The following is a 54146-nucleotide window of genomic DNA, read 5'->3' as shown; positions in this document are numbered from 1 at the left end:
TGCAACCAATTAATAGTAGACGTGATCGGCGAATTCGGGCAATTGAATATTCTGGTCAATAATGCTGCTAAACAATTTCCACAAGATGACTTTTTAGCAATCACACCAGATCAATTAAGAGAAACATTCGAAACCAACATTTTCTCCATGTTCTATTTGACTCAAGCTGCCCTTCCCCATCTAGAGAAAGGCGATTCGATCATCAATACGTCATCTGTTACCGCTTATCGCGGCTCGTCTGAACTGATTGATTATTCATCTACAAAAGGGGCAATCACAGCTTTTACTCGTTCCCTTTCGCAAAGTCTGGCAGAAAAAGGAATTCGAGTAAACTCTGTAGCTCCCGGCCCTATTTGGACGCCGCTGATTCCCGCATCTTTCGGTGAAGAGAAGGTAGGCAAACATGGTGGCGATACTGCTTTGGAACGTCGCGGCCAACCGGCTGAAGTAGCTCCTGCCTATGTTTATCTGGCATCAAAAGACGGCACTTACGTTACCGGCCAAGCGATCCATATCAATGGCGGCGATTTCACGTCTTCTTAAGTTCTATCCTGCTCCACTTTCTTATGATTTCTTGAGTTTTTTATAGAAACCGGGGTATACAAATACTACAAGAACACGTTGAAGGAGGTGGAAGAATTGAGGCATGTTGAAGCTTTCATCATGAAATATTTGATGACGTTTGTCGTGTTGTTCATCGTCCTCGGAATTGCTTTTGGTGTGCAGGTTGGCGACATTGCCCTTATTGCCCTGGCAGTAGGTGTCCTTGGATATATTGGAGATTTGGTCATTTACCGGAGAACCTCCAACAAAATTGCATCAGGCGGCGATTTAGTCCTGTCTTTTGTAGTGATTTGGCTATTATTGATGGCACTTGTTGAAAATCCTGACTTTTCACCTTTTTGGGCCGCTCTTTCTTCTGCAGTATTGATTGCAGTCGGGGAATGGTTCTTCCATATTTATTTGTCAAAACGGGTATTTGGCAACAAAGAAACATCTCATACATTAAAACACGAACCGAAAAGATACTAAAAACCGGAGCATTGGCTCCGGTTTTTTAATGCAATTCAAGAACAGGCGGGAAAAACCGGACTTTTTTCATTTCGGAATAATGGGCAATGGCCAGCTCCTGCGGGAAAGTCACAGGCAGAAAACTCGCCATTGTATTGCGATAAACCGTTCCTTTTACATAAGCAAGCTGCCATGGGGAATGCTTGATGTCCACCCGAAAAAGCTGATCCTTTGGCTTTGTCCATAAACAGTAGCGCTCGGTCAGCCAATTTTCAAGTCCACTTTTTGCAATAGGCGGAGAGATTGTCCGAAAAGAAAGATCCAAGATCTCAGGGAATGAACCTTTATGGGTTCGCTTGCTTTTAAACCTCCATGTTTCCCTGTACCTCTTAAAGGACATTTTTGCATGGCGGTAAGGAAGAAAATTTCCCGTTGAGGCGGTTTTTACAGCCAAAGGACTATCGGCGTCTAAACTGAAAAAGAAAACGCCAGATTTCCCTTTGTATTTCACATAGGTTCTGACATTCAACTCCAGATAAGTTCGCGCTCCGGGGATAGGCGGAAGTAGACGCGGCCGCGTCCCTTTCGCTTTAAATAAGACGACGCTGATCCATGCATGCCCACCGTACAGATCCAATTGAAGCTCGTCCGGAATATTCGGCTTAACTAGCTGAGGGGCAAGCGCCCAATGCATAAACAGAACATGATGCCATTCCTGTGTCATAATCCAGGGCTTTTCCATACCGGCATCCTTCCTTTCCCATAAAAAATAGCCTCTATTCAAAAGAGGCTATTTTATATATTATTTTGCGTCTTCTGCCGGCAAAGTATCATGAGACTCTGGCGGACCTGGTTTCAATACCGGTCTTCCTGCTAACGGTGTAGGCGCTTCTACAGTAATCGGATGCCCGTCTGGAGCCGGCTGGCTTACCCATGGCAATTGTGAAGCGGTGCTTGTTTCAGTATTTGTGTAAAGAATATGTGAATATTGAGTTGCTTCCCATTCCGGCGGAACAGTTGATGGCACGATTGGGCCTTCTTTCGCTTCAAGATCTTTAATCGCTGCCAGCCACTGGTTTTGGTGCATTGTATCACGTGCAATGAGGAATGAGAACAAGTCTTTTACACCTCGGTCATCCGTCATGCTATAAAGGCGTGCAACTTGCAAGCGCCCTTGGGACTCAGCATTGACGTTAGCACGGAAGTCAGCTAATAAGTTCCCGCTTGCCACGATATAGCCTGCATTCCATGGGACTCCATTACTGTCTTTTGGAGATGCCCCTAACCCATGTACAATTGCGTGCTGAGGATTCATTCCACCCATAATCGCACCGATAATCGGGTCAGCAGCAGCTTTTTCCTGTTCATAGACAGGTGCTCCTTCCAGCAATCGTGCAACCATTGTTGCAAGCAATTCGATATGGCCAAGTTCCTGTGTTCCAGTATCCATCAATAAATCTCTATATTTTTCATTTCCACGGGTGCTCCACCCTTGGAATAAGTATTGCATCGCCACAGACATTTCACCAAACTGGCCGCCGATCAATTCTTGGACTTTCTTGGCAAATACCGCATCTGGTGCATCTGGTTTTGATTCGAATTGAAGCTCACTTCTGTGAAAAAACATAGACATAACCTCCTGGTATTTTCATTATTAATCTTCTTTTGTGTTAGAGTGTTCGGAGCTGACGCTTCCCTTGCTGTCCGATGAAACATCGTCTGGGTGGCCTCCGTCATAATCGGAATCGTTTCCGCCGGCATTGAAAGAATTTGCAGCATCTTCGCTGCGGCTTGCTTCTTCCCGGTTTAAACGTTCTTCACTGGAATTGATTTGGTTACCGCTTTGGGGAGAAACATCTTGCGGGTGGCCTCCGTCGTAATCGGAATCATTTCCACCGGCATTGAAATCTTTTTTGTTCATCGATTCTAGTTCTTCCTGATCCGTTTTGCGATTTTCCTCTTTTCCCATATGACCTCCTCCTCATTAACAGTTATCTTAGTGCATTATTTGAATACCCTGCCATTTTTGTTTAAAACCCAATATCAAACTATTCGAAAAACCGAGACAAAAGACTTAATGCCTAGAACTAAAATCCAAAAAGAGGAAGACCCGCACGAATAACGGATCTCCCTCTTTTTGTATTAAGTCAACTTAAGTTCTACATCAATATTGCCTCTTGTTGCCTTGGAATAAGGACAGACTTGGTGAGCTTTCTCAACAAGCTCTCTTGCCTCTTCTTCTTCAACGCCTTGAACGGAAACATTAAGCGTAACGCCTATTTTATAGCCGTTGTCTGCTTCGTCTTTTAAGAAGTGGACATCCGCTTTGACGGATGTGCTGCTTACATCCGCTTTTTCTTTACGGATGACCAAGTTGAGTGCGCCATCGAAACATGCAGCATAACCTGCTGCAAAAAGCTGTTCGGGATTTGTGCCATCTCCTCCCGGGCCGCCAAGCTCTTTTGGAGAAACCAATTGAAAATCAATAATATTGTCCTCTGATACTACTCTCCCTGATCGTCCACCAGTTGCTAAAACAGAAGTCGTGAATAATGCTGACATTTTTCAACCTCTTCCCTTTTTTTATTTTTAAAAATTCTAAACAATTAAAACGTACTTGTTTTGCCACTCAGAGTCAATTGATATGGTTTTGATTTTCGTTTGCCTTTGTCCCTCATAAGCCGTCACGTTTCAGGATGTGATGAAAGGGTAAAAGAAGACATAGGTAATATATTCCGGGGAGGAAGATACTATGGCAAAAGTAATGGCCGTTCTATCAGGTGGATACGTGGATGAAGAAAATGATTACGTTACAGGATGGTGGGCAGAAGAACTTTTTGAACCTGTTTTGGCATTGCAGGAAGAAGGGCATATCGTCGGCCTTGCTTCACCAGAAGGCGGCAAACCGGTTGTCGATCCAATAAGCTTGTCTGAGGATTACGATCCGGAAGGCAAATACAGAAAATTGTACGAATCGGGAATTGCCGATAAGACAACGCCGATTGTTGATGTTAAAGCAAGCGATTATGACGCCATTTTTATTGTCGGCGGGCATGGCGCTATGTTTGACTTGGCACATAATAAAGATTTGCATGCCATCATCAATATTGTTTACGAACATGGCGGAATCGTTTCGGCTGTATGCCATGGCCCAGCTCCGCTTATCTACACAAAAACCAAAGAAGGGCGCAGCATTTTGGAAGGACTGGACGTAACCGGTTATCCGAATGACCTAGAACCGGAAGCAGTGGATGGCTTGCTGCCTTTCAGTCTGGAAGATGAATTGCGAAAAATCGCAAATTACTCTGACGGTTCCGGTGAAAAAGAACATATTGTATGGGGCAGCGAACAGATCTTGACAGGCAGAGATCCGCATTCCTCTGCTTTATTTGGAAGAGAACTCGCTAAAAAACTGACTCAGCGCGAACAGGAAAAAGAGGACGCTTTTTTCAGCAATCCATAAGTTAGATGGTTATTTCGAGAAAGAGTAAGGAGGAATAGTTATGGCTAAAAATGATAATAATAGTGAAAAAAAATACATGAAAGAAAACAAAGAGACGATGCAACCCTCTCCGGAACAAAAAGATGGCATAGAAGAACCAAATGTTAAGGAATACGGCAAGGTTCAAGGCGGCTTAGTAGCGTTCGTTATTCTGGTGATCATTATTATCATTGTTTTAGTAAGTACCGATATGTTCGGCCTTCTTAACTGATTGCTTTTGAGCAATCAGTTTTTTCGGCAAAACAAACTTACTGTTAAACATAAAAAATCCCTCGTCATTTGACGAGGGATTTTCTGTTTACTATAAGCTTTCTGCCAATTCAACCTCAAGGTCCATAGCTTTTCCATTGCGGTATATTTTGACAGCTACTGTGTCTCCTACTTTTGCTTCGTTGTATAGATGCTGGCGAAGGTCAAGCACTGTGTTGATAGCTTCTCCATCCATTTCTACGATGACATCATAGGCTTGAAGCCCGGCATCTTCTGCTCCAGATCCCGGTGATACAGATTGAACAACGATGCCGCCTTCGATATCCTCAGGCAAATTCAATTGGCTTTGGCGGTATTCCGCTGGCACTTGCTCCAAATCCATAATAGAGACCCCCATTGATGGCCGTTCAACTGCCCCTTTTGTTTCCAGGTCTTCAATAATCGGAACTGCTGCATTGATCGGAATTGCAAGCCCGATTCCTTCTACAGCATCTTGAGCAATTTTCATCGAATTGATGCCGATGACTTGTCCTTGGCTATTGATGAGTGCACCGCCGCTATTGCCCGGATTGATCGCTGCATCCGTTTGAATAACTTCTGACTCCCAATCTTCTGTTCCATCTTCATTGATATCAATTGGCACCGCACGTTCTGTCCCGGAAACAACTCCTGTCGTTACGGAACCGGAAAACTGAAGGCCGAGCGGATTGCCGATTGCGACAACTGGTTCACCTGGTTTCAATACAGAAGAATCGCCAAATTCCGCAACTGCGGCCACTGAATCGCCTGCAACTTTCAATACGGCCAAGTCAGTCCAGACATCCACGCCAAGCACTTCCGCTGCAAGTTCTGTCCCATCCGACAATGTCACTTTCACTTCTTCAGCGCCTTCAACGACATGGTTATTCGTAACAATATAAGCAGAATCGCCTTCTTGTTTATAAATGACACCAGATCCTGTTCCCGCTTCTTGAGATTCTGTTTGCGCTGCAGGGGCGAATGGATTTTGTGCTGCAGTCTGCATGTTGGTCACTCCTACTACTGCAGCTGAGTTTTTCTCTACGATTTTCGTCACATCCGTTGTTACAACAGAGGAAACGTTTTGGATATTGCTAGCGGATTCCACCGCTGCAGTTGTATTTTCTTGTACCGCCGCATCCGAATCAGTGAAGCCTGGAAGCACAACTCCGACAAGCAGTGCACCCGCAATCAATCCAGTAAAGCTTGAAGCAAAATATCCTTTTTGTTTTTTCTTTGGCTCAGGTGAGTTATAGTATCCCATTTCATTTCCTCCTACTCAAGACTGTTTTCAATGTCTGCTGCTTCTTTTTTCTCTGCCATCCAAGTTGCATACTGCGTGTTCAATGCCTCGTCAAACAAGATTTCTTTGATTTGTTCTTTATTGTCTTCCAAGTTTGCTTCTGCCGCCTCGGTTTTGCCTGTCACTTTGATGATATGGAATCCGTATTCCGTTTCTACCGGTTCGCTGATTTCATCCACCGCCATTGCAAAAGCAGCTTCTTCGAACTCTATTGCCATTTCACCAGCTCCGAAGGACCCAAGTTCGCCTCCAATTTCCGCGGTTGCTGTATCAGTAGAATATTCTGCTGCAAGCTCAGCGAAGTCTCCGCCGTCCTCTAACTTCTTGGCTACTTCTTCAGCTTCTTCTTTCGTTGCCACTAAAATATGGCTCGCTTCAACTTGTTCCGCTTGCGCGAAGGATTCCTTATTTTCTTCAAAATATGTTTCAATTTGCTCATCCGTTATTTCAATGTCCGGTCCGATCAACTTTTCGATCAGCAAGTAACTCTTCATTTCCTCTTCCAATTGCTCCACTGTCATTCCACTTGTCTCGATTGCCGATTCTAGCGCTTCGGCTCCGCCGTACTGTTCTTCGTATATTTTCATTTCCGCATCAATTTCTTCTTGCGTCACTTCAACATTCGCTTTTTCTGCCTCTTGTTTGACAATTTCATCGGAAATCATTGTATCAAGTGCCGCTGCTCCATTCGCAACTACCAACTCTTCGTATAGTTCCTCTTTATCGATATCAGTCCCATTTACGGATGCCACTGCATCTTTCTGAATAAAACCTGCCATTAAAAATATAGCTGCAGCCAACACAGCTCCCATTGCGATATACATTGCTTTTTTCATGTTCAGCCCTCTTTCTTCTTTTCGTTAAACCCATATTATCAAGCAGTTATGAACAAACTATGAACGAACTTTGAATAGAGATGTAAACTTTCATAAAAGAAAAAGACCCGGAAGCTTAAGCTTCCGAATCTTTTTTATGCGGCAAGCGGATGGTGAATTTCGTCCCTTGCCCTTTTATACTTTCCACTTGAATATCGCCGTCATGGAGAGTTACCAGCTGTTTGACAATTGACAACCCGAGACCGAATTGCCCGCTGCCCCGCGAGAAATCCGTTTTATAGAACCTGCGCCAGATCAAATCAATTTCCTCGACCTCGATGCCGGCACCGGTATCTTCCACTTCAATTACCATATGCGCCGGTTCTCTGAAAGCGCGCAAGAAAATCTGGCCATGATCGGTAAACTGAATGCTATTTTTGACAATGTTTGTCAATATTTGAATCAGCCGGTCCATATCCCCATAAATAACTGTCCCTGCTTCCGGCTCGATTTCAATGTGGTTGCCTTTTTCTTCCGCTTGCAGGTAAAGATGCTCCTGAATGATTTCGAGCAATTCTTCCGACTCGATCTCTTCTTTGGTGAGCGTCACTTGATTGGACCGAATTTTTTCATAATCCAGATTTTCATTGACCAGCCGGATAAGGCGTTTGGTTTCATCACTTACTAAGCGTATGCCTTTTTCACGTTGGTCTTCTTCAAACATATTATTGCGCAAACCTTCAACAACACCGGCAATAGTGGTCAATGGCGTCCGCATTTCATGAGACACATCCGCCATAAATTGGCGTCTGCGGTTTTCAAGACGTTCAATTTCTTCGTTCGACTGTTGAAGCTTATTGGCCATTTTATTGAAGTCCCTTGATAAATCGCCGATTTCATCAAAATTCGTTTCTGGAAGGTTCACATCATAACGGCCATTCGTAATCATTGATGTCGCTTTTTGCATGCGTTGGATACGGCTGACATGCAATTTCGACAACAACAAGCTAAGCAGCAAAGCAACTGCAAGAGCAATCAAAATAGCGGTTACAAGTGTTTTATTGAGTTCGGAAATCATTTCTCTCGTTCCGCTGACAGGAGAGGCCAGCAACACTCCCCCCACCAATTCTCCATCGCTGACATAAGGCAGAGCAACGAAAGTCATCGTATTTTCAAAGCGCTCTACATCCCTGTTCACAACGAGCGTTTCTCCCTGTTCAATGATGTTCCACTCTTCTTCAGTCAAATCGATTGGCGGAAAGGCTTCAGAAAACGGGTAGAGCACACGGCTTTGCTGGTCAAAAACAATAAAGTCGATTCCTTGCGCCTTCAGCAGCGACACATATGTTTGAAGATCCGTCCCTGGACGAGGGCGTTCAAGCTCCCGCAAAATTTGTTCACCATAACGTTCCAGCTCCCCAGCTTTCTCTTCATAGGCAAACTCCTCCACATATTGCACAAATAAGATGCTCAAAATCAGGAGCGCAATGAGGAGAATGCTCAAATGGCTGCCAATCAATTGATAAAAATACTTAATTCTCGGCTTCTTCAAATTTATACCCTACTCCCCAAACCGTATGAAACAGTTTATCGCCCCCGGTTATTTTCTTGCGAAGCCGTTTGATATGGACGTCGACGGTGCGTTCATCCCCATAAAATTGATAGCCCCAGACCTGCTCCAGCAACTGATCACGGGTAAACACCTGCTTAGGATGCTGCAGGAAAAAAACAAGCAGGTCGAATTCTTTCGGCGTCAAATCCTGCACCTTTTCTCCATCTTTTTGCACGTCGCGAGTTTCTTTGTTGACGTGAAAATGCTGGGTTTGAATCATATCCGATACTGGTTCCGCTTTTTGTGTCCGGCGTGTCACTGCCTTGATGCGCGCCATCAGCGCCAGTGGACTGAACGGTTTAGTCACGTAATCATCGGCTCCCATTTCAAATCCGATAACTTGGTCCGATTCGCTGTCTTTTGCAGTCAGCATGATGATTGGAATCGAATCTCCTTCTTCCCGAATTTTCCGGCACAAGGCCATACCATCCATTCCCGGCAACATCCAGTCTAATATGAGCAAGTCATAATCGTTCGCTTTATATGACCGATACCCCTCAAGCCCATCTGCCTTAAAGTCGCCGGCAATTCCTTCTTTTGAAAAAAACATTTCCAGCATCGAACTTACGCTCGGATTGTCCTCAACCACTAGAATTTTCATGACGTACCTCCAGTTATTTATGTAAGTCGATTAATAATATTTATTACCGATATTCCGCAAAACTATTATAACGACATGGATCAAAAGATATTTGTGCCATTTCTGTGCAATGATTTTGCACCCTTCTTCGCCCTTCAAAGCGGACGAAGCAGAATGAAAGTTGGCTTTTCATTTCAACATTGATATTTATAAAAGTAATTCACATTCTGCAAAGAAGCAAGCCAATTGAAAAACCGCCCTTTCGATTGAAAGAGCGGTTCGGACTTCATTATGCATTTTTTTCGCGCTTTTTGTACTTCTCGAACAAGTCGGCGATCATGTCGTAATCGATGGCTATATTGTTTTCAAACGCATATTTCACACCGTATCCCAGGGCCAGTGTCATCGCTGAAGCAACAGTGCCGCCGATAACGGAACCCGCTCCCGGGATAAATTTCAGCGCTTGCCGATACAAAGTATGACCTAAAGTTTGGGTTGCGGTAATAACAATCATGTCGCGCGCCGCTTTTTTGGTCAACGGCTTGTCGTATAACTTCGACAAGCGGATAATTAGGCCCACTTGCAGCGAAGTGAGGGGAATGACATCAGAGCCTGGAATAGGAGAAGCTCCAATGATGCCTGCAGAAACGCCAGAACCGATGATCCAGCGGTTAGCAGCCGCAGATTTTTCTTTCATGCTTTTAGCGAAGAGAAGATCTTTCCCCTTCTTTTCGAGCAAAAAAAGAATATCTTTTTTCAAGATTTCCAAGTTCTCTCCTGTTTTAGAAGAAATCGGAACTACTTTATATTTATTATTGGTATGTTTCTTAATGAACTGGACAAGTGATGGAATATCTTCAGCAGCATCAATTTTGTTCAAGACGATCAAGATGTCTTTATTATTTTTTTCAATTTCCTCGAACTTTTCCTTCTCACTGTCAGAGAACACTGTTCCTGCAGCATTCAAGAAGAACAGCACCACATCCGATTTTTGTACGAACTCAAGCGTTTTTTTCGGGTTTTCATCGTTTGGGTCATTCAGTCCTGGTGTATCCATGAATTTGATATTTTCGAGGCCGCGGATATTGTATGGATCCACACTAATGGTTTCACCAGGCATCGGGTTCGTACTGGCAATGTTTTCACCAATAATTTTGTTGACTGTCGAGGATTTTCCGGCGTTCACTTCCCCAATCAACGAAATCAGCAGTTCTTGTTCAAGCATATCGTTTACTTTTTTCATTTCAGTTTCGAACATATTATCCATTACGCGCATAACTTCTTCTTCGAATTCTTTTACCATGTACTGGTTGCCCCCTTAAACGTTGATTTTCTTTTTATTATATACAATTCGTATTTTAGCGTATATTAACTCAATCTTCCAAGTAAGGTTTTAGCAGTAAATCCCCATAATCCAAGAGCGTATCGGTATCGCGGATGTGCTTTTTCGCCTCGCTGTTTTTCCCCCGGGGCTCCATGGATTTCATATCATACAGCACCTCCGGCATTCTCGCTCCAGGAGCCTTATAGATTTGCTCAGACTGGATAAACGAACCGCCTGGCAAATAATACCGCATGCCGAGAAGGTTTTTCTCGTACTGGAATAAGTTATGGCCCATCATCGGATTTTCATGATCGATGCCGAGTAGGGCTAAAATGGTCGGCATAATATCCACTTGTCCACCCAACTGTTCCATTTGAATTCCGTAAAACAGATCGCCGCCTGTAAACAGGAGGGGAATGGTAAACTGATCTTTTATCGTATACGGATGCCCGATGAAATTTTCGAGCAGAAGTTCGTCTTGTTCAGTAACAAGTGATCCGTGCATGCCTGAATGATCTCCTAAAATGACAATGAGTGATTCATCATAAAGCCCTTGGCTCCTTAACTCCTCAATAAAGGCTCCAATTTGCGCATCTGTGTAATGGATCGCCTGCAAATAATTGCCGACATACATATCCTCGTATTCCGCAGGCAAATCCAGGCCTTGCATATTCTCAGGCATGATGAAAGGCGTATGGCTGGTGACTGTTACGATATTGGAATAAATCCGTTCATAATCCTTCAGCTGTTTCTGCAATTTATCAGCTGCAAAGTCAAATACGACTTCATCCGCCGGCCCAAACCCCACCGGTTTGATATTCGGAATTTCTTCTGTTGAATACACTTCATCATAACCAAGAACCGGATATAGAACGTCCCTGTTCCAAAACGTCACTTCATCCGCATGATAAGTTGCGGAACCATAACCGTGTTTCTGTAAAGTGCGCGGAAGAGATGGCACCGCTTTCCCGTTTAGGCTATTGACGGTCGGAATCATTCCTTGTGGATATAAACCGGTATTTACAATCCATTCGGCATCGGAAGTAGTCCCCGCACCAATCTGCTGGAACACATTGGGGAAGTATGCACTTTCACTCAAAAGCTCATTCAAATGCGGGGTGATTTCCTGTCCATTCAACGATTTCCCAATCACGAAGTTTTGCAGGGATTCTACTTGAATGACAAACAAATGCCGATCTCTCGCTAGCCCAAACGCCTTTTGCCGTTCAAGTTCCACGTATTCATTTCCTTTTAACGCTTCCAATTGTTTTGGCGACAGTTTAGTCGTCGATGCGTGCGCTGTTTCATTAGAGCGGTGATAAACCTGAACCAATTGAGATTGAAGGTAGCCATTTTCTTTCGCAAAATAAGAGACATCGATAAGCGGCTGTTTAAGTGCATAGCCGGTAGTTGCGGCGCATAACAAAGCTAAACCAGCTGCCGCATATTTGAGTGATTGTGTTTTTGCCGGCGCTGCCCACTTGCGCGCGAAAATCAGTACAAGTATGGCATCCAGGAAAAACAAAAAATCGAATGGATTTGACAGCATCATAATCGTATTGCCGACAGAACCCGACTGCGTTGTTTGCTGAAGATCGTAATAAGAAGGAATGGTAGAATAATAACGAATATAAAGAGTTACCGTAAAGAAAATAACTGAGACTAGGAAGTTGTAGATCCAAATTGTTAGCCATACCCTTTTATTGACTGCCAACAATACAAGTGCAAACAATAATGCCCACATTGGAAATTCGATAAATGCAACGGTCACCACAGATTTCGTGTCAAAAATCAGTACTCTAAATGCAATGACTTTAATAAATAATAGTAAAAATAAATTCAAGTAAGAGAAGGCAGTTGGTTTTTTCATAGAAATCACCTCCTTTTGAATAACGAAAAACCAAGAAAAAAGATGCATGAAAAGAGGAGGAATCACTCACAAGAAACTCCTTTTTCCTTCTTCACATTTTCCCGTCAGAATCCTCCTGCCATAAACGGTTGATTGTTCTGTTTCCATCCTTTATCTTCACTTCATATACATCCGGATTTGAAAGCTTCATCCATTCTTTAAATCCAAAACTGATATCAATTTGCTTAAGCAAAAGGCCCATCATATTCCCATGAGTGACCAATACACAATGATTCGGTGCTGTTTCCAGTACGGCTGCTCCTCTTTCCATCGCTTCAACTCCGGATTCTCCTCCAGCTAGTTTCAGATCCAGTTTCTGAAATGACTCCTCTAACCGTTCAAGCCAATCCGGCAAGTCTTCGTTGCTTAACACCCGCTCAGCAAGCCGTTCATCAATTTCCACGCTTACCTTCAGTTCTTTTGCTAAAGGTTCAATTGATTGGACTGCGCGGACAAACGGACTGGAAATGAGACTGGAAATTTCTCTTCCTCTGAAAAACCTGACCAACCTTTCCGCCTGCTCTACCCCTTCGCTTGTCAGGGGTGCTTCTGGAGCTTGGCCAGTTGCTTTGCAGTGCCGCACTAAATATAATGTTTTTTCCATGTTCCTCTCTCCTAATTCCATTTCCTGAAAATTTCTTTTTTCTCCTGGCAATTTGTCTTGTGAAGCCATCTTTTTCTGTATATAAAGAATCTTTAAGATTAGTATACCTTTTCTTTCTCAATTCTTCATTTAATCATTTTAATAAACGGCCTGTTCGTGTGATCCGTAAGCATAACTCACTAGATATAACAATGGTCCATTACAGTCCCTTTTCCCTAAATTAAATCTTTTGAAGCAAAAAAACTCCGGAGCATTTGAAAGCTCCGGAGTTTTTTATAGTTTTTTCATCAAATTCGCCATTTCAATTGCTCCAGCTGCAGATTCCCAGCCTTTATTGCCCGCTTTCGTGCCTGCGCGTTCAATTGCCTGTTCAATCGAATCAGTCGTTAAGACTCCGAAAATGACCGGTATGTTCGCTTGGTCCATTGCTCTCGATACGCCTTTGGCCACCTCGCTGCAGACATAGTCAAAGTGCGGAGTTGCACCGCGAATAACGGTACCAAGTGTGATGACCGCGTCGTAATTGCCGCTCATCGCCATTTTTTTGGCAACAAGCGGAATTTCAAATGCGCCAGGAACCCAAGCGATCGAAACGTTCTCTTCTTCAACGCCGTGGCGCTTTAATGCATCTTGCGCTCCGCCCAGTAATTTGCTTGTGATAAATTCATTGAACCGGCCAACTACAATACCGATGCGCAGGCCTTCACCATTTAAATATCCTTCGTATAAAACCGTCATAATCCATTCTCCTTTAAAAGTTCAGCATGTGGCCGAGCTTTGATTTTTTAGTTTTCATGTACACTTCATTTTCTTCTTTTGTCGGCATTTCAATCGGCAGCCGCTCGACTACTTCCAGGCCATAACCGCCGATGCCGGCGATTTTGCGTGGGTTGTTGGTCAACAGCTTCATCTTTTTCACGCCAAGATCGCGCAGGATCTGCGCACCGATGCCATAATCGCGCAAGTCATCGGCAAAGCCGAGTTTTTGATTGGCTTCAACCGTATCGTAGCCTTGCGCTTGCAGTTCATAGGCTTTCAATTTATTGATGAGCCCAATGCCGCGGCCCTCCTGGCGCATATACAATAAGATCCCAGAGCCAGCTTCATTGATTTGCTTTAGAGCGGCATGCAGCTGCGGCCCGCAATCGCATTTGTTGGAGCCAAAAACGTCGCCCGTCAAGCACTCGGAATGGACGCGCGTCAGTACAGCTTGTTCCGGGTCAATATCGCCTTTTATAAGCGCTACATGGTCTTGGCCAGTCAGCACTTCCGTATAGCCGACCGCGCGGAAAACTCCATATTCCGTCGGCAGTGCAACTTCCACTTCACGTTTAATAAGTTTTTCATTTTTTTGTTTGTAGGATATTAAATCCTGAATTGTCAAGATGCCAAGGCCCAACCGCTCAGCCACTTTCTGCAAATCATCGACGCGGGCCATTGTGCCGTCCGTGTTCATGATTTCACAGATGACTCCGGCAGGCGCAGAACCTGCAAGTTTTGCCAGGTCAACCGCAGCTTCTGTATGGCCGGCGCGGCGCAGTACGCCTCCCGCTTTTGCAATCAGCGGAAACACATGACCTGGCCGTTTGAAATCAGATGCCTTGGCATTTGGGTCAATCATGCTTTTGATTGTATGCGAACGCTCGAATGCGCTGATGCCTGTCGTCGAATCTTTGTGGTCGACACTGATCGTAAAGGCTGTACCGTATTCATCTGTATTGTTGTCAGTCATCAAACCGATTTTCAAGCGGGAAGCAATAGTTTCATCGACCGGAACACAAATCAGCCCTCTGCCTTCAGTCGCCATTAAATTGACCATTTCAGGTGTGGTAAACTCGGCCAATGCGACAAAGTCCCCTTCATTTTCGCGGTTCTCGTCATCAATGACAATAACGGCTTTGCCGTTTTTCAAATCGCGGACAGCTTCTTCCACTGTATAAAACATTTGCAACGCCTCCAATTAAAATCCGTGTTCCGATAACCAGTTTTTGGTCATTTTCGGTTCTGCTGTTTGAATGCGCTCTGTATACTTTGCAAGCATATCGCATTCAATATTGACGCGGGAGCCAATTCCCTTTTCCCCTAACAGCGAATCTTGCTGCGTTGTTGGAATCAATGAAATGGTCACTGTGTTATGTCCGACACCAAAAACGGTAAGCGAAGTGCCATCAACTGCTATCGAACCTTTCAGCATCATGTATTTCATAAGATGCGGTTCCAGTTCAATCGTTTTAGTAATAGCATTTGCTTCTTTTTTCTCAGCCCGGATCACACCGATGCCATCGATATGGCCGCTGACAAAATGGCCGCCGAACCGGCCATTCGCCGGCATCGCCCGTTCCAAATTGACGCGGGAACCGGTTTTCAAACCGGCAATCGCAGACGATTTAACTGTTTCCGGAATAACGTCCACTGTAAACGTATTGCTGGTAAACGTCGATACTGTCAAACAGACGCCGTTGATGGAAATGCTGTCTCCCCGCTTCACGTCTTCTAGAATAAGCGAACAGGCGATTGTCAGCTCCATTGCCTGCGGTTTTGCGCGGACAGAAGTGATTTTCCCAACTTCTTCTACAATTCCCGTAAACATGTAGGTGCCTCCTCTTTAATTGCGGTGTAAAGGTGAAACTTTCCGGGCAGGCTGACGAATATCGCAAATAGATAGACTAATGCCTTGTGCAAAAATCAAGAAAGAAATTCGGTTAATGTGCCTGCATTGCCGGTGTAACTATAAAAAGGAATTTTTCCACCAAGGGGCGTTGGGTGGTGGATAAAGGATAGGTGATGGTGCTAAATTGATATCGGCTAAAATCAGCAACGCTAAAAATCCCGGAGACAGGATTGCTGTACGCTTATTAAACACAGTTGCCCTTCTTCCGAAACGATTGCTATACGGCGGCCATTGAGGATAACGGCCGCTCCATGCGCGATATGAATAATAAAAAAGTGCTTCGAGCACTTATTTTTGTACGCAAAAAATTCTTCTTTCAGTTTTCAGGCCCAAAAGAAAAGCGTATGACAAATCTCTCTTCAACTTCTTCTCCCATCCAGACTTTAACTGTCGGTGCCGGATTTACACCAGCTCCACCGATCCTGAAAAGCATAGGCGCATGTCTAGCCCCGACAAGCGCTGGAGGACTTGAAGATTACGGTGTCTTTTGCCGTAATCAGCAAGGCCGAAGCGACCTCGAGGGGCTATGCGCCGGAGCTAGACATTATAAATAGCAAAAGGCGCAAGCATATGCTGATCCTAGGATCGGGTCACGGACTTACAGTTTCCTGCTCACCGCCGGTAAGGAATTTCACCTTGCCCCGAAGAATTTGATTCGATTTATTGTCCACTTCATAGTAGCATAAAAAGAAATAGAATTCCCCTCATTTTAGCATTTTATGAAAGGAGGCCCCTCACATGGCACATACGTTATTAGTGAAAGGCATTGATGTCGACCCGGAAACCCGCTGTGCCCATTATCATTCAGAAATCGACCGGATTGCCATCAAATTTTACTGTTGCGGCATTTACTATCCATGCTTCGACTGCCATAAAGCAGTTGGCTGCGGAAAAAGCACAGTTTGGCCGAAAGAACGGTTTGATGAAAAAGCGGTTCTTTGCGGCGCTTGCGGCCACGAGCTGACGGTGAATGAATATTTGAATTGCGCCTCCAGTTGTCCTGCTTGTTCAGCATCTTTTAATCCCGGATGCAGCTTACATAAGCACTTGTATTTCGAATAACAAGCACAAAAAAAGAGCGTTTCCGCTCTTTTTTCAGGATGTCGAGAAACTCTTGTTGTTCTTTTCACATTGCGCTCCAGGCGGACGCTTTCCGCGGGGTGTGGCCTAAGCCTCCTCGCTCGCTGGCGCTCCCTGCGGGGTCTCAGGACTCGCACCATTCCCGCAGGAGTCGCCGCCTTCCGCTGCATGTCACTTCTTTTCATTCGCTTTGGAGATGCTCTATACTCATGATTGTTTGGATTAATTTGCTGGTGGTGTTTCCTGCTCTCCCGATAGGGAGCCAAGTGGCGGAGACGCCTGCGGGATAGCGAGACAGCCGAGACCCCGCAAGACGCGAAGCGGCTGAGGAGGCTTGGCGCTCGCCCGCGGCAAGCGCAGCCGGTTGGCGAACTATCGGCTAATGGATGATTGCTCATACAACGTTACCTTTTTCAACAAGCTGGAAAACAAGCGTTTCCGCTCTTTTTACTCTATCCGCATGCACATGACAATCTGTTCACCTTTTGAACGCATCAATCGGCGGCCAGTGTCTTCAAATCCGGCTTTTTCGTACACATGCTGTGCGGCTCTATTTTGTGCATTAACGCCCAACACCACTTCATTGAATGCCGGGTACTCTTTTTTGATGAATTCCGGAAGCGCATAAATTGACCCTGTCGCAATTCCTCTTCCTTGGAATTTCGGGTTCACAGAATAGGCTCGCAGCAGCAAAGCTTTCGGATTGTCCGTATAAATTTTTCGGTCATCTGATTCATCAAGCTCGAAAAATCCCGCTACCTCATTTCGCGCAAAAATGATGATCAGATGCTTTAAAGGATTTTCAGCGTCCCGCTTGATAATGTCCTGAGGCAATCCGGTAAATTGCAATTGATCAGAAGGCAAATCGTATTTGACTGAAACTTTTGATGTGTAAGCATGAAGGGAAACATCTTTTATATGAATCATATCGCTAGTCTCCTTATTAGTTAGAAACGATCAAGTGCTGTGTCACTTTCGGCAATGTTGTTAACGCGTCGCGCAGAAATTCCGGATACAAGGCCACTTCACTAATTTCCGAAAGCGGAATCCACTGGTATACCAATCGCTCACCTTCGGGTCCAAAGAATGAGCCGCTCTGATAAATCGCTGGATTCTCCTCGCCATGGACCAAATAATAAAATCCAATTTCATGAAACTTTTTGCCGGCGTATGTGAAAAAGTTTTCAACTGCCCAAAGCAGTTGAGTCACTTCAACCTCGACATCCAGCTCTTCTGCCATTTCTCGCATTAAACACGATTTTGAGTCCTCCAGCACGCGAGCCCGGCCGCCTGGCAATGCCCAATGACTATCATTTGCCTGCTTATGGAGCAAGACGTGGTCTTTTTCAATCCAAATTCCCGCCACCCGGTAATTAAATACGGTATCTTCCATTTTAAACGTCGCATCCATTTGGCAGCACATCCTATTCTTTTTCTAAGGTGACTACAACAATTTCAGGCAAATTGAACACGCGAAGCGGAAAACCGCTGTTCCCCAATCCCCGGCTCAGCACTAGTTGAGTCTCCTCTTTTTTAAAAACGCCTGTGGTCATTTCCGGAAACCATCCTTGCCCTGGAGCCAGTACACCGCCGATTCCCGGGATCCGGATTTGCCCGCCGTGCGCATGCCCGGAGAAAACAACATCAATCGACTCTTCCACATAAACATTAAACACTTCCGGCCGATGCGACAACATCAATGTAAACGCATCCGTCAATTCCGTTTCATCAATTGCTTGCCGTATGTAATCTTCTTCCATTATATCAACATTAAGAAGCGGGTCGTTAATACCTGCCACTTGAATGATTTCACCATCTTTTTCCCACACTGCCGCTTCATTCATCAAAACAGTCACTCCGCGTGTTTCTAAACCTTCCGTAATTTGGTCAATTTCATTTATTGCTACTTCGTGGTTTCCGATAACAAAATAGACATCGCTTATTTTCACCAAAGCATCCACTAACGTCAGGCTTTTTCCCAAATCGTAGCGGTTGCTGTCGACTAAATCGCCTGTCAAAAAAATGGCATCCGGTTCAGCAGCCTTAACTTTTTTAATAAGGGAAGATTGGTTTTTGCCGAAGGTGGCATTGTGCAAATCTGAAATTTGGACGATTTTCGTTCCTTCAAACGCTTCGGGCAGCTTTTCTGAAGCTACCGTATATTCAGTGGTTTGAACCCACTTATTGTTCACCCATACAAATCCCCACGCAAATAAAACAAGCGCAAGCAGGATTGTCAATTTTTTCATATAGCTTCTCCTGTTCCGTAAAAGTACTTTTCATATAGCAGCAACGCCACATGCCTTATTCCGGTGCTACTATTTCTATTTTCAAACGGTCCGGCCCTTCTATAAAAAGGGCATAGTAATGGCTGCCACCGGCAAAAGGATGGCGGTCTTCGTACAACACCTTTACACATTTCCTTCTCATTTTCCCAGTTAATTCATCAACCTGCTGGCGAGATTTCGCATGGAACGCCAGATGATTTAAACCTGTTGCCTTGCGGTTATAGCCATTGTGCAGAAATTCATTTTCTGTCTGCACAAACACAAGATAGGTGGATGAGTGTTTATAGCTAAATCCCCGTGGCCACTCTTGGTATAATTCGTAACCCAAATCCGGAAGCAAATCATCGTAAAACTCTCTCGTTGCAGGAAGATTTGAGGCATTTATTTCGACATGGTGCAACAAATTCATCAACTCCTTCATTCTAACAGAATTGAACAAAAAAGAAGCGGGCAGCAAAGCTGCCCCTTCCCGATACAACTATTGGACTTGCACTGGTAAAGTTTGGACGTGTTTAAATAATGACTTTACAAACGGCGTTGAAGTTCCATAGGCTTTTGACCAATTCTGTTTCCTTTTGGACATTTCCACCTTTTACCGTAAAAATAAATTTTGATTTATTTTTTTCAGTGTAAACTTCTTCATTGTCAATTTCAAACTCCAAAATTTCAATTTGGCATTCCTCAAAAATTTTGCTGATGGTTGCAAAACTGTCTTTCTGATCTTCCGCAATTACAATGACTACTTTATGGTTGCCGATCACTAAGAATTTTCGCTCAAGCTTCTCTAGCACATGCAGCGTTACAAGCACAATCAATGTAGTTAAAATTGCAACAAAATACATATCGATGCCAACAACTAAACCAATGCCCGCAGCTACCCAAATAGATGCCGCAGTCGTCAGCCCTTTTACCGAGCCTCTTTGGACGATGATTGTTCCAGCCCCCAAAAAACCAATTCCGCTTATAACATAAGACGGGATACGGCCTGGATCAAATCGGATTGCATCATTGTCCATATTTAAAAATGGATCAAACCCTGTCACTGATAAAATCATCATCAGACAAGAACCGGTCCCCACAAGAACGTGTGTCCGAAGTCCCGCAGCCTGCTTTTTAGACTCTCGTTCTATTCCGATTAATCCGCTCAATAATGCAGTCAACAGCAAGCGAACAATGATATCGATATAATCTTCCGGTACAAAGCCCATGCTGTTTACCCCCTGATTTATCTTCAACGCTTCTTTATAGTTTACCCAGAATTTTTGTCAACATTCCTTAGATTCCAGAGTTGGAAAGTATGAATCTTCACCATTTTAATTGAAATAGGAGATCGATCAAGTACTGCCGATGCTCTTCTTTTATCGGCCAGCCGGCTATCTCCAGCTTTAACGCTTCCCTATTGCCAAAGCCTTTAACAAAACCGTTCAACCGAGCGGCAAAAGTTGAATCTACTAGAAGCTCCGGCGAAGGATACAAAATTTCCAGTTGATCCAGAGCTTTTGGATACCGCTTTAAATAATATTTTTGATGGCGTTCTTCCGCAAGGGTGAAGCCGTTGAACGGAGCTATATCCGTTTCAATTGCTTCACCTAATTCTTTTTCCATCCCTGCTTTAACCTTGTCAATCGCTTCTTTTTGCTCGCCGCTGTGATAACGCAGCAACGATATATATTGCCGCCCTTTATAGTTATCTCGGTTTGGATAATGATTTTTCCAAAAATGCAGGAGTACATCTTCAAAATTTAAAACTTCCGGATTAAAATCAATTTCCACTGTTTCTGTATGGTCTCCCAGGTTTCGGTAAGTGGGATTTGGAGCAGTGCCTCCAGCAAAACCCACACGCGTCCGTATGACCCCCGGCAAGCTGCCGAAACGGGCTTCCGGCCCCCAAAAACACCCCATACCCAACGTCGCTCTCTCATATGAAGACATACTATTTTCAAATCCATGTTCAATTGCTTGAATGTCAACTCGATCTTGTTCCATCTGCGTACACTCCTCTGCCTGCTACTGCATCCATTATAAATCTAACTTGAAACCCCATAAAACTCTAAGATGCAAATAGAAAAGGCAATATTTTCTGACAGTTTAATGGTAATATTAATACCAAGAATGATTACGATTCATGGCTCTTCCGATAAATAAAGACGGGACTGATTTTGGATGGAAACCACAACTAAAACAGATGCAATCAATACCACTTCCAATGCCTGCAGCTATAGTTCTTTACACCAGGCGATAACTGGAATCATACAAGGCAGCCGCCTTGCCGATGCGGCTTGCAGCCTAGCTATCCGGCATGCTGAAACCGGGGACCTTCTTTATGGGAAAAATGAAGAAGACGGCATAACTCCCGCTTCTTCCTTAAAAATCTTAACTGCTGCAGCAGCTTTGGAAGTACTTGGGGAAAATCATCGTTTTTCTACCGCTGTTTTCATGGACGGCGCTATTGAAAAAGGCATTCTGCATGGCAACCTCTATCTACGCGGACAAGGCGATCCGACCTTAAGAAAATCAAACTTGGATAATTTTGCGGCGGCTTTGGCAAAACGTGGAGTGAAAGAAATATCAGGGAACCTTATCGGAGATGATACTTGGTTTGATGCTGATCGCTTGTCGCCCGGTATTTCGCAAGAAGATGAGTCTTATTATTATGCAGCCCGCATCTCAGCATTAAATCTTTCGCCCAATGCTGACTTTGATACTGGTTCCATTAAAGTGGACGCAAAACCTTCACGCATCGGGCAGCCTGCAAAAGTGATTTTGCCATCCAGCGCCGCGTTTATGGAAGTGGACAATCGTGCCGTAACCGTACCAAAAAACGAGTCAAACACGCTGCTGATCGAACGTGAAACCGGCACCAACAAAATTATCATAACGGGAAATGTGCCGCTCGGAAGTGCGGGTGCAAAAGAATGGATTTCTGTTCCCGATCCGACCGCATATGCTTTATTTAATTTCCAGCTTGCTTTGGCTGAACGCGGCATTGCGTTTTCTGAAACCTCGAAAATCCTTGCCGGCAAAGTTCCTCCTGCCGCCACTTTACTGCTGTCCCATGAATCCATGACGCTCAAAAAATTGCTTGTGCCGTTCATGAAACTCAGTAACAATTCACACGCTGAAATGTTGGCGAAAGAAATGGGGAAAGCGGTCTATGGAGACGGCAGCTGGAACTCGGGTCTTCGGGTTATGCGCAGCTTTCTTGAAGGCTTTGGCCTGGATACAGACCAATGGCTATTTGAAGACGCTTCTGGCATGTCCCATACCAATAAAATCACGGCTGCTGAATTGTCCAAATTGCTCTATAAGGTACGTTTTAGGCCATGGTTTTCCCATTTTCTGAACGGGTTGCCTGTTGCGGGAGCTCCCGAACGTTTTATTGGAGGCACATTGAGAAAAAGATTCAAAACTGGATCTGCCAAAAATAATGCGACCGCGAAAACTGGAACATTGAATGGAGTCAGTTCCCTTTCCGGATATGTAAAAACGAAAGACGGCGAATGGCTAGTAATCGCTTTTCTTACACAAGGTTTTGCAGCACCGACTATCCCGGCCATTGACCGCTTAGTTGAAGCGATCGCTCAGTCGCGACAAACTTTTTAAGCAACAAACAGCCGACTATTATTGAAGAAAGAGGGGAATTGCCATGAACAGCCGGAGAAAGGAAATTACCGCCTATTTCGAGCAGCTGGATCGGAGTTTTTTTATGGACACCCATAAAGAGTTTGCCGGTTTGGATGAAGCTCTTCCAATTGGCTATGAGCAAACGATATCCCAGCCTTCCCTCGTTTTGGAAATGACAATCGCTTTGGATCTGCAGCCCGATTCTAAAGTGCTTGAAATCGGGACTGGTTCAGGTTTTCAAACTGCATTGCTGGCTGAATTTTCTATGGCCGTTTATACTGTTGAACGGATTGAAGCTTTACATGTCCGGGCAAAAGAACGGTTAGCGGAAGCCGGTTTTGCCAATATCCATTTTCAATTGGCGGATGGCAGCTTGGGCTGGCGGGAGAATGCGCCTTATGATCGAATTATGGTAACCGCCGCCGCTTCAGAAGTTCCAAAGGAACTGATTGACCAATTAGGGAATGGCGGAAAAATGATAATTCCGGTCGGCAGCCCAATGGTTCAGGAATTGCAGCTAATCTCAAAAAACAGCAATGGGGAACTTTCTTCCAAGGTATTGAACAAAGTCGTCTTTGTCCGCTTAAAAGGGAAATACGAATAGTACACAAAGAGGCCGGCCTTCAAAGTCAAAAGACTTGAAGACGGCCTTTCAGTTTGCTCCTTCGCTCCCAATTTCCGGCAAGCGCGGCCGCGTCGCTTTATACCAGTGATAACACAGGATGACAATAAGCATTAAATCGATGGCGTCGCCTCCATAGTACATCAGCATACCGCCAGCTTCCGCTTCGCCTCTTGGCACACCGGTTGGCGGATAAGCATAAATATATTTTGATAAAATGCCATGGCCAGCCAGCGCCGCTATCAAGATGACGGAACGGTAAAGATAGCTGAACCGGTGTGCAACCGGATCGATATAAATGATTGCTCCTGTAAATAAATAACCGGCAAAAAAAACATGCGCATGAACCACTAGCTCTATGAGCGGATTATGGTGCATGGCCAGATAAATATCGGTTGTATAAAGAACATATAGTCCTCCAACATTGAGAATTGCAGCGGTTACCGGATGGCTAAGCCAAAAGATGGGCCTGCTTTTCAAAAGAAACACCAGACGCCTTGCAGAATCAACGTTCAAGGCTCTAAGAATGAGAGTCATTGGTGCAGAAAGGACCATGAAGAGCGGCGCCAGCATACCAAGCAGCAAATGACCCACCATATGGGCGATAAAGCTCGTATGTGACCAAGCTGCTAAAGGGCCGGTTAACACTAATGCCATGCTGATAATCCCTGCACTCCAGAAGACCGTGCGAAACCATGGCCAGGGCCGGCGCTTTTTGTTGGATAGAAAAATCGCTCCCACATATAGCAGCCATCCTGCCCCCAGCAAAATCAAATACAAAGGCTCGATTGCCATTCTCTCTGCATGTTCGGAATGTTGCATGCCTTCCTCACCGCTCCGCTTTTATTTTATTGGATATCTTGCGCGTCCGTAGCAACAGATAAATTCCGATCGCCATTAAAATAAGCGCAATAATATTCCAGACCAGATCGTAGACAAAGAGATCCACCCCATAACGGATTTGATGCAGCTTCATCACTTTATGCTGAATGAGGCCATCATAGAGCTGAAAAGAACCGGTTCCTAAAAAGGCGCCGCCAATCCACCTTTTCGGCCATAACCCTTTTCGGCGCCGGAGATTAGCATACATGAAAAGAGAAGCTACTGTCGCAAACCAGCTAAATGCATGGAAGATTCCATCAGAAACAAGTCCGGCATTGGTTGTCGATTGATCATAAAAATGGTGCCAATGCAAAAGTTGATGAAAAATGGCTTCATCAACAAAAGCAGCAAAACCAAGGCCGAACAAAAAGCCGGACCACAAATTGAACGATGAGTACACTACGCGATTTTTTGCTGTTGCGTGGTCTACTGAGCTGCCATTGGTAATGGCCATGAATTCCTCCCCCCTTATTTTCTGTTGCTTTATTACCTGTATTTTTCCCATTCTAAAATTTCCTGATATCATTTGGTAAAAAATACCCGTCATGTAGGTAGTTCAAACATTCCAGTATTCTAATAGAGTTTCCTATCTATTAGTTTGTTTTGGGCGTATACTGAACCTACACGGAAGAGGGAAGCTCGCTTCCGATTTAGAGGAGCGAAACTATATGCCCCAAGAAAAAACGCTTCAAACTGAAATTGGAGGATTTATTTCGGGTTTAATGCGAGAACACTTTGGCAAAGGACCTACATCCATCTTTGTAAGCATCGCCCCCCTTTTATTGCCATTCATCTTCGCGGATGCTTAACAGCAACCGAAAAGATTTTATTGAAAAGAAACGAAACGAATCATGTTTACAAAATTAGAGACTTGATTACGGAAGACATGATTTCTCATATTAAATTAGGTCTTTCAAAACTGTCGGACTTTAATGTAAAAGAGGTTTATGCAGACTGGAATTTCGAGAACGAAACAGGGCTTGTTATTGCCGTTTCGGAAGAAGGCATTGCTGAAGAATTAGAGATTTGGCCAGAAGGCGTTGATAAAGAAGACTTCCAGAATGAAGTTATCGACCTCAGTACAAAAGGCCAAAAAGCACCAGGCTCTACAGAAATCTACTGGCTCAACAATCGCACCCTTCTGATTAAAAGGACGGAAATATTTGTGCAAATAGAAAAAGAATTGATTAAAAATGGGTTTATTGAAGAATTGAAACTTGCAAAAAGGCCCTTGGAATACCGATTAATCCGACAATCTGCTTTAGAGACTATTTTAAAAAGAGAAATTATGGAAACATTTGTTGATTGGAACTTTGAAGACGACAAAGGCTATATGGTCCTGATTTTAAAGCCTCAAAAGCATGATTCATTAGATTAGATATAATCTTAAGAAGAAAAGCCCGCTCTGAGCGGGCTTTTCTTTAGCATGTAGGGAAATTCCTTGTATTGGTTGGATAGGATTTATGCCGCCGCAGCTATTCTGCAAAACGGCTGCGCTTGCCCCTGTCTTGCGCCGAATTTGCAGCACTTTTTATGTCTCATAGTCAGCACAGCGATACAGAGACAAGAACAGTCTATTTCTTCACGGTTTGGCGCCATAGTTAACAGGGAAATAGGAGGAAAGTTGATGATCATGGAGCGGAAGTGTGTGAGGCTAAGGAAGCGCCTGAGGCCACGCCCTGGTGCATCACCTATCCCCAAGGCCCGAAAGCGTCCGGTTGGAGCGCAGCGAAAAGCAGGGATCAAGATTTTTCTTTTTTCTCTTCAATGGCATATTCTTTGTAAATCTCTCCTTCTCCCGTATAATATAGTCAAATTTAATCGCAAGTTCTTTTGAAAAAAAAGGAGCGGAATGCATATGCCTAAGGAAAAAACAATTCATTCAGAAATCGGATCTTTTATGTCCACCTTAATCCGTGACCACTTCGGCAAAGGCCCAACTTCAGTATATGTCGCTTTTGCACGGCCTTTCATCACCATCCATCTCCGCGGCTTTTTGACGCCTACCGAAAAAGTCCTCTTAAAACAAAACGAACCAAACCGAATATTGAAAATAAGAGATTTATTGATGAAAGACCTGGTTTCAGAAATAAAGCTTGCATTGTGGAAAATAGGTGAATTCGACGTCAAAGAAGTTTATGCTGACTGGAACCTCACCAATGAAAGCGGAATGATTATCGTGGTTTTGAATGAAGATGCAAATCTTGAATCTTTTGACCGGCCGGCAAATTTTGATGAAAAAGCCTTTAAAGAAGAATTGAACAAAGCGAGCGTCAAAGCACAGAAAAAACCTGGAAGTACGGAGATTTATTGGCTGAATGACAGAACAATCCTGGCTAAGCGCACAGAAATTTTAGTCGCGGTCGAGAAAGAATTGATCAAAAACGGGTTCAGCGAAGAATTAAAAATTGCAAAACGTCCATTAGAACGGAAAGTGTTCGGGGAAGTACAACTGGAGGCCGTTCTCAAGAGAGCCATCATCGAAACTTTCGTAGAGTGGAATTTTGATACAGATAAAGCCTATACAGTTTTCGTGCTTGAGCCTGAGAAAAAGTGACAGAGTATAAAAGCAGAAAATGCCTGCCAACTATGGCAGGCATTTTTAACCTGCTTGATTGATCGCCAGAAACGCGTTTGAAAGACGTCCAGCAAAATCCACAGGCGGTTCAACAGACTCTAAATACATACTCACAATATTTGGATTGGCGATTTGCCATTGCCGATAAATACTCGGCAGCGGCAATTCATACTGAAGCAGCGCCACCTTAAAGGTCTGGCATTCTTCCGGCAGCAGAAAAATTTCCGCTTTATTCAATGCAAGGCCGTTTTCCTGATAGCGCTCGAAAGAAATATCAAGTTCCAGCGTGCAGTTAAAAAAAACAGCTTCAGCCTCAATTCCAAGCGTCCGTTTTTTGTTAACGGTGCATTTCCCTGCAGATATCTCTATTTCAGCGCCTAATAGCATTCCTACTTTTTCAGCTACTTGTTCCAAATCCTTCATATTTCTCCACCCTTCCACTTGACCGCAGAGCCATCATTTAATAACCGTTTGGATAGAGCGGCAGTGTGCACATTTCACGTACAGCTTATGAGTCACCAACCGTTCAATATAGTCGATCGAATCCGTAAACTCCCGCTTCTCCACTGGAGTTTCTGTAAAACCGCAACGGTCCCCGGCATAAAGCTTTTGGTGGATCCGCTTTTTCTTATGGTCGACAAAATAATTCATAAAAACATATCTTCCTCCTTTTTTCATAAAAAAAAGCCGAAAAGAGCTCTCTTAATACGAGAACTTCTTTTCGGCTTTGTAGGCAGCTCTATTGTCTGCAACATTGAACCAATATATATTCACAATAAGGGATCATACGGATAAGCAAATAATCATCAAATTGGAAACCCTATTGTTTTCCAAGTACTTTCAGCATACTTGTTTCGGTTAACGAAGTAAAGGAATATGTACCTATTTTAATTAACAAGATGAAAACCTTCCAATTGAATGCGCTTTGTCAGCTGGTCCGCCGATATTTGAGACGAATCATAAGTAATGGCAACTTCCCCTTCATTGATATCCACTAAAGCCCGCTCCACTTCTTCCATTTCAAGCAAAAAAGACTCCAGCGATTGCAGCGGCTTTTCTTCTGTCGCTTCTTTTACATAAATCGTCATCGTTTCCATCAAATATCACCCTTTCACATTCACTTTCTTTTCTATACCCTGAAACGATAAGGAATAAAAGGATTTTGTTCTATTAAATAAGCAGCGGAGATAGAAAATCTCCACTGCTTATCACCATAATTAAAATTCCATCTTCAATTTTCCGTCTTCAAGCAGTAGCTTGGCATTAAATTTCTTGCCATTCTTTGAGACAAAGCCTTTTAAGACCGGTGTCTTCCCTTTCGTACACAAGTATTCGATTTGTTTGGCGGTCAGCCGCTTTTTCAAGAAGACAGCCGGAAATGACTGCTTGCAGCCATTGGCGTATTCTGTGCAGCTATAATACCCTTTGGTCGAGATAATCATACCTTTTTTGCATGCGGGACAAAGTGCAATTTCTTCTTTCGATTCTGGCATCGCCATTTTTTCAGGCAAGCCGTTCTTCTGCATTTGGGCTGGAACTTCATCCAATAATTTTTGGATAAACTTTCCAATGGTCGTTAGAAATACTTCTGATGAGCCTTCCCCGTTGCCGATTTTTTTCAAATACGTCTCCCATTTTGCAGTCATCGAGGGACTGGACAACAAGTTTCCTTCAATAGCCTGGCATAGAATCCGTCCTTTGTCGGTGATGGAGACAATGTTTTTGTTTACAGTGATATATTCATGCCGTTTGATCGTCTCGATAATGCCGCTCCGGGTCGCTTCGGTGCCGAGCCCTTCAATTTCTTTTAGGATCTCGGTATCTTCCACATCATCCACGAACTTCCCGCAAGTTTTCATCATAGCGATCAGTTGGCCTTCCGTATACGGTTTCGGAGGCGTCGTCATGCCTTCTTTAACCGCGATTTCACTTTTCACCAGTTCTTGCTCCCGAAGTTCCGGAAGCGCGGGCTCCTGCTTGGCATCACGGGCAGCCGGGAACAATTCTCTCCAGCCTTGTTCAAGCTCTGTCTTGCCGGTTGTGAAAAAGTCCAGGCCGTTCACATTGGTTGTCACTTTCGTTTCCGCATAGCGGTAATCCCGGTGGAACATCGCTAGTGTAGTGCGCAGTACTTCTTCATACAAATTGCGTTCATCACGGGCCAAGCCCTCAAGTTTCCTGGCTGTCGGCAAGGTTTTCGTCGGGATGATGGCGTAATGCTCCTGCACTTTCGCATTGTCGACAAAACGCTTTTTCGGCGCTTTTGAAGCAATCGGAAAAGAAGTGCCAATCAATTGCTGGTACGCTTCCACTTGGTTCGCCAAATACGCGAACTCGCTTGTCGTAATATGCTGCGCATCGGTTCTTGGGTAGCTGACAAGCTTTTTTTCATACAGGCCCTGCATAACTGACAACACTTTAGACGGGCTGTATTTCCATTTCCGGTTTGCTGCTGCCTGTAAGGTTGACAGTGAATGGAGTTGAGGAGGAGGCGTCCTCTTTTCAGTTGTTTTCACCGAAGTGACCGTGCCTTCCGCTTTGCCGGAAATTCCATGTTTCGCTAATAGCTCTTCCGCTTCTTTCCGCTCTTTCGATTTTAATTTCGCCTTGCCTTTATAACGGCCCTTTTCCGCATTGAACATTCCTTCAATTTCATAAAACGGTTCCGGCACAAACGCTTCAATTTCTTTTTCACGCTGGTAAATCAAAAAGACCGTCGGTGTCTGCACACGGCCGATGGCAAACACTTCCCGGATGCCTTTAGCCTGAAGCAAAAGCGAATACAAACGCGAGCCATTCATGCCGACCAGCCAGTCACTGATCTGCCTGGCCTTCGCTTCTTCGTACAATAAGAGATCCTGCCGATTATCGCGCAGCTCCTGAAATCCTTTTCGCACTTCATCCACTTCAAGCGAGTTAATCCACAGCCGCTTGATCGTCTTCCCTTTTGCTCCTGTCTGGTTATAAATGCTGTAAAAAATATTGGACCCTTCCCGGTCAACGTCGCAAGCATTGATAACGGTATCGGTTTGTTTGATGAGTTTCTTAATAACGCCAAATTGCTGGGCTTTGCCCCGTGCCACTTGAAATTGGTAAGACGCCGGCAAAATCGGCAGTGCGGCAAGCGACCACTTGGCCCATTTGGGATCATAAGCTTTTGGTTCCTTCAATTCTACAAGATGGCCAATCCCCCAGGTGATATAGGCTCCTTCCGGAAAAATCGCGTTAGGAGCAATTTCTATATATCCGTCGCGCTTTGTTGTTTTAAAGGCGTCGGCATATGCTTTTGCCTGGCTTGGTTTTTCGGCCACAATTACTGGTTTCATATTTTTCGTCCTTTCACGCTTATCCTTTCTTTTATTGTACTCTTTCCAAAAGAGAAGCAAAGGAATTTAACCGGCTATATTCCGCTCTCGGACAACATATCCCCGAAATCTTTCTTAATGTGGTCTCTTTCGCCGAAAATCATAACTTTATCCCCGGCTTGCAGTTCTACTTCAAATAAAGACTTCCTTAAAATTTTATCGCCCCGTCGAATAAACAGCAAATGGAGGTCGGCATCTTCCATAATAAGCCGATGGGACGGCAGCCCTATATATTTCGAATCTTCCTTAATGTCTACAAGTGCCACCATATCCTTGTCTTGCAACGATAATGCCGTTTTAAGAGGCCAATCTTCAAGATCGTACTCTTCATCCATTTCATGTTCAAATTTATCAGTTAAAAATTGATGCACCCGTTTGTTCCGTAAAATTAGAAAAACTACAAATAAAGAGCCGATGCCAGCCAGCATCCAATTAATCCGCAAGTCGTTGGATAAAATCGTTGCTATCGAAGAAATCATAACAGCTAATGAAAAATACCCGAACAAAATCACTCCTGCACTAATTTTTCTGCGAATAGGATGATCAATAATCAATGAGGCCTCATCCGTGGTGAATCCTGTTGCCGTCAGCATGGAAATTACTTGATACCGTGCTATTCTTTTCTTAAGCCCAGTTGCGACAAAAAGCAAGGCAGCAATTTCAATCACCAGCCATATGATGGACGAGTAAATTAAGATAAACTGAATTTCTAACATATTTCTCCCCCATTCTTGCCTATATTGAGCATATTCCCTTAAACAGAAGTTTAAAATCCTCTGAAAAAGAAATACTCCGTAGTATAATGAGAAAATATGAACTGTTCCAGTAAAAAGAATGGAGAGAAACCTATGACAGTAAACAGCAGATCTGCTCTGCTTGCAGGAGCCAGTGGGCTGGTCGGAACTGAGTTGTTGCACGTGCTGCTCGAAAATCCTGTTTATGAACATGTAAAAATTATGGTCCGAAAACCTCTGGATGCCAAACATCCAAAATTAGAACAAGTAATCGTAGATTACGAAGAACTCGAAAACTATACCATTCATTTCAAGGTGCATGACGTCTATTGCTGCTTGGGCACCACTATAAAAAAAGCCGGTTCCCAGGCAGCTTTCCGGAAAGTGGATTACGAATACCCGGTTAGGCTTGCTAATATGGCAAGCGTCCACGGCGTGAAAAACTTCCTTATCGTTTCCGCCCTTGGAGCAGATGCCGCATCAAAAGTATTTTACAGCAAAACAAAAGGAGAACTTGAAGTACAGCTGAAAAAGCTTGACCTGCCAGCTCTTCATATTTTTCAGCCCTCACTGTTGCTTGGCAATCGGCAGGAATTTCGTTTGGGCGAAAAGACAGCAACTGCCTTAAGTCCGATTTTTAGCCTTTTCCTTACCGGCCCGTTGCAGAAATACAAACCGGTAAGCGCAAGAAGCGTAGCCAACGCTATGTATGCAGCGGCTCAGACAAATCAATCCGGCATTTTCACGTATCCTTCAGACCAAATCAAGAAAATCAGCCAGCAACCTTTACAAGAAATAAAAAGATGAGGCCACAGAATCCGGCCTCATCTTTTTATTCTGGAAATCCTACTGCTTATTTTGGAAGCTGCAAACTGCAGCTGTCTTGGTTAGGCAGTCAATGATTGGCATTTTCTGCAGCGTTAATATTTGCCTGCAGTTCAATCTCAACATTGCCTTTAATTGCGCGGCTAATCATGCACGAAGACTCTGCTTTTTCCGCAAGCTTCTGCGCTAAAGAAAAATCGCGTTCTGAAGCATCGGCTTTCAGCACAATGCTGGGTCTATGAATGATGCGCTCATACGTGATGACACCGTTCGTTACATCGACGATGCCCTCTGATTCCATTGTTAATGACTCTTTCTCCAACTTGCTGCGCTCCATCATGGCTGCAAGCGTAATGATATAGCATGTTGCGGCAGCGCCGAGCAACATTTCATCAGGATTAGTCCCGACTCCCGGTCCATCCATTTCCGGCGGAATCGAAATTTTTGTTTTTAAATTGCCTGTTTCAATGTCCCCGACATCATTGCGGAGACCTGGCCAATTTGCTTGTAAATGAAAACTGTGTTTTGCCACTATAATCTCTCTCCTATCGTCATTCTTTTCTTCAGCGGTACAGCCGTTCCAATTCTTCTATTCTAGGCATCGCAGTAAGCGCACCTGCTTTTGTCGCACATAGCGCTCCAAGTTTATTGGAAAACGAAGCGCATTCAATCACTTCCTGCTTGGTTTTTGGCATGCCATTCAAGTGGATATGGCGAATGGTGCCGGCTACAAATGCATCACCAGCCCCAGTCGTATCAACCGGTTGTACCGGTATAACCGGAACATGGAAAACTTCTCCCTCAAACAAAGCAAAAGTACCGTTTTTGCCATCTGTCAAGAAAACAAGCGGGATGTTAAATTCCGTGAGACGCGTAATGCCTTCTTCCATCGAGTCGGTTTCCATCAAAAATGCCAGTTCGTCTGTTGTCACTTTCAACACATCGGTCGTACGCAGGAATTTGCAGGCTGTATCCCGGCTGCGCTGCTCGCTATCCCAACGAAGCGGGCGGATGTTGGCATCAAATGAACAGATCACTCCGTTTGCCTTTGCCAGTTCTACCGCTTTCTCTGTTGTTTTTAGCGCTTGTGGATGGAACATCGTACCAGAACAAATATGAAAAACACTGGCCTGTTCAAACGCTTCTATCTGGAGATCTTCTGATGTCACTTGAATATCCGGCGTCTCGTTGACGTATTCTGCAAAAATCCGGTCATAATCAGGAGTTAAATGAATAAAGACACCGCTCACCCGCTTATCCGGTACAATGATGGATGGACTGAGAATTACGTTTTCTTTTTCAAGTTCACCGCGGACAAACTCAGATGTTTCATCGTCTCCTGTTACGGTTATGAATGCAGAAGGCACCCCTAAGCGGCTGACGCCTGCTGCAACGTTCACCGTCGCACCTCCAAGGTGGCGTGTAAATGAATCATTGTTCGTATTGTTTGCTATATAGTCAACAAAAGCATCTCCATACGTAAGGACGTGCTTTGAATTGGTCATTTGTTTGCCTCCACTCTTTCAGCCCACTTTCGAGTGCGCTTCAAAAGATCTTTTTTTACTCGTTTCGTATAATTCTATCATAAAAGCCATTTAGACTCGCTAAAGTAAAACTGGAACGAGCACGATTAAAAACAGCCTCTTTATCATACGATAAAAGAAAAACATTCGGGAAGGCAATTTTGCTTTTATTTAAGATTATTGGTCCGCTTTAGCTGCTTTTTCATAAAGCATTTCCCGGCGGTCGTCAAATACTGGAATCCGGCCGCGCACTTCATCTACTTCCCTCAAATCGATTTCAGCATAACCAATCGTTTCTTCTGTGCCTAATTGCATGCGGATTTCTCCCCACGGAGCAATGACCATCGAGTTTCCGCCAAATTCGTTTTTCGGATCGCTTCCGGCACGATTGACCGCCACAATAAAACATTGGTTTTCAATCGCCCGGGCTTGCAGCAATACACGCCAATGGTCGATTCGCGATGCCGGCCATTCCGCCGGCACAAACATGATCTTGGCACCGTTCAATGCATGGGTACGGATCCATTCCGGAAAACGGATATCATAACAGATAACTCCGCCGCATGTCACACCGTCCAAATCAAAAAGATTAAGAGAATCACCTGCATTGAGGTAAACATGTTCGTCCATCAACCCGAAAAGATGAGCTTTATCGTATTCCCCGACAGCTTCGCCGTTTTTATCGGCAATGTGCATTGTATTATAGAAAGCACCGTTTTTACGGGTGGATACCGAACCGCCCACCACATGCACTTGATGCTTTTTGGCGAAATCGGCAATAAATGCTTTTGCCTGTCCCTCGCCGTCTGCCAATGCCTCCAATTTGGTTAATGCATATCCAGTATTCCACATTTCAGGCAAGATGATAACGTCCGCCCCGTTGTCTTTTGCCTCAGCCATTTTTTCCGCCACACGATTAAAATTCGTTTCCGGTTCTCCAAACGCAATATCAAGTTGGATACATGCAAGTTTCATATATGTTTCCTCCAGTAGACAATTTACTTTAAACTCTATAAGATTTGGAGTAGATGTGCAATTATTTAGAAAATGAGGGACATTCGAATGGAATTTTCAAGACGGCTACAACAATTACCCAATCAATTTTTTGCTTCTCTTGCCTCCAAAACAAACAATGCCATAGCGGAAGGCCGTGACATTATTAACCTAGGCCAAGGGAATCCAGACCAACCGACACCTTCTCATATTGTGAAAGCCATGCAAGAAGCGGTGGCTGATCCGAAAAACCATAAATATTCGCCTTTTCGGGGCATTCCCGAATTGCGGCAAGCTGCCGCTGATTTTTATAAACGCGAATATGCTGTTGAGATTGATCCCGATACGGAAGTCGCCGTACTTGCAGGGACAAAAATAGGACTGGTAGAACTGCCTCTCGCTTTAATAAATCCGAGTGACTTGCTGTTATTGCCGGATCCCGGATATCCCGATTATTTATCCGGCGCCCCATTGGCGGATGTCGAATTTTCTTTGATGCCGCTCAAAGCTTCTAATGGCTTCCTTCCTGATTACACGGAACTCGAGGAAACAGTTTTGCAGCGGGCAAAACTGATGTATTTGAATTACCCAAACAATCCGACTGGCGGAGTGGCCACTAAAGGATTTTTTGATGAAACAGCTGAGTTTGCAAAGCAGAATGGCATTGGGGTGGTACACGATTTTGCTTATGGAGCCATTGGTTTTGATGGCCAAAAACCACCTAGCTTTCTTCAGACAGAAGGAGCAAAAGAAGTCGGCATTGAAATGTATACTTTGTCTAAAACATACAACATGGCAGGATGGCGAATCGGTTTCGCTGTCGGCAATGCCAAGATGATCGAATCTTTGAATCTGATCCAGGACCATTTGTTTGCCGGGCTGTCCCCTGCCCTCCAAGTAGCAGCGGCAGCAGCTTTGTCAGGCGATCAACAATGCGTCGATGAACTGGTTAAAACTTATGAAAAACGCCGGGAAGTACTGGCAGCTGAATGTGCACGCATCGGCTGGGAAATCGAAGCGCCCAAAGGTTCATTTTTTGCTTGGCTGCCCATCCCGAAAGGCTTTACCAGTGTCGAGTTCAGCAACTACTTGATGGATCATGCCGATATTTCTGTTGCTGCGGGAAGCGGCTTCGGTGCCGGCGGCGAAGGATATGTCCGTGTCGGTCTGCTTGTAGACGAGTTTCGGATTGCTGAAGCAATTCAACGCATTGAAAAACTAGATTTGTTTTAATTCAAATCCATTTATTAGAGCTGCCTTTCAAAAGAAAGGCAGCTTTCAGGCTGTTGAAAAAGTTAGCTAGCCCTTTCATTGCGCTCCAGCCGGACGCTTTCCGCTCCATTCTACCGAGTGAATTTACTTAGTGCGTTAGAATTCACATGACTGGAAGAAGGCATTAAACCCGTGGTGACATGCTGCCGATCTCTTCTAGTTAACTTCTCCTCTAGCTATGGAGCCAACCAGCGGAGACTCCAGCGGGATAGCGAAGGGCCGAACTAACTCGGGCGCCAGTCCCGAGTCCGTTCGGCGCGAGCCCGCGGAAAGCGGAGCTGGTTGTCGGAATAGCAAGTGCTATATCATTAACAATAACCTGTGTTTTTCAGCACTCTGCAAAGCTGCCTTTCAAAAGAAAGGCAGCTTTTTTAACGTAAAAAAGCATTATATTTTACTGGGGTTAATATATTACTCCAAAATGCTTTGTTGGAGCAATGCGGAATTTTGCTTCACCGACCACTGACGTTTCCAATATATAGCCAAAGACCCGAGAATCCACGCTGTTCAAGCGGTTATCTCCAAGTACGTAATAAGAACCGGAAGGAACTTTGAACTCCGGGAAATCTTCCGTTAGCCGCAAATAGCCTTTTTGCTTCGCCAACTTTATGTTTTCCTTTAAGTATGGCTCCTCTACCGGTTCGCCATTAAGGAACAATTGGTCGTTTTCCATTTTTACGCGGTCTCCGGGAGTACCAATCACGCGCTTAATGAGATTTTTTCCGTTTGGCGCTACAAAAACAATCAAATCGAAGTTGGTGACGCTGCTAATTTTAGTCAGAATCACTTTATCATTTTCCTCAATCGTCGGCATCATCGAATGGCCGTGCACCGCTACCGGTTCAAACAAAAATTGCCTGGTGGCGACGACAATCAAAGCCGTCAGAAATATGACTTTCATCCAAGAGATCAACAAATTTACCGGATTCCCGTACAAAGGAAAGCCCCCCTTTCTAACTTAATAACTTTCTTTTCACCTATGTTACTACAGCTTTTTCAAGCTTGCACTTCAAGCTTTACTATTCGCTCTATCAATTGCTACAATTATTAAAATATTAAAAAAAGGAGTGCCGTTCTTATGAAAACCCTTTCCACTCAAGACGTTATTTATGCTTTTTCGCGTTTGAATAATCCTGTAATGCATGTACAGCCAGGCGATACAGTTTCCATTGAAACGTACGACTGTTTCAAGAACCAGATATCCTCTGCTGACCAGGAAGTGTCGGCTATCGATTGGAACGAAATCAATCCGGCGACCGGCCCGATTTTCATTGAAGGTGCTGCTTATGGCGATCTTTTAAAAGTAACAATCGATAATTTGGAAATTGGCGACCAAGGCGTCATGGTTACCGGACCGGAACTTGGCGTTATGGGGCACCGAATGGAAAAAATGGAGTCCAAACTGATTCCGATCAAAGATGGCAAAGCGATCTTCAATGAACAATTGCACTTGCCGTTAAACCCGATGATCGGCGTCATCGGCGTTGCACCTGAAGGAGAGCCTGTTTCATGCGGGACACCTGGCGCACACGGCGGCAATATGGATACAAAGCTCATTACCAAAGGGGCTACATTGTATTTTCCTGTCTTTGCAGAAGGCGCGCTTTTCGCTTTGGGCGATTTCCACGCAGCTATGGGAGACGGCGAAGTCAGTGTCTCTGGCATCGAGGTGCCGGGACGTGCAACTGTAACGTTCGATGTTATCAAAGGCCTGCACTCCAAATACCCGGTCCTGCAAAACGCAGACGGCGTAGCGCTGCTTGTTTCCGCAATGACACTTGATGAAGCGGTTAAGATTGCTGTAGAAGAAATGATCGACCTTCTGCTGCCGCATACAGATTTAACAGTCAGCGAAATGACGATGCTGATGAGCGCTGCTGGAGAAACACAAATAAGCCAAGTGGTCGACCCGCTCGTAACCGTCCGCTTTTTTGTACCGCAGCATGTTCTCGATTCTCTCGACATCAAACTTTTCGTTTAGGAGGAATTCGCGTGTTTACGGGAGAAAAAATTTGCTTGACCGCAATGAAAGAAGAAGATCTGCCTATCTACCGGTTATGGAACAGTGAAATGGGTTTTGGGCGAAATTACAACTCCAGCCCAATCCGTGAAATTTCCGAGAAACAGGCGGAAGAATGGTTTCGGCAAGATTCCGACCGCGATTTCCGTTTTTCCATCCGGCCGGTTAAACTGGATACGTTTCTTGGAGTGTGTGCAATTGAAGACATTCAATGGACACACCGGGTCGGGTGGATTTCCATCGCTCTTGGGACCGATTATCAAGGAAAAGGCTATGGTACGGAAGCAATGCAGATTTTATTGAACTATGCTTGGAATGAACTCAATCTCCATCGCGTCCAGCTTACTGTCTTTGAATACAACAAACCCGCGATTGCCATGTATGAAAAATTGGGCTTCCAAAAAGAAGGCGTTTACCGGGAATTTTTGCAGCGGGATGGCAAGCGTTTCGACATGTATTTATACGGCTTATTAACGTCAGAATCATCCGACTTTTGAGTGAAGCTCAATTTTATGTTACACTCAAGAAAAAATTGTAGGTGATTATAAATGGTAGGAAGAAACGACCCTTGTCCATGCGGCAGCGGCAAAAAATATAAAAAGTGCCACGGCAACGTGCAAGCAGTATCCATTAATGATTTGGTAAATGACGAGCTTTTCAAAGTTCGCCAATTATTTTTCTCGGAAAATCCGAACCAGCAGCAGCTTTCAAGCTTCCGCGAACTTCAACAAGAATGGCAGCCGCGCTTGATGCAATCAATGGCGGAAAACGATGCGCAAGCATTTGTTATCGAGAATTTCTTGTTCATGAAAAAACCGGAACTTTGGCAGGAATTTTTGGTCAAACAAATTGAACTGGCCCAGCGCCCTACTACGAAAGACGTGCTTGCAAACTGGAAAAATGTAAAAGTGTTCCTTGGCCAATTGGTTGAAGGCGATTTGGAAAAAGCCAAATTAAAAGACGCTTTTACAGGAGCTGAGTATGTGATGACTGATCAGCCGCCAACAGATATGGAAAACGGCCAAGGCCTTCTAGCCATCATGCTGCCAGATTCCCGCGCGGGAGCTAATGGCATCTTGTTCCTCAATGGCTATTTGACGGTTGTCGGTGAATTCGCTCCATTCTTCGGGCAGCTCCAAGCGAAAATGGCGGAAACTGGCGCAACTGACAGTGAACGCTATTTGAACGAGTACTATTTGACAGTTGTTGAACACATCGTTAAATATTCTACAGGACCTGTAGAAAAACACACTCAATTATCTCCAGAACACGATGGCGTAATGCTTGAGCTTGCAAAACATATCGAAACAGCCAATTTCGATGAAGAAACAGTGGATAATGTAACGAGCATCATGAACAGTTACCTTACAAGCCAGCAACCCGCTGTACAGAAACCGGAAGCGCTTGTAGCCGGTTATTGGAGATTCCTGCAGGATCATGAGTTGATTAAAGGACCAATGCTTTCGTCAAAAGACTTGAGCGAAAAATTTGGCGTTGCAACCAGCACTATCTTAAAACGCTCAAAAGAATTCAACGCTTATTTCGATGAATTATTAGTAAAGAATAATTAATAAAAAAGACGAATCCCCGGATTCGTCTTTTTCTATCAAGTTATCCACTTTTTTGCAGAAAAATAGCGCCATCAAGCATATTTATCAACATTCTCAGAAAGTTGTCCAGTAATTGTGTGGACAATTTAGAAAAAAAGCAATTATTCACATGTGGATAAGTAATTTCCTTTCACCTTATCCACACAATAAGGAGGCGGAATAATGTTTGAGATAACGTGGGACACTTTTATACGAATGCTAACCGTTGGAACCCTGGCATATATTGGGCTAATCTTGTTTCTGCGAATTTCCGGAAAGCGGACTTTGACAAAATTGAACGCCTTCGACCTGGTAGTGACTGTTGCCCTAGGTTCAACTCTTTCAACTATTTTATTGGACAGCAAGCTTACTTTATTTGAAGGATTGACTGCTTTCGCATTGCTTCTTTTGCTTCAGTACATTATTTCCTTTGGCTCGGTTCATTTTAATTGGTTTAACAAATTGATCAAATCAGAACCAAAGTTACTTTATATGAATGGCAAGTTTTTGCGTAGTGCCATGAAAAAAGAAAGAATAACAGAAATTGAAATTCTCCAAGCAATTCGCAGTACCGGTTCAGGAGCTACGTCTGAAGCCAAAGCTGTTGTTTTAGAAACTGACGGCAGTCTATCAGTCATCAGCAGTGAACCTAAAGATGCGCTGGAAAATGTCAAAGCGCCAAAATAAAAAACAGTGTTTCGGAGTTTTCCGAAACACTGTTTTTTTAGTGGTTAAACTTTAGGTGCTTTCACACGGTTTTTCCGGTATTCCTTGCGTGCTGGAGCTGTTGCAAAAAACATTTTTTCCCCTTCCGATTCCGGCAATACAGGGGGCACCGGTGTTGGTTTTCCATCTTCCCCCATTGCTACCATGGTTAGAAATGATTCGGTTGTCAGTTTTTCTTCTCCGGTCTGCAGATTTTTGGATTTTACACGCACATATACTTCCATTGAGGTGCGGCCAGTCGATGTAACGTTCGCTTCAAGTTCAAGAACATCCCCGACACGGGCTGAAGATAAAAAATCGACCGAGTCGATCGATGCGGTGACCACTACTTGCTGGCGGGCATGCTTCATCGCTGTAATAGCCGCAATTTCATCTATATATGCCAGTACCTTCCCTCCGAAAATCGAGTCCATGTGGTTGGTATCAGGCGGCAACACCAATTTAGTCTGTATCGTACGCGATTCTTTCATTGGAATTGCTTCCATTTCATCCACTCCTTTTCTTAATGCTAACGCGTCTTTCATAAAACAGCAAATTCTCCTTGTGGTATATTGATACTCAAGGAGGAGCATCCATGACAGAATTATTGCGTATTTTAAATACACCTGAATTCCAATCAAAAGATTTCTTAAAAAACCAACTTAGCCAGCTTGGAATAAAAGCAGGCGATTCGGTCATAGTCCATTCTTCCTTGAAAGCGATGGGCTGGATTGCCGGTGGCGCCCAGGCAGTCGTGGAAGCGCTGATGGAAACCATCACTAAAGAAGGAACAATCGTCATGCCTTCCCAGTCAGCGGACAATTCCGATCCCCGCTACTGGATGGAACCACCCATTCCTGAAAATTGGCATCAGCCACTGCGGGAAACTCTGCCTGCATATGAACCTCATTTAACCGGCCTGCGAGGGATGGGGAAAATTGCTGAATGCTTCCACCGTCATCCTTTGACAATCCGCAGTCCACACCCAACCCACTCTTTCATGGCGTGGGGCAAAAGAGCTGAAGAATGGATGAACGAACACCCGATTGAAGACTCATTCGGCAAGAAATCTCCGCTTGGCAAAATGATTGGGTCCGACGTGAAAATCATGCTGATCGGTGTCGGGTTCGATTCGTGCACCGCACTTCATTGGGCTGAATTTATGCAAGAGAACCGGACCACGTCTCCTCAAGGCTCTGCAGTGTTAGTGGATGGCAAGCGCATCTGGCAAACATATGACTGTGTCGACATGAATTCTGACCGTTTCCCGGAAATCGCCAAAGATTACACAGGATCTGTATTTACTGGAAGGCTTGGACAAGCCGATGTTAAAATTACAGCCATGCGGCCCTTAGTTGAATTTGGAGTTGAATGGCTAAAAACCCATCCCGCATCCATGTAAAAGCCGGCTCACTTGTGAGCCGGCTTTTATGCTGAGATGATTTCATTTAATAACTTTTCCAAGCGGTCGTTGTTCAAGTTAAAAGAATCCACAAATGCATTTATAATTTCTGCCGGCTCCTGCACTTTTTCCCATTCCAATCGATAGCCGGCGTTCAGCAGCAGCTGCCGGGCAAATTCCCTCAGCGTACGCCCATTGCCTTCCCGAAAAGGATGGAGTGCGTTCAATTCAGCTAAAAAGTAGGCAAGCCGCGGAACTAATTGCTCGCGCGGCAAATCCTTCAAGTACTTTTCTTCTGCCAGTTCATCAAAGATTTTATTTAGCTGGGGTTCGATAAAATCGGGATGCGCAAAAGAGGAAGAGCCTTTAGAAATCATCTCTTTCCGCAATTCTCCAGCAAATGGATAAACATCTTTTAAAATACCATGATGAATCGCCAGAAATGCCTCTTTATCCAAAGGATTGCGAGGTTTTTGAATCTGCATTTCGGACAAGCGAAAAAGTGTATATACCTTTTCCAATTCTTTCAATTTCTCTTCGTCTCTTAAATCAAAAACATTGACCAAGATATTGGTGTCCGGATAACAATACATGGAAGTATGCCGGTATTTAGACATTGAATTTCATTTTGATGGCTTGATGGAATTGAGCTTCCGTTTGTTCACCAGTCAATACCGACAAAACAAATTTCTGATCCTCATTTGTCACTTTAAACCCTTCCGTAATAAGGGAATGTGATGCATAAGAAAGTGCATGAGTGGCTTGTTCTCGGGAAACCCCGTTGGCTAATTTCATCGTTTTTACGACCACCTTTCGTTCTCTTATTATAGCATTTTTTTGTTCCTTTTTCCATCAGAAACCCTGATTTCACAAGGATAGTTGCTCTTTTTTCCAGAAAAAAATGGGAGCCAAAAAAGGTAATAGAAATACTTTTCATCTCTGTTTGATCGTATTATTGAACACAAAAACCGGATGCAAATGCATCCGGTTTTCTCAGACTGTCGAGAAATTTGAATGATGTTCATTGCGTTCCAGCCGGACGCGTTTCGCGGATGAGCGTTGAGCCGCTTAGGCGCGTTCGCGCCTTCTGGGTCTCAACCTGCTCGCTTTCCCGCAGGAGTCGCCGGCTTCCGCTCCATTCACTTAACAAATTCACTCTGTGTATTGTTGTTTGCAAGAATGGAACAAAGGTTTGAACCACCCGGGGCTTGCTTCTAGTTTCTTCTAGCCAGTCCATATTCAGCTATGAAGCCAATCAGCGGAGACGCCATCGGGATAGCAAAGTGCCGAAATCCACTCGGGCGAATCGCCCGAGTTAGTTCAGCGCGAGCCCGAGGCAAGCGGAGCTGGTTGGCGGAATAGCAGGAGCTATTTCAGTTGAATTCAACACGTAATACTGTTTCTCAACAAGCTAAAAAACCGGATGCAAATGCATCCGGTTTTATTATGCTTGCTGTTGCAATTCTTTTGTTTCTTCCGCAGTGAAAGCACGCGATCTTGTTAAGAACCGTTTGCCTTCCACGCCTTCAAGGGAGAACATGCCGCCTCGCCCATTCACGACGTCGATAATTAACTGTGTATGGCTCCAGTAGTCGAATTGGTTTTTGTGCATATAGAATTTGCAGCCGCCGATTTCACCTAGCAGCACGTCCTGATCTCCAAGAAAAAGATCCCCTTCCGGATAACACATTGGAGAACTTCCGTCACAACAGCCTCCGGACTGATGAAACATGATCGGGCCGTGCTTGCTTTTCAGCAGGTCGATCAACTCAATTGCCGCTTCCGTTGCCGTAACGCGTTCGACCATTGCCTTTCACCTTCTTTCTGAATCAAAAGAATCCTTGCTTGTTTTCGCTGTAGCTTACTAGCATGTTTTTGGTTTGCTGGTAATGCTCAAGCATCATTTTGTGGTTTTCGCGTCCAACGCCAGACATCTTGTAGCCGCCGAATGCTGCGTGCGCAGGATACTGGTGGTAGCAGTTTGTCCAGACACGGCCCGCCTGGATGCCGCGTCCGAAACGGAATGCTGTATTCGTATCGCGCGTCCAGATGCCTGCACCTAACCCATACAACGTATCGTTCGCGAGTTCCAATGCTTCTTCTTTTGTTTTAAAGGTCGTTACCGATACAACCGGCCCAAAAATCTCTTCTTGGAAAATGCGCATTTTGTTGTTTCCTTTAAAGACGGTCGGTTTGATGTAATAGCCTTCCGCTAAATCGCCTTCTAAGATATTGCGGTCGCCGCCGATCAACACTTCAGCGCCTTCTTGCTTGCCAATATCCAGATATGACATGATTTTTTCCATCTGTTCCTGGGAAGCTTGCGCACCCATCATTGTTTCTGGATCAAGAGGATTGCCAATCTTAATCTCTTCTACGCGTTTCAATGCCCGTGCCATGAATTCTTCATAAATGTCTTCTTGAATCAAGACGCGTGAAGGGCATGTACATACTTCCCCTTGGTTAAGGGCAAACATGACAAAACCTTCAATCGCTTTATCCAGGAAAGCATCGTCCTGGTCCATGATGTCTTTAAAGAAAATGTTCGGTGATTTACCTCCCAATTCCAAAGTGACAGGAATCAAGTTTTGAGAGGCATACTGCATAATCATCCGGCCTGTTGTCGTTTCGCCAGTAAATGCAACTTTGCTGATACGCGGGCTTGAAGCAAGCGGTTTCCCTGCTTCCAGTCCAAATCCGTTTACGATATTTAAAACGCCTGGAGGCAATAAATCGCCAACTAATTCTGCCCAAACTAAAATGCTTGCTGGCGTTTGCTCAGCTGGTTTTAATACAACACAGTTTCCTGCCGCAAGTGCAGGAGCCAATTTCCAGGTTGCCATAAGCAATGGGAAGTTCCATGGAATAATTTGCGCAACCACTCCTAGCGGCTCATGGAAGTGGTAAGCGACCGTATCTTCATCGATTTGGCTGATTGACCCTTCTTGTGCACGGATTACTCCTGCAAAATAGCGGAAATGGTCAATTGCCAAAGGCAAATCGGCATTCAGTGTTTCACGTACCGCTTTTCCGTTGTCCCAAGTTTCGGCAACCGCCAGCATTTCCAAGTTCTGTTCCATGCGGTCTGCGATTTTCAATAAGATATTCGACCGTTCCGTAACAGAGGTCCGTCCCCAAGCGTCTTTTGCTGCATGAGCGGCATCCAGCGCCAGTTCGACATCCTCCGCTGTTGAACGCGCAATTTCAGTAAATTTCTTGCCGTTTACCGGGGAGACGTTATCAAAATATTGCCCTTTGACCGGTGCTTTCCATTCCCCGTTTATATAGTTCTCATACCTGCTCTTAAATTTGCTCATTGCCCCTTCGCTGTTCGGTGAAGCATAAACCATTACCATTTTGTTTCCTCCCTTTGGTTAAGTTTGCCGAAAAGTATGCGCTTACATCTTTTCTTTATAAAACTCACACAAACAAACGGCTTCCCTTCCATATTGTCAAATTTACCTGAAAATTGCAACTGTTTTTTTCTATAAAATTTCCATTTAACGCAGCCCGTTTTGTTACATGGCGATTGAGGGTATAATGTTAAAATAAAAGCTAAATTTACAAGCGAAGGGATTATCAAATGCGAATTAATAAATTTTTAAGTGAAACGGGAATTACTTCCCGCCGCGGAGCAGATAAGTTCATAGAAGCCAAACGTGTGACGATAAATGGAAAAGTTGCGGAACTTGGCAGCAAAGTCGAACCTGGTGACGAAGTCAAAGTGGACGGTAAAGCAATTGAACAACCAAAACAGCAGTATGTCTATATTGCACTCAACAAGCCAGTCGGCATTACCAGCACAACGGAACGCCATATCGAAGGCAATATCGTCGATTTCGTCAATCATTCCGAGCGGATATTCCATGTGGGACGTTTGGATAAAGATTCAGAAGGATTAATCCTTTTGACCAATGATGGGGACATTGTCAATGAAATTTTACGGGCGGAAAATGAGCATGAAAAAGAATACATCGTCAAAGTCGATATGCCCATAACAGATTCTTTCATTAAAAAGATGGAAGAAGGCGTAGAAATCCTGGACACCAAAACCCTCCCGGCAAAAGCGGAAAAACTGTCAAAATTCACATTCCGCTTAATCATACGCCAAGGGCTGAACCGCCAAATCCGGCGCATGTGCACAGCTCTTGGCTACGAGGTACGGAGTTTAAAAAGAATCCGCATCATGAACATCCATCTGGGCAATTTGCCGGTCGGACATTGGCGGAATTTGACTGACTCGGAACGGCAAGAATTGTTTAAGCAGTTAGCTTACACACCAAAACGCTGAAGGAGGACTGGCTTGTGCTGACCATTACCAATACACCGCATCATACAGGGGTCAAAATCAGCGGAGATTATTTTGACTTGGACGGGTTGAATCAAGCCATTTACCATGTGATCGGCGATGAAGAAAAGTATTACAATTATGCCGGCGCACGAATACGAATTCTCGGCGTTTCTTATAACATTCGCCAAGCAGCCCAAGGCAGCCGCAATATCGAAAGAGTCTTCAATGGCCTCCACGAACATGTGAAAAAACAACATACTTTTATAGCACCTGATAAAAACATTTACTTTTCAGTTGAAATTCTTTGGCCGGAAATTTTATTTGCAGCTTTAGTACTGAGAGACTTTTCCCGCTTGCGCCAGGCTGAGTCGGAAAGTCCTGAGTGGGATTTCCACCTTCACACCATCGCCCATTTCCAAGCATTGATTTTGGATTGTCTGCACGGTCAAATTGAAGAAGAAAATTATCGAATCCTATTGCAAGCATTCAGTGCCTCATCCCGAATGGAAGATTATGCCATTCAATATATCGACTTTTTGAATCTTCAATATATCGGCATGGCAGTTTCACAACGCAAAAAAGCCTTGCCTTCCATTGCAGCGAAAATTGCCGCGCAAGATCAAGACTACCTTTCTTTTCGCCAGCAAGTGATCGCTTCTGCAAACCCATCGAAAAAAGCGATTCATGAAATCCCTATTCAAACTGATTATCCTGAAACCATTCTTTGGTGACGGCTTTTTCAGAACGCTTTCCCGCTCTTCTCTTCCATCCATTTGTTTTTCCTGGCGGTCTCAGGATTTTTTGTTTTAGGTTTTTACTATGAGTAGGAGTGATTAACAATGAAAAAGTTGCTCTTTTTGTTTTCACTGGTGTTGTTGTTAGGGGCTTGTGGAAACGAGGAAAATGCCAGCACAACCCAAGAAAGTGAAACAGAAGTTTCAGCTCCTGAAGGAGAACTTGATCCAACCTCGCCTGAAGAAGCGGATGAAGCAGAACCGGTTACGTTTGCAGCATTGGCAAACGGTGAAATTCCAGACGGCGAACCTGTCCTATTAACTGGCACAGTAAAGGAATTGACCGATGATAACGCTTTTCCTGCTTTTATACTGACTGACGGAGAACAACAGGTTTATATCCGCAACATGGCCGAAAAAGCAGTGGCTGTCGGAGATTCAGTTACCGTACAAGGCATTTATGAAGGACAGGCCGAAGAAAATATGCCTCTCGTTTCTGTGGATATTATTGAAGCGCCATAACAAATTAAAAATCCGGCTATCCAAAGCCGGATTTTTATAATTCTCTTTACTTTCTCAGGTATAATAATTTTTGCCGTTATCTATCCGGTTCTGCCGGTTCTGATACATCATCCAATGCAACTTCTGCATTGTCGTAAGTTTTGTCTTTTACTGCAATGTCTCCTAAAGAAACAATGCCGACAAGACGGTCGTTTTCAACTATAGGCAATCGGCGGATTTGATGCTGGGACATGAGATTAGCTGCGTCTTCAACAGACATATCAACGCTGCCGGTCACAGGACCAGAAGATAAGATTTCAGAAATGGGGCGGTCTAAAGATAATTGATCTGCTATTGCCCGGACAACAATATCCCGGTCTGTAACTATCCCAACCAATCTATCGTCTTCGGCAACTGGGATTGAACCTACGTCCAGATCTCTCATTCTTGTCGCAACTTCTTGGATGCTTGCTTGTGGTGAACAAGTATCCACATCAGACGTCATGATATCTGTAATTTTCATTTTTTTTGTGCCTCCCATTTAATTTAATGTTTTCCGTCCCTAAAAAATCATTTCTGACCCAATACACATCTAAAAGAGTGCATTTTTTCTGTGCCGTACCATTCACTGCCCTTACTTTAAACTCGCCATGCCTCCCTTCATTTCCTCTAGTATTCTTTAACCGTTTTTCCAATTAAAAAACGTGTTCAAAAAAAAGAAAAACGGCGCCGGTTTAATAAACCGGCGCCGTTTCGATGCATTTGCCCATTTACTCAACCAATTGAATAAATTGGCGAGTACGTTCGTGTTTAGGATTTTCAAAGAAAGTTTTCGGATCAGCTGACTCTATGATTTTCCCTTTATCAATCATAATGATTCGATCCGCAACTTCTTTAGCAAATTTCATCTCATGCGTAACGACCACCATCGTCATTCCCTCTTCAGCCAATTGCTTCATAACTTGCAGCACTTCCCCTACCAGTTCAGGGTCAAGCGCTGACGTCGGTTCATCAAATAGCATGACCTTCGGCTGCATGGCAAGTGACCGCGCAATAGCGACACGCTGTTTTTGTCCTCCTGAAAGTTTGCTTGGATATACGTCTGCTTTATCACGAAGCCCAACTTTATCCAGCAACTCCAGACCAAGTTTGCGGGCTTGGTCTTTCTTCATCTTTTTTACGGTAATTGGCGCTTCCATAACATTTTCTAAAACCGTTTTATGAGGGAAAAGGTTAAAGTGCTGAAACACCATTCCCACTTCTGCACGAATTTTTGTCAAATTGTCTTTTTTGGGATTTACCGTCTGTCCATCTATTATTATTTTTCCATCATTGATCATTTCCAGAAAGTTGAAGCACCTAAGCAATGTGCTCTTTCCGGACCCGCTGACCCCGACAAGAACAACCACTTCCTGAGGATTCACATGCAAGTCCACACCTTTAAGCACTTCAAGATCCCCGAATGATTTATGAATATTTTCTCCAGTAAGCATCTTTGTATCTCCCCTCTTACGCTCTATCAACGTCAAGTTTGTTTTCATACAAACGCAACAGGAATGTGAAGATCATGACCAGCACCAAATAGTAAAGCGCCACGACCAAAAATGATTCGAACGGCTGATAAGACTGGGCCGCTTCCCGGTTTCCGAGCGAGAATATCTCTGATACCCCGATAACATAAACCAGCGAGGAATCTTTTAATGTAATAATGAATTGGTTTCCTAATGGAGGAATTGAGCGGCGCAAAGCTTGCGGAAAGACAATACGGCTCATTGTCTGTCTCCGGTTCATGCCAAGCGACATACTTGCTTCCCGCTGTCCTGGATCGACGCCTTGAATCGCGCCACGGAAAATCTCCGCAATGTATGCGCCATTGTGAATACCAAGCGCGATTGAACCAGCCCAGAAATTATCCATCGTATAGATTTCAACAATCCCAAAGTATAAAAACATGATTTGTACAATCAACGGCGTTCCGCGAATGATTGTAATATAGGTATTGGCTATTCCCCGCAGTATCTTTGATCCTGAAATTTTCATAAGAGCAAAAATCAAACCGATAACCGTTCCGAGAATGACCCCGACAGCCGTCAATTGCAGCGTGACGAGCGTCGCTTCCAGAAATCCCGGATAAGTTCGCATAAATACATCATAAACTGTTACAAATATCTCTGGCATAGGTTCTTCACTCCTCCTTGTGGCACGTGCCTATTCTAAAACTTCAATGCCTTCAATATCGGTTTCCAGGAGGTTACGCCCAAAATATTTGTTTGAAATTTCTTCGTATGTTCCGTTTTCTATAATTGCAGCCAACGCTTCATTGATTTGAGTCTGCATTTCCGTATCGTCTTTGCGGACAGCAATAGCTACTTTTTCGATCCACAAAGGCTCTCCAACCGCTTCAACTTTGATCCCTGTATTTTGCGCTTCAAACCCTACCACGTCCGCAGTGATAACAGCATCCAAACGCCCTTCAATTTCCAGATCCTGCAAAGCGACAACGTCACTGTTGTAGTATTGGATGTCTTCCGTATATTCTTTGGCAGCCGTTTCATACGTACTTTGTCCAACGACTCCGATCTTTTTATCCTTCAAGTCTTCTTTGGATTGGATTTCAGTATTTCCTTCTCTGACAAAAATAGCTCCGCCGGAATAGTAATAAGGGTCCGTGAAACTCACTTGCTCAGCCCGGTCATTTGTAATTGCCAATGAACCGATGATTGCGTCATACCGATTCGTAGTCAGCCCCTGGATAATGGTTTCAAAAGGAGTTGTAACCGGATTTGGCTCTAAACCCATTTCTTCCGCAATCGCATTGCCAACTTCAATATCGAAGCCTGTAAGATTGCCGCCCTCTTCAAAACTGAAAGGTTTATAAAGTCCGCTAGAAGCAGTAGTAAACTTTCCTTCTTCAACTAATTCCAGTCCACCGCTGCCGCCTTCAGAGCCGCCGCCTCCACATGCTGAGACAAAAAGCCCTGCTGATAAAATGACACTCAAAAAAGATAGTTTCTTTTTCATGTTATTCTCCCCTTTTTCTATTAGTTACCAAAACGACAAAGCGTTTCAGGACAAACCTTTAGTCAAGATTGCAGATCAAAAAAATATATCTTTTTTCTGATATATGCTTTCCAATCGGGAAAAGTTCCCCTTTACTTTTTCATGTTCTTTCACATAGACAAACCGCAGAACAGAAGCTAATAAGGCGTGTACCGCTGTATACGACTCAATGTTCAAATTAGAATCCATAAAAATTGGAATCGATATATCAGCATAGACAGCAGCAGGAGAATCGGCAGAGTCTGTAAAGACAATCACTTCTGCTCCGCGTTCTTTTGCCGTCTTCAATGTTTCGAATAACGGTTTTGTATGGCGGGGAAAAGCAAAGGCAATCACAGTATCACCGGTTTTCAATTTAGCTAAACGGCTAAAAAACTGCATATCGGAAGGCATCAGCATTTCAGTATGGTCAAGCGCAGTATTCAGCCATGTTGAAAACCAATGAGTTAAACCGTAATCTAAAAAATTGCTTGTGACATATAACTGCTTTGCACACCCTATAGCATCAACTACGCGAAGAAGCAGTTCTTCATCAATGGTTTGTTTCAGCTTTATAAGATTGGCAATATCAGCATCCAATAGATTTTCCAAAAAAGTTTGCGATGCAGGCTCCGCTGTTTTTTGCTCTGTTTGGCCAAAGTGCTCTTCGGCCAATTTCCGTTGAAGTACTTGCTGAAATTCAGTATATCCCTTATACCCCAACTTCTGTGTCCAGCGAATTACCGTAGATTCGCTGACATTGACCCGCTTGCCCACTTCTAATGCAGAGGAAAAAGCCAAAAAAATCGGTTCCTGAAAAAAAAGGTCTCCAACTTTTTTTTGTCCAGAGCTGAAATCATTGTACGAATTTGATATTGCACGCAGTAATTCCTGCACAAGTTCCTCCCCTTACTAATAAATATACTGTAATGCTTATAAAAATTATAACCTAATGCAGGAAAACCTGCAACATAACATTGAAAAGTCTCGTTAAATTGCATATGTATTATACATTTTGACCTATCATTTTTTTGTTCTCACTCCCTATTAGAAAGAATGGTTTTTCCTCTTCCTCTTCGGGTGACTTTAATTTTTCTCAGAAACTTGCCTGGAATTTTTATAAGCAGTCCAATTTTTTCAGGAGGGAAAGAAAGGTATGTGCAAGGACCGTTAATGCAGACTTATGAAAAAGATTCCCTACAACCTTTCCTTTTAAACGTTTTACACCTTAATTAAACCATTTTTAGAAAAAAATAAAAATTTTTTATTAAAAATGAAGTTTATCTATTTATACGAGGATGCAAATTATACATCAGGCTGGATTCACTTTTTCTCGTACTTTTCTTCCCTCAAAAAATGTAAAATTCAAAAAATAATGATATGAGAGAGTTTTGTAAAAATCTACAAGGGTATAAAATTACTGATTACCTACGTCAAACCAAAAGAAAGGAGAGATGAAATGAGCGGATTAAATCGCATCGCCCTTATCTTATTAATTATCGGAGGTATCAACTGGCTATTGGTTGGATTGTTCCAATTTGACCTAGTAGCTACAATTTTCGGCGGGCAAAACTCTATTTTGGCCCGTATTGTCTATGTGATTGTCGGTCTGTGTGCTTTGTATGCGTTAAAATTCTTGCCTATGGTCGGCAATGATCGCCGTACAACTACAACACGCCATTAATGTTGTTTACTCTCCAGCTACTTTAAAGTAGCTGGTTTTTTTATTTATAAAACAGATTTTTATATAAAAAATTTTATTTTTTGGAAATTTATACATAGAATACGAAATAACAAATAGGAAATATTTACTTTTTTTCCTCTCCCATCTAGTAAAGGTCATCCAAATAGCGTATCTTTTGAATGTTGGGAAAATTGTACATTTCTAGGAGGAATGAAGTTTGAAGAAGAAGATGCTGGCAAGCACGACAATGGCTGCTATTCTTGGGTTCAGCGCATTGACAGTGGGTGGCCTTTCCACTGCCTCTACAGCGCAAGCAGCTAATGCACTCTCACTATTCAAGGACTCTGGCAGTGCTACACCGGCTGATCTAGGAGTTGCAAATGATGAAAGATTGATTGAAATGCTTAAAAAAGAAGGCACTTTGGCTAAAGACGCCAGCCCAGCTGAAGCACAAAAAGCTTTGAACGAGCTTTTAAAAGCGAAAGCAAAAAGCAACACGAAAGCCGATAAAGAAAATGGCCTTTCTCACAAGCACGAAAGTGAACTTCAAGATAAAGCCATTAACAATGGCCTTACAAATGGCAAAGGCAACAAGCTAGGCCAAGCGAAGAAAAATAAAGTAGACTCAGCCACGCAAGAAGCCTACAAAGGCGAAGTGCGCGAAGATAAAGTTCTAGTTCTAGCTATCGATTTCCCGGATTACAGAGCAAGTTCAATTACAAAAGAAGAGTCGGATATGTTCTATGAAGATTATCCAACCTCCCACTTCCAAGACATGGTTTTCGGTGAAAATGGCTATAAAGGGCCGAATGGCGAAACTTTCGTATCAATGAAGCAATACTACGAGCAGCAATCCGGCGGCAGCTATACTGTAGACGGCACAGTAGCCGGATGGTATACAGCAGATCACCCGGCAGCTTACTACGGAGGCAATGACCCAGCGCCAGACGGCAGTGACAAAGCTGCAAGAGAATTAGTATACGAAGCTTTAACAAAAGCCGCACAAGACCCGAATATTGATTTGTCTGAGTACGATGTCTGGGACCGCGATGACTATGATGGCGATGGGGTTTATCATGAGCCTGATGGCATCATTGACCATTTGATGGTCGTCCATGCCGGTGTCGGCGAAGAAGCAGGCGGCGGCAAATTGGGTGGGGATGCAATTTGGTCGCACCGTTCAAAATTGAGCACAGGTCCAGTCGGAGTGCCGGGCGGAACATCAGATAGCAGCCGCTGGAACGGCCAATTAGCAGCATGGGACTACACCATTGAACCAGAAGATGGCGCAGCCGGTGTGTTCGCGCACGAATTCGGACATGACCTTGGCCTTCCTGACGAGTACGATACGCAGTATTCAGGTACAGGAGAAGCAGTTGCTTACTGGTCAATCATGGCAAGCGGCAGCTGGGCTGGTTCGGTTCCAGGGACTGAGCCGACTGGTTTCAGCGCCTATGCTAAGGAAATGCTGCAAGCTGGCCATGGCGGCAATTGGTTGAGCGGCACAACTTTAAACGAAAAAGACATTACTAAAAACGGCATAACTGTTCTTCTTGACGAGGCTGCAACGAAAGGAACAAACAACGACGCACTGCGCGTTGATTTGCCGAATAAAGCAACTACAATCAATACGCCATTCAGTGGCACCAAAGAATATTTCAGTGGCAAAGGCGACGAATTGGATCATTCCATGTCCGTTGAAGTCGACTTGAGTGCTTCTACATCAGCGGCCCTTACTTTCAAGACATGGTACGACATTGAACAAGATTGGGATTACGCTTCAGTTAAAGTGAACGGCAAAACAATCAAAGGCAATCTTACAACTGAAACAGATCCTAACGAACAAAATCCCGGCCATGGCATTACCGGCCTTTCCAACGGCTGGGTAGATGCAAACTTTGATTTATCAGAGTTCGCTGGCCAAAAAGTTACAGTGGAACTGAACTACTGGACGGATGTTGCTGCTACTCATCCTGGCTTCTACGTGGATGATTTAACCATCTCTGCAGACGGCAAAACAATTGTATCCGATGATGCAGAAGGAACATCGGCGTTTGAGCTGAATGGTTTTACACTTAATGACGGCAAAGCATATACCGAACAATACTATTTGCTTGAATGGCGCTCGCATAACGGTGTGGATGAAGGCTTAGCCAACATCCGTCGTGGTGCAAGTTTGATGAGCTACGATGCAGGGCTGGTTGTTTGGTACGTAGATGAGTTCTATAGCGATAACTGGACTGGTGCACACCCAGGCGAAGGTTTCCTTGGGGTAGTGGATGCGGATCAAAAAACAAACTATTGGAGCGATGGTGCAGTCGGATCTTCTCGCTACCAATTGAACGACGCTGCTTTTAGCTTGAACAAAACGTCTAAGATGTTCCTTGATTATACTGGCATCAATGGACTGACATTAGCTGACAGCTACACAAAACGAAATCCATTGTTCGACGACAGTGCAGACTACAGCAATTCTGGAATGGTTGACGCTGGGCGCAATGTACCGAATTACGGATTGAAATTCCGAGTATCAGGGGAAAGTGCGGATGGTTCGGCCGCTCAAGTTTTAATTTATAAATAAGAACCGATAAAAAATGCCAATCCGCTTTAAGCGGGTTGGCATTTTTGTTGTATGAGGCTCTGCTGAATGCGCGTATTCCCTGCTGTATAAATAAAAAAGCAGCTTGAATTGTTGGAAAACCGACAATTTGAACTGACCCAAAAAAGTTAGACAAAAATTTAAGCAGCTTGTTGTGCATGAGTCCGGTAGTCAACCGGACTCATGTTTTTTAATTTGGACTTCATTCGTTTCTGGTTGTAGTACGCCATATAGGTA

64 protein-coding genes and 1 riboswitch (1 of these 65 running past the window's edge) are annotated in these 54146 nt (G+C 44.0%); of the genes, 22 read left to right on the top strand and 42 right to left on the bottom strand.

Annotation, left to right across the window (positions count from 1 at the left end):
- Positions 1 to 543, top strand: the 3' portion of a protein-coding gene (locus FQV28_RS00315; protein WP_146493603.1) for an SDR family oxidoreductase. It extends 333 nt beyond the left edge of the window; only the last 543 of its 876 coding nucleotides appear in the window; its start codon lies beyond the left edge, outside the window; its stop codon occupies positions 541 to 543.
- A 96-nt stretch (positions 544 to 639) separates the two neighbouring features.
- The gene (locus FQV28_RS00310) at positions 640 to 1032 is read left to right on the top strand and encodes a DUF2512 family protein (protein WP_146493602.1); all 393 of its coding nucleotides are present in this window, start codon (positions 640 to 642) and stop codon (positions 1030 to 1032) included.
- 25 nt (positions 1033 to 1057) lie between these two features.
- Here the strand turns inward: FQV28_RS00310 and FQV28_RS00305 are convergent, their stop codons facing one another.
- The 4 genes from FQV28_RS00305 to FQV28_RS00290 all read right to left on the bottom strand — a co-directional run bounded on the left by FQV28_RS00305 (position 1058) and on the right by FQV28_RS00290 (position 3573).
- The gene (locus FQV28_RS00305) at positions 1058 to 1753 is read right to left on the bottom strand and encodes a YqjF family protein (RefSeq protein WP_146493601.1); all 696 of its coding nucleotides are present in this window, start codon (positions 1751 to 1753) and stop codon (positions 1058 to 1060) included.
- A 60-nt stretch (positions 1754 to 1813) separates the two neighbouring features.
- Positions 1814 to 2638: a manganese catalase gene (locus FQV28_RS00300; protein WP_146493600.1), complete on the bottom strand. Its 825-nt coding sequence runs from the start codon at positions 2636 to 2638 to the stop codon at positions 1814 to 1816.
- A gap of 27 nt (positions 2639 to 2665) precedes the next feature.
- On the bottom strand, positions 2666 to 2980 hold the full coding sequence (locus FQV28_RS00295) for a hypothetical protein (protein WP_146493599.1): 315 nt from the start codon (positions 2978 to 2980) through the stop codon (positions 2666 to 2668).
- Positions 2981 to 3153: 173 nt separating this feature from the next.
- On the bottom strand, positions 3154 to 3573 hold the full coding sequence (locus FQV28_RS00290) for an organic hydroperoxide resistance protein (protein ID WP_146493598.1): 420 nt from the start codon (positions 3571 to 3573) through the stop codon (positions 3154 to 3156).
- 190 nt (positions 3574 to 3763) lie between these two features.
- Between FQV28_RS00290 and FQV28_RS00285 the strand changes: the two genes are divergently transcribed.
- Both FQV28_RS00285 and FQV28_RS00280 read left to right on the top strand, forming a co-directional pair.
- On the top strand, positions 3764 to 4474 hold the full coding sequence (locus FQV28_RS00285; RefSeq protein WP_146493597.1) for a type 1 glutamine amidotransferase domain-containing protein: 711 nt from the start codon (positions 3764 to 3766) through the stop codon (positions 4472 to 4474).
- Positions 4475 to 4514: 40 nt separating this feature from the next.
- Positions 4515 to 4724: a hypothetical protein gene (locus FQV28_RS00280; protein WP_146493596.1), complete on the top strand. Its 210-nt coding sequence runs from the start codon at positions 4515 to 4517 to the stop codon at positions 4722 to 4724.
- Positions 4725 to 4814: 90 nt separating this feature from the next.
- On the opposite strand, the gene FQV28_RS00275 is transcribed toward FQV28_RS00280, so the two are convergent.
- The 10 genes from FQV28_RS00275 to ribE form a co-directional block, all read right to left on the bottom strand.
- Positions 4815 to 6005 (bottom strand): S1C family serine protease, encoded by a 1191-nt coding sequence (locus FQV28_RS00275; RefSeq protein WP_146493595.1) that lies wholly within the window; start codon positions 6003 to 6005, stop codon positions 4815 to 4817.
- 11 nt (positions 6006 to 6016) lie between these two features.
- The gene (locus tag FQV28_RS00270) at positions 6017 to 6880 is read right to left on the bottom strand and encodes a peptidylprolyl isomerase (protein WP_186763741.1); all 864 of its coding nucleotides are present in this window, start codon (positions 6878 to 6880) and stop codon (positions 6017 to 6019) included.
- 115 nt (positions 6881 to 6995) lie between these two features.
- Complete coding sequence (locus FQV28_RS00265) at positions 6996 to 8411, bottom strand: sensor histidine kinase (protein WP_146493593.1); 1416 nt, start codon at positions 8409 to 8411, stop codon at positions 6996 to 6998.
- Complete coding sequence (locus FQV28_RS00260; protein ID WP_146493592.1) at positions 8392 to 9072, bottom strand: response regulator transcription factor; 681 nt, start codon at positions 9070 to 9072, stop codon at positions 8392 to 8394. Before FQV28_RS00260 ends, FQV28_RS00265 begins: the two co-directional genes overlap by 20 nt.
- A gap of 268 nt (positions 9073 to 9340) precedes the next feature.
- Positions 9341 to 10354, bottom strand: a complete 1014-nt coding sequence (locus tag FQV28_RS00255; RefSeq protein ID WP_146493591.1) for a GTPase — start codon at positions 10352 to 10354, stop codon at positions 9341 to 9343.
- A 70-nt stretch (positions 10355 to 10424) separates the two neighbouring features.
- Complete coding sequence (locus tag FQV28_RS00250; RefSeq protein ID WP_146493590.1) at positions 10425 to 12245, bottom strand: LTA synthase family protein; 1821 nt, start codon at positions 12243 to 12245, stop codon at positions 10425 to 10427.
- A 91-nt stretch (positions 12246 to 12336) separates the two neighbouring features.
- Positions 12337 to 12888 (bottom strand): histidine phosphatase family protein, encoded by a 552-nt coding sequence (locus FQV28_RS00245; RefSeq protein WP_146493589.1) that lies wholly within the window; start codon positions 12886 to 12888, stop codon positions 12337 to 12339.
- Between the two features lie 273 nt (positions 12889 to 13161).
- The gene (ribH, locus tag FQV28_RS00240; RefSeq protein WP_146493588.1) at positions 13162 to 13626 is read right to left on the bottom strand and encodes a 6,7-dimethyl-8-ribityllumazine synthase; all 465 of its coding nucleotides are present in this window, start codon (positions 13624 to 13626) and stop codon (positions 13162 to 13164) included.
- 13 nt (positions 13627 to 13639) lie between these two features.
- A complete protein-coding gene (locus tag FQV28_RS00235) occupies positions 13640 to 14833 on the bottom strand; it encodes a bifunctional 3,4-dihydroxy-2-butanone-4-phosphate synthase/GTP cyclohydrolase II (protein WP_146493587.1) in 1194 nt (397 codons plus the stop codon).
- 15 nt (positions 14834 to 14848) lie between these two features.
- The gene (gene ribE, locus FQV28_RS00230; RefSeq protein ID WP_146493586.1) at positions 14849 to 15478 is read right to left on the bottom strand and encodes a riboflavin synthase; all 630 of its coding nucleotides are present in this window, start codon (positions 15476 to 15478) and stop codon (positions 14849 to 14851) included.
- A gap of 441 nt (positions 15479 to 15919) precedes the next feature.
- A riboswitch (FMN riboswitch) is annotated at positions 15920 to 16212 on the bottom strand.
- An 85-nt stretch (positions 16213 to 16297) separates the two neighbouring features.
- Here ribE and FQV28_RS00225 point away from each other — a divergent pair.
- Complete coding sequence (locus FQV28_RS00225) at positions 16298 to 16621, top strand: CHY zinc finger protein (RefSeq protein WP_146493585.1); 324 nt, start codon at positions 16298 to 16300, stop codon at positions 16619 to 16621.
- A gap of 465 nt (positions 16622 to 17086) precedes the next feature.
- On the opposite strand, the gene FQV28_RS00220 is transcribed toward FQV28_RS00225, so the two are convergent.
- The 6 genes from FQV28_RS00220 to FQV28_RS00195 form a co-directional block, all read right to left on the bottom strand.
- Complete coding sequence (locus FQV28_RS00220) at positions 17087 to 17566, bottom strand: GNAT family N-acetyltransferase (RefSeq protein ID WP_146493584.1); 480 nt, start codon at positions 17564 to 17566, stop codon at positions 17087 to 17089.
- A gap of 16 nt (positions 17567 to 17582) precedes the next feature.
- Positions 17583 to 18050, bottom strand: a complete 468-nt coding sequence (locus tag FQV28_RS00215) for an NUDIX hydrolase (RefSeq protein ID WP_146493583.1) — start codon at positions 18048 to 18050, stop codon at positions 17583 to 17585.
- A 13-nt stretch (positions 18051 to 18063) separates the two neighbouring features.
- Positions 18064 to 18888 (bottom strand): metallophosphoesterase, encoded by an 825-nt coding sequence (locus FQV28_RS00210; RefSeq protein ID WP_146493582.1) that lies wholly within the window; start codon positions 18886 to 18888, stop codon positions 18064 to 18066.
- Positions 18889 to 18943: 55 nt separating this feature from the next.
- Entirely contained in the window at positions 18944 to 19330 is a 387-nt protein-coding gene (locus FQV28_RS00205) for a VOC family protein (protein WP_146493581.1), read from the bottom strand.
- A gap of 109 nt (positions 19331 to 19439) precedes the next feature.
- Positions 19440 to 20135, bottom strand: coding sequence for an MgtC/SapB family protein (locus tag FQV28_RS00200; protein ID WP_146493580.1), 696 nt, complete (start codon positions 20133 to 20135; stop codon positions 19440 to 19442).
- 97 nt (positions 20136 to 20232) lie between these two features.
- Positions 20233 to 20913: a peptide-methionine (S)-S-oxide reductase MsrA gene (locus tag FQV28_RS00195; RefSeq protein WP_146493579.1), complete on the bottom strand. Its 681-nt coding sequence runs from the start codon at positions 20911 to 20913 to the stop codon at positions 20233 to 20235.
- A gap of 177 nt (positions 20914 to 21090) precedes the next feature.
- Here FQV28_RS00195 and dacB point away from each other — a divergent pair, with 177 nt between their 5' ends.
- Entirely contained in the window at positions 21091 to 22530 is a 1440-nt protein-coding gene (dacB, locus tag FQV28_RS00190; protein WP_146493578.1) for a D-alanyl-D-alanine carboxypeptidase/D-alanyl-D-alanine endopeptidase, read from the top strand.
- A 43-nt stretch (positions 22531 to 22573) separates the two neighbouring features.
- Entirely contained in the window at positions 22574 to 23155 is a 582-nt protein-coding gene (locus FQV28_RS00185) for a protein-L-isoaspartate(D-aspartate) O-methyltransferase (RefSeq protein ID WP_146493577.1), read from the top strand.
- A 48-nt stretch (positions 23156 to 23203) separates the two neighbouring features.
- Here the strand turns inward: FQV28_RS00185 and FQV28_RS00180 are convergent, their stop codons facing one another.
- Together FQV28_RS00180 and FQV28_RS00175 are read right to left on the bottom strand one after the other, a co-directional pair.
- Complete coding sequence (locus FQV28_RS00180) at positions 23204 to 23995, bottom strand: cytochrome c oxidase assembly protein (RefSeq protein ID WP_146493576.1); 792 nt, start codon at positions 23993 to 23995, stop codon at positions 23204 to 23206.
- 7 nt (positions 23996 to 24002) lie between these two features.
- Positions 24003 to 24509, bottom strand: coding sequence for a DUF2243 domain-containing protein (locus FQV28_RS00175; RefSeq protein ID WP_146493575.1), 507 nt, complete (start codon positions 24507 to 24509; stop codon positions 24003 to 24005).
- A gap of 214 nt (positions 24510 to 24723) precedes the next feature.
- Here FQV28_RS00175 and FQV28_RS19390 point away from each other — a divergent pair, with 214 nt between their 5' ends.
- The 3 genes from FQV28_RS19390 (at position 24724) to FQV28_RS00165 (ending at position 26612) form a co-directional block, all read left to right on the top strand.
- Positions 24724 to 24864 carry a Na-translocating system protein MpsC family protein gene (locus tag FQV28_RS19390; protein ID WP_255472739.1) on the top strand — a complete coding sequence of 47 codons (141 nt, stop codon included), beginning with the start codon at positions 24724 to 24726 and terminating at the stop codon, positions 24862 to 24864.
- Between the two features lie 20 nt (positions 24865 to 24884).
- The gene (locus tag FQV28_RS00170) at positions 24885 to 25433 is read left to right on the top strand and encodes a hypothetical protein (protein ID WP_255472738.1); all 549 of its coding nucleotides are present in this window, start codon (positions 24885 to 24887) and stop codon (positions 25431 to 25433) included.
- A 480-nt stretch (positions 25434 to 25913) separates the two neighbouring features.
- The gene (locus FQV28_RS00165) at positions 25914 to 26612 is read left to right on the top strand and encodes a Na-translocating system protein MpsC family protein (RefSeq protein WP_146493574.1); all 699 of its coding nucleotides are present in this window, start codon (positions 25914 to 25916) and stop codon (positions 26610 to 26612) included.
- Positions 26613 to 26657: 45 nt separating this feature from the next.
- Here FQV28_RS00165 and FQV28_RS00160 read toward each other — a convergent pair whose 3' ends face one another.
- The 5 genes from FQV28_RS00160 to FQV28_RS00140 all read right to left on the bottom strand — a co-directional run bounded on the left by FQV28_RS00160 (position 26658) and on the right by FQV28_RS00140 (position 30714).
- Positions 26658 to 27056, bottom strand: a complete 399-nt coding sequence (locus FQV28_RS00160) for a DUF1259 domain-containing protein (RefSeq protein ID WP_146493573.1) — start codon at positions 27054 to 27056, stop codon at positions 26658 to 26660.
- 33 nt (positions 27057 to 27089) lie between these two features.
- Complete coding sequence (locus FQV28_RS00155) at positions 27090 to 27284, bottom strand: hypothetical protein (protein WP_146493572.1); 195 nt, start codon at positions 27282 to 27284, stop codon at positions 27090 to 27092.
- Between the two features lie 236 nt (positions 27285 to 27520).
- Positions 27521 to 27730 (bottom strand): heavy-metal-associated domain-containing protein, encoded by a 210-nt coding sequence (locus FQV28_RS00150; RefSeq protein ID WP_146493571.1) that lies wholly within the window; start codon positions 27728 to 27730, stop codon positions 27521 to 27523.
- A 120-nt stretch (positions 27731 to 27850) separates the two neighbouring features.
- A complete protein-coding gene (locus FQV28_RS00145; RefSeq protein WP_146493570.1) occupies positions 27851 to 29959 on the bottom strand; it encodes a type IA DNA topoisomerase in 2109 nt (702 codons plus the stop codon).
- 74 nt (positions 29960 to 30033) lie between these two features.
- A complete protein-coding gene (locus tag FQV28_RS00140) occupies positions 30034 to 30714 on the bottom strand; it encodes a hypothetical protein (RefSeq protein WP_146493569.1) in 681 nt (226 codons plus the stop codon).
- 132 nt (positions 30715 to 30846) lie between these two features.
- Between FQV28_RS00140 and FQV28_RS00135 the strand changes: the two genes are divergently transcribed.
- Positions 30847 to 31539, top strand: coding sequence for an oxidoreductase (locus FQV28_RS00135; protein ID WP_146493568.1), 693 nt, complete (start codon positions 30847 to 30849; stop codon positions 31537 to 31539).
- Positions 31540 to 31627: 88 nt separating this feature from the next.
- Here FQV28_RS00135 and FQV28_RS00130 read toward each other — a convergent pair whose 3' ends face one another.
- The 3 genes from FQV28_RS00130 to FQV28_RS00120 form a co-directional block, all read right to left on the bottom strand.
- A complete protein-coding gene (locus FQV28_RS00130) occupies positions 31628 to 32089 on the bottom strand; it encodes an OsmC family protein (RefSeq protein ID WP_146493567.1) in 462 nt (153 codons plus the stop codon).
- Positions 32090 to 32120: 31 nt separating this feature from the next.
- The gene (locus FQV28_RS00125) at positions 32121 to 33062 is read right to left on the bottom strand and encodes a carbohydrate kinase family protein (RefSeq protein WP_146493566.1); all 942 of its coding nucleotides are present in this window, start codon (positions 33060 to 33062) and stop codon (positions 32121 to 32123) included.
- 195 nt (positions 33063 to 33257) lie between these two features.
- Positions 33258 to 34055 (bottom strand): carbon-nitrogen family hydrolase, encoded by a 798-nt coding sequence (locus tag FQV28_RS00120; RefSeq protein WP_146493565.1) that lies wholly within the window; start codon positions 34053 to 34055, stop codon positions 33258 to 33260.
- 87 nt (positions 34056 to 34142) lie between these two features.
- Here FQV28_RS00120 and FQV28_RS00115 point away from each other — a divergent pair, with 87 nt between their 5' ends.
- The gene (locus FQV28_RS00115; protein WP_146493564.1) at positions 34143 to 35306 is read left to right on the top strand and encodes a pyridoxal phosphate-dependent aminotransferase; all 1164 of its coding nucleotides are present in this window, start codon (positions 34143 to 34145) and stop codon (positions 35304 to 35306) included.
- A gap of 442 nt (positions 35307 to 35748) precedes the next feature.
- Here the strand turns inward: FQV28_RS00115 and lepB are convergent, their stop codons facing one another.
- On the bottom strand, positions 35749 to 36282 hold the full coding sequence (lepB, locus tag FQV28_RS00110) for a signal peptidase I (RefSeq protein ID WP_186763740.1): 534 nt from the start codon (positions 36280 to 36282) through the stop codon (positions 35749 to 35751).
- A gap of 141 nt (positions 36283 to 36423) precedes the next feature.
- On the opposite strand from lepB, the gene FQV28_RS00105 reads away from it, so the two are divergent.
- The 4 genes from FQV28_RS00105 (at position 36424) to FQV28_RS00090 (ending at position 39641) form a co-directional block, all read left to right on the top strand.
- Positions 36424 to 37326, top strand: a complete 903-nt coding sequence (locus tag FQV28_RS00105; protein ID WP_146493563.1) for an acetamidase/formamidase family protein — start codon at positions 36424 to 36426, stop codon at positions 37324 to 37326.
- Between the two features lie 11 nt (positions 37327 to 37337).
- Positions 37338 to 37862 (top strand): GNAT family N-acetyltransferase, encoded by a 525-nt coding sequence (locus FQV28_RS00100; protein ID WP_146493562.1) that lies wholly within the window; start codon positions 37338 to 37340, stop codon positions 37860 to 37862.
- A 51-nt stretch (positions 37863 to 37913) separates the two neighbouring features.
- Positions 37914 to 38936, top strand: a complete 1023-nt coding sequence (locus FQV28_RS00095; RefSeq protein WP_146493561.1) for an SEC-C metal-binding domain-containing protein — start codon at positions 37914 to 37916, stop codon at positions 38934 to 38936.
- Positions 38937 to 39137: 201 nt separating this feature from the next.
- Positions 39138 to 39641, top strand: coding sequence for a DUF421 domain-containing protein (locus tag FQV28_RS00090; protein WP_146493560.1), 504 nt, complete (start codon positions 39138 to 39140; stop codon positions 39639 to 39641).
- A gap of 44 nt (positions 39642 to 39685) precedes the next feature.
- On the opposite strand, the gene FQV28_RS00085 is transcribed toward FQV28_RS00090, so the two are convergent.
- Positions 39686 to 40165, bottom strand: coding sequence for an acyl-CoA thioesterase (locus FQV28_RS00085; RefSeq protein WP_146493690.1), 480 nt, complete (start codon positions 40163 to 40165; stop codon positions 39686 to 39688).
- Positions 40166 to 40254: 89 nt separating this feature from the next.
- Between FQV28_RS00085 and FQV28_RS00080 the strand changes: the two genes are divergently transcribed.
- Entirely contained in the window at positions 40255 to 41061 is an 807-nt protein-coding gene (locus tag FQV28_RS00080) for an AAC(3) family N-acetyltransferase (RefSeq protein WP_146493559.1), read from the top strand.
- A 26-nt stretch (positions 41062 to 41087) separates the two neighbouring features.
- Here FQV28_RS00080 and FQV28_RS00075 read toward each other — a convergent pair whose 3' ends face one another.
- The 4 genes from FQV28_RS00075 to adh all read right to left on the bottom strand — a co-directional run bounded on the left by FQV28_RS00075 (position 41088) and on the right by adh (position 44411).
- Positions 41088 to 41678 carry a Fic/DOC family protein gene (locus FQV28_RS00075; protein WP_146493558.1) on the bottom strand — a complete coding sequence of 197 codons (591 nt, stop codon included), beginning with the start codon at positions 41676 to 41678 and terminating at the stop codon, positions 41088 to 41090.
- Positions 41671 to 41856: a hypothetical protein gene (locus tag FQV28_RS00070; protein WP_146493557.1), complete on the bottom strand. Its 186-nt coding sequence runs from the start codon at positions 41854 to 41856 to the stop codon at positions 41671 to 41673. The genes FQV28_RS00075 and FQV28_RS00070 overlap by 8 nt, the downstream gene beginning before the upstream one ends.
- A 649-nt stretch (positions 41857 to 42505) precedes the next feature.
- Positions 42506 to 42868 (bottom strand): DUF779 domain-containing protein, encoded by a 363-nt coding sequence (locus FQV28_RS00065; RefSeq protein ID WP_146493556.1) that lies wholly within the window; start codon positions 42866 to 42868, stop codon positions 42506 to 42508.
- 22 nt (positions 42869 to 42890) lie between these two features.
- Positions 42891 to 44411, bottom strand: coding sequence for an aldehyde dehydrogenase (gene adh / locus FQV28_RS00060; RefSeq protein ID WP_146493689.1), 1521 nt, complete (start codon positions 44409 to 44411; stop codon positions 42891 to 42893).
- A gap of 233 nt (positions 44412 to 44644) precedes the next feature.
- On the opposite strand from adh, the gene rluF reads away from it, so the two are divergent.
- The 3 genes from rluF (at position 44645) to FQV28_RS00045 (ending at position 46608) form a co-directional block, all read left to right on the top strand.
- Positions 44645 to 45352, top strand: coding sequence for a 23S rRNA pseudouridine(2604) synthase RluF (rluF, locus tag FQV28_RS00055; protein ID WP_146493555.1), 708 nt, complete (start codon positions 44645 to 44647; stop codon positions 45350 to 45352).
- Between the two features lie 14 nt (positions 45353 to 45366).
- Positions 45367 to 46083 (top strand): DUF6904 family protein, encoded by a 717-nt coding sequence (locus FQV28_RS00050; protein ID WP_146493554.1) that lies wholly within the window; start codon positions 45367 to 45369, stop codon positions 46081 to 46083.
- 108 nt (positions 46084 to 46191) lie between these two features.
- A complete protein-coding gene (locus tag FQV28_RS00045) occupies positions 46192 to 46608 on the top strand; it encodes a hypothetical protein (protein ID WP_146493553.1) in 417 nt (138 codons plus the stop codon).
- A 76-nt stretch (positions 46609 to 46684) separates the two neighbouring features.
- Here the strand turns inward: FQV28_RS00045 and FQV28_RS00040 are convergent, their stop codons facing one another.
- The 5 genes from FQV28_RS00040 to FQV28_RS00020 form a co-directional block, all read right to left on the bottom strand.
- Complete coding sequence (locus FQV28_RS00040; protein ID WP_146493552.1) at positions 46685 to 47110, bottom strand: CBS domain-containing protein; 426 nt, start codon at positions 47108 to 47110, stop codon at positions 46685 to 46687.
- Between the two features lie 247 nt (positions 47111 to 47357).
- Positions 47358 to 48080 carry an amino acid ABC transporter ATP-binding protein gene (locus FQV28_RS00035; RefSeq protein WP_146493551.1) on the bottom strand — a complete coding sequence of 241 codons (723 nt, stop codon included), beginning with the start codon at positions 48078 to 48080 and terminating at the stop codon, positions 47358 to 47360.
- 16 nt (positions 48081 to 48096) lie between these two features.
- Complete coding sequence (locus FQV28_RS00030; RefSeq protein WP_146493550.1) at positions 48097 to 48765, bottom strand: amino acid ABC transporter permease; 669 nt, start codon at positions 48763 to 48765, stop codon at positions 48097 to 48099.
- Between the two features lie 30 nt (positions 48766 to 48795).
- A complete protein-coding gene (locus FQV28_RS00025) occupies positions 48796 to 49608 on the bottom strand; it encodes a transporter substrate-binding domain-containing protein (RefSeq protein ID WP_146493549.1) in 813 nt (270 codons plus the stop codon).
- A 75-nt stretch (positions 49609 to 49683) separates the two neighbouring features.
- Positions 49684 to 50523 carry a MurR/RpiR family transcriptional regulator gene (locus FQV28_RS00020; protein WP_146493548.1) on the bottom strand — a complete coding sequence of 280 codons (840 nt, stop codon included), beginning with the start codon at positions 50521 to 50523 and terminating at the stop codon, positions 49684 to 49686.
- Positions 50524 to 51085: 562 nt separating this feature from the next.
- On the opposite strand from FQV28_RS00020, the gene FQV28_RS00015 reads away from it, so the two are divergent.
- On the top strand, positions 51086 to 51310 hold the full coding sequence (locus tag FQV28_RS00015; protein ID WP_146493547.1) for a DUF378 domain-containing protein: 225 nt from the start codon (positions 51086 to 51088) through the stop codon (positions 51308 to 51310).
- Between the two features lie 229 nt (positions 51311 to 51539).
- Positions 51540 to 53891, top strand: a complete 2352-nt coding sequence (locus FQV28_RS00010) for an immune inhibitor A domain-containing protein (RefSeq protein WP_146493688.1) — start codon at positions 51540 to 51542, stop codon at positions 53889 to 53891.
- 158 nt (positions 53892 to 54049) lie between these two features.
- Here the strand turns inward: FQV28_RS00010 and FQV28_RS19655 are convergent, their stop codons facing one another.
- Positions 54050 to 54139: an IS3 family transposase gene (locus FQV28_RS19655; protein ID WP_370455095.1), complete on the bottom strand. Its 90-nt coding sequence runs from the start codon at positions 54137 to 54139 to the stop codon at positions 54050 to 54052.
- Positions 54140 to 54146 lie beyond the last annotated feature (7 nt).

The organism is Planomicrobium sp. CPCC 101079 (assembly GCF_007859275.1).
Lineage (GTDB): Bacteria > Bacillota > Bacilli > Bacillales_A > Planococcaceae > Planococcus.
This window is presented reverse-complemented; position numbering and strand designations above follow the sequence as displayed.

What these genes read in the sequence shown, in the direction of transcription:
- FQV28_RS00305 (WP_146493601.1), bottom strand. Translation starts at nt 1,753, where the DNA reads ATGGAAAAGCCCTGGATTATGACACAGGAATGGCATCATGTTCTGTTT.
- FQV28_RS00300 (WP_146493600.1), bottom strand. Translation starts at nt 2,638, where the DNA reads ATGTTTTTTCACAGAAGTGAGCTTCAATTCGAATCAAAACCAGATGCA.
- FQV28_RS00295 (WP_146493599.1), bottom strand. Translation starts at nt 2,980, where the DNA reads ATGGGAAAAGAGGAAAATCGCAAAACGGATCAGGAAGAACTAGAATCG.
- FQV28_RS00290 (WP_146493598.1), bottom strand. Translation starts at nt 3,573, where the DNA reads ATGTCAGCATTATTCACGACTTCTGTTTTAGCAACTGGTGGACGATCA.
- FQV28_RS00285 (WP_146493597.1), top strand. Translation starts at nt 3,764, where the DNA reads ATGGCAAAAGTAATGGCCGTTCTATCAGGTGGATACGTGGATGAAGAA.
- FQV28_RS00280 (WP_146493596.1), top strand. Translation starts at nt 4,515, where the DNA reads ATGGCTAAAAATGATAATAATAGTGAAAAAAAATACATGAAAGAAAAC.
- FQV28_RS00275 (WP_146493595.1), bottom strand. Translation starts at nt 6,005, where the DNA reads ATGGGATACTATAACTCACCTGAGCCAAAGAAAAAACAAAAAGGATAT.
- FQV28_RS00270 (WP_186763741.1), bottom strand. Translation starts at nt 6,880, where the DNA reads ATGAAAAAAGCAATGTATATCGCAATGGGAGCTGTGTTGGCTGCAGCT.
- FQV28_RS00260 (WP_146493592.1), bottom strand. Translation starts at nt 9,072, where the DNA reads ATGAAAATTCTAGTGGTTGAGGACAATCCGAGCGTAAGTTCGATGCTG.
- FQV28_RS00255 (WP_146493591.1), bottom strand. Translation starts at nt 10,354, where the DNA reads ATGGTAAAAGAATTCGAAGAAGAAGTTATGCGCGTAATGGATAATATG.
- FQV28_RS00250 (WP_146493590.1), bottom strand. Translation starts at nt 12,245, where the DNA reads ATGAAAAAACCAACTGCCTTCTCTTACTTGAATTTATTTTTACTATTA.
- FQV28_RS00245 (WP_146493589.1), bottom strand. Translation starts at nt 12,888, where the DNA reads ATGGAAAAAACATTATATTTAGTGCGGCACTGCAAAGCAACTGGCCAA.
- ribH (WP_146493588.1), bottom strand. Translation starts at nt 13,626, where the DNA reads ATGACGGTTTTATACGAAGGATATTTAAATGGTGAAGGCCTGCGCATC.
- FQV28_RS00235 (WP_146493587.1), bottom strand. Translation starts at nt 14,833, where the DNA reads ATGTTTTATACAGTGGAAGAAGCTGTCCGCGATTTGAAAAACGGCAAA.
- ribE (WP_146493586.1), bottom strand. Translation starts at nt 15,478, where the DNA reads ATGTTTACGGGAATTGTAGAAGAAGTTGGGAAAATCACTTCTGTCCGC.
- FQV28_RS00225 (WP_146493585.1), top strand. Translation starts at nt 16,298, where the DNA reads ATGGCACATACGTTATTAGTGAAAGGCATTGATGTCGACCCGGAAACC.
- FQV28_RS00220 (WP_146493584.1), bottom strand. Translation starts at nt 17,566, where the DNA reads ATGATTCATATAAAAGATGTTTCCCTTCATGCTTACACATCAAAAGTT.
- FQV28_RS00215 (WP_146493583.1), bottom strand. Translation starts at nt 18,050, where the DNA reads ATGGATGCGACGTTTAAAATGGAAGATACCGTATTTAATTACCGGGTG.
- FQV28_RS00210 (WP_146493582.1), bottom strand. Translation starts at nt 18,888, where the DNA reads ATGAAAAAATTGACAATCCTGCTTGCGCTTGTTTTATTTGCGTGGGGA.
- FQV28_RS00200 (WP_146493580.1), bottom strand. Translation starts at nt 20,135, where the DNA reads ATGGGCTTTGTACCGGAAGATTATATCGATATCATTGTTCGCTTGCTG.
- FQV28_RS00195 (WP_146493579.1), bottom strand. Translation starts at nt 20,913, where the DNA reads ATGGAACAAGATCGAGTTGACATTCAAGCAATTGAACATGGATTTGAA.
- dacB (WP_146493578.1), top strand. Translation starts at nt 21,091, where the DNA reads ATGGAAACCACAACTAAAACAGATGCAATCAATACCACTTCCAATGCC.
- FQV28_RS00185 (WP_146493577.1), top strand. Translation starts at nt 22,574, where the DNA reads ATGAACAGCCGGAGAAAGGAAATTACCGCCTATTTCGAGCAGCTGGAT.
- FQV28_RS00180 (WP_146493576.1), bottom strand. Translation starts at nt 23,995, where the DNA reads ATGCAACATTCCGAACATGCAGAGAGAATGGCAATCGAGCCTTTGTAT.
- FQV28_RS00175 (WP_146493575.1), bottom strand. Translation starts at nt 24,509, where the DNA reads ATGGCCATTACCAATGGCAGCTCAGTAGACCACGCAACAGCAAAAAAT.
- FQV28_RS19390 (WP_255472739.1), top strand. Translation starts at nt 24,724, where the DNA reads ATGCCCCAAGAAAAAACGCTTCAAACTGAAATTGGAGGATTTATTTCG.
- FQV28_RS00165 (WP_146493574.1), top strand. Translation starts at nt 25,914, where the DNA reads ATGCCTAAGGAAAAAACAATTCATTCAGAAATCGGATCTTTTATGTCC.
- FQV28_RS00160 (WP_146493573.1), bottom strand. Translation starts at nt 27,056, where the DNA reads ATGAAGGATTTGGAACAAGTAGCTGAAAAAGTAGGAATGCTATTAGGC.
- FQV28_RS00155 (WP_146493572.1), bottom strand. Translation starts at nt 27,284, where the DNA reads ATGAATTATTTTGTCGACCATAAGAAAAAGCGGATCCACCAAAAGCTT.
- FQV28_RS00150 (WP_146493571.1), bottom strand. Translation starts at nt 27,730, where the DNA reads ATGGAAACGATGACGATTTATGTAAAAGAAGCGACAGAAGAAAAGCCG.
- FQV28_RS00145 (WP_146493570.1), bottom strand. Translation starts at nt 29,959, where the DNA reads ATGAAACCAGTAATTGTGGCCGAAAAACCAAGCCAGGCAAAAGCATAT.
- FQV28_RS00140 (WP_146493569.1), bottom strand. Translation starts at nt 30,714, where the DNA reads ATGTTAGAAATTCAGTTTATCTTAATTTACTCGTCCATCATATGGCTG.
- FQV28_RS00135 (WP_146493568.1), top strand. Translation starts at nt 30,847, where the DNA reads ATGACAGTAAACAGCAGATCTGCTCTGCTTGCAGGAGCCAGTGGGCTG.
- FQV28_RS00125 (WP_146493566.1), bottom strand. Translation starts at nt 33,062, where the DNA reads ATGACCAATTCAAAGCACGTCCTTACGTATGGAGATGCTTTTGTTGAC.
- FQV28_RS00120 (WP_146493565.1), bottom strand. Translation starts at nt 34,055, where the DNA reads ATGAAACTTGCATGTATCCAACTTGATATTGCGTTTGGAGAACCGGAA.
- FQV28_RS00115 (WP_146493564.1), top strand. Translation starts at nt 34,143, where the DNA reads ATGGAATTTTCAAGACGGCTACAACAATTACCCAATCAATTTTTTGCT.
- FQV28_RS00105 (WP_146493563.1), top strand. Translation starts at nt 36,424, where the DNA reads ATGAAAACCCTTTCCACTCAAGACGTTATTTATGCTTTTTCGCGTTTG.
- FQV28_RS00095 (WP_146493561.1), top strand. Translation starts at nt 37,914, where the DNA reads ATGGTAGGAAGAAACGACCCTTGTCCATGCGGCAGCGGCAAAAAATAT.
- FQV28_RS00090 (WP_146493560.1), top strand. Translation starts at nt 39,138, where the DNA reads ATGTTTGAGATAACGTGGGACACTTTTATACGAATGCTAACCGTTGGA.
- FQV28_RS00085 (WP_146493690.1), bottom strand. Translation starts at nt 40,165, where the DNA reads ATGGAAGCAATTCCAATGAAAGAATCGCGTACGATACAGACTAAATTG.
- FQV28_RS00080 (WP_146493559.1), top strand. Translation starts at nt 40,255, where the DNA reads ATGACAGAATTATTGCGTATTTTAAATACACCTGAATTCCAATCAAAA.
- FQV28_RS00075 (WP_146493558.1), bottom strand. Translation starts at nt 41,678, where the DNA reads ATGTCTAAATACCGGCATACTTCCATGTATTGTTATCCGGACACCAAT.
- FQV28_RS00070 (WP_146493557.1), bottom strand. Translation starts at nt 41,856, where the DNA reads ATGAAATTAGCCAACGGGGTTTCCCGAGAACAAGCCACTCATGCACTT.
- FQV28_RS00065 (WP_146493556.1), bottom strand. Translation starts at nt 42,868, where the DNA reads ATGGTCGAACGCGTTACGGCAACGGAAGCGGCAATTGAGTTGATCGAC.
- adh (WP_146493689.1), bottom strand. Translation starts at nt 44,411, where the DNA reads ATGGTTTATGCTTCACCGAACAGCGAAGGGGCAATGAGCAAATTTAAG.
- rluF (WP_146493555.1), top strand. Translation starts at nt 44,645, where the DNA reads ATGCGAATTAATAAATTTTTAAGTGAAACGGGAATTACTTCCCGCCGC.
- FQV28_RS00045 (WP_146493553.1), top strand. Translation starts at nt 46,192, where the DNA reads ATGAAAAAGTTGCTCTTTTTGTTTTCACTGGTGTTGTTGTTAGGGGCT.
- FQV28_RS00040 (WP_146493552.1), bottom strand. Translation starts at nt 47,110, where the DNA reads ATGAAAATTACAGATATCATGACGTCTGATGTGGATACTTGTTCACCA.
- FQV28_RS00035 (WP_146493551.1), bottom strand. Translation starts at nt 48,080, where the DNA reads ATGCTTACTGGAGAAAATATTCATAAATCATTCGGGGATCTTGAAGTG.
- FQV28_RS00030 (WP_146493550.1), bottom strand. Translation starts at nt 48,765, where the DNA reads ATGCCAGAGATATTTGTAACAGTTTATGATGTATTTATGCGAACTTAT.
- FQV28_RS00025 (WP_146493549.1), bottom strand. Translation starts at nt 49,608, where the DNA reads ATGAAAAAGAAACTATCTTTTTTGAGTGTCATTTTATCAGCAGGGCTT.
- FQV28_RS00015 (WP_146493547.1), top strand. Translation starts at nt 51,086, where the DNA reads ATGAGCGGATTAAATCGCATCGCCCTTATCTTATTAATTATCGGAGGT.
- FQV28_RS00010 (WP_146493688.1), top strand. Translation starts at nt 51,540, where the DNA reads ATGCTGGCAAGCACGACAATGGCTGCTATTCTTGGGTTCAGCGCATTG.
- FQV28_RS19655 (WP_370455095.1), bottom strand. Translation starts at nt 54,139, where the DNA reads ATGGCGTACTACAACCAGAAACGAATGAAGTCCAAATTAAAAAACATG.